This is a genomic window from Corynebacterium sp. NPDC060344, from assembly GCF_042725215.1.
Taxonomy (GTDB): Bacteria; Actinomycetota; Actinomycetes; order Mycobacteriales; family Mycobacteriaceae; genus Corynebacterium.
On the sequence record NZ_JBHXCS010000001.1, the window covers coordinates 575,772 to 633,442 of the forward strand.

The following is a 57,671-nucleotide window of genomic DNA, read 5'->3' on the forward strand; positions in this document are numbered from 1 at the left end:
TCACATCTCGCCGCAGCACCGCCCGCCCGAAACCTGCACCAGCCCCCGCACAGATCCAGCGAGGATCGCTCCACCACTCAGAGCCGATTCCCAGCCGATCAGAATGGTCCGCCCATGATGCACTCGACGAACGCCCCCACCCCCGGCACCGTCCTGCGCGCGCGTTTCCTCGCCCCGCTGGGCCTGGACGCCGCGCAGCTCGCCGCCGCGACCGGACTGTCCGCCGCGATCATCGAGGGCATTCTCGCCGGCACCGTCCACGTCGACGATGAAATCGCCGCGTGCCTGGGCGACTTCCTGGGCACCGACGCCCGCTTCTGGCTGGAGCTCCAGCGCCACGCCGGCCACGGCCTACTCACCGCATAGCCTGCGGACCTGCCGAACCCGCTCACCGCATAGCCCGCCCACCGCATAGCCGCCTGCGCCGCGGGGCGCCCCGAAACGCCACGTTAAAGGCGTAAACTGGATTCATGCGCGAACTTCCCGAGGGCACCATCACCGACGCCGTCGCCGCCTACCGCGGTTGCGGCCCCGACGAGCCGTTCCCGGCCGGCTCCGATCCCGCTCGCCTGCGGCACCTGTCGTGGGACGTCTGCCGCCTCCATTTCGCGGAGGCGAAGCTGTCCGGCAAGCGCAAGCACCGCGAGCGCAACGGCCTGCACATCGCGGCGTATCTCGCGGCGCAGGGCATGATCCAGGGCGCATCGCCGCTGCTCACGGCCTCCAACGCGGTGGTGTTCGAGTCGGCGGCGGACGTTCTGGCCGACCGTGCGAAGAAGGTCGCCGGCCTCGACGTCGATGATTTCGGCAAGGCCAAGAAGCGCAAGCGCCTGCTCAAGGCCCACGCCGAGCTGTCCGACGTCCTCGTCCCCGACTCCGGCGGCACGGCCACCGCTGCGTCGCGCACGCTGATGGGCGCGTTCGGCTGCGTGCCGGGTTTCGGCGGCAACTTCGCCAAGGCGATGGGCGATCTCGCCGGCGCCGACGTTCCCAACGCCGCCTTCGCCGACCCGACCGACGAGTCGCTGGCGTTCCTGCACCGGTTCTGGTCGGCGCACCGCGATGAAATCGATGAGTTGGCCGAGGGCATCACGGTCGTGGACGTCGCAAAGCGCACCCGCACGGACCTGCCCATCGGGCGCGCGCGGGTGATCGAGATGTTCGCGGACCAGTGGGCGGCGGACCTGTAGCCGAGGTCGCCTGCTTTGCGACGCCCACCTCCTCCCCCTTTGACCGGGTGACCCCGAACGGTGCGCAGGCCATTGATTCCCGCGCCACCACCGGGACTAATGTTGATGCGTCCAACGGTTGGCGCGGCGCATGGCCCGCCACCGACTCATTTCGGCGAATGGATGGTGGCCGGTGAAGCGTGTCGTCGCGACTGCGGTGGCGTTGATGGTGGGCGTCTGCGCATGGGCTCCGGCCGCCGCGGCCGACGCAACAACCACGACCGACGCCGGCACCGACCGCAGCGCCACTACCCCGGTGGCCGGCGGCAGCCCCACCGACTCGATCCCGGTGCCCGTCCTCGAGGACGGTGAGTTCGACTCCGACGCCACCGTGCAGGTCTCGTACGTCCACCTGCCGACCGGCTTCCGGGCGGACTCGGCCAACGCGGGCGAGATCCGGACGTGCCTGTCCATCTGCAAGCTATACATCGCCGATCACGTCTTCCGGGAAGGCGACGAGGACCAGCGCAACCAGGCGACGCAGATGCTGCGGACCTCGGACGATGGCATCACCACCCGCTTGTACCGGGAATTCCCGGAGTCCATCGACGAGGTCGCCGAGCGGTACGACCTCGAGGACACCGACGGCGCGCGGCGGTGGGGCAAATCCCGCACGACCATGCACGATGCCGTGACGTTCCTGGCAGGCAAGGTCGACGACGGTCATGCCGACGATCCTCTGCTCATGGCGTTGGCCACGCCGTCGCCCATCGCGGCCGACGGGTACCGCCAGGATTACGGCACGGACGTGCTGCCGGGCGTCGTCGGCACGAAGTGGGGCTGGGCCAACGACCGCGACGCGATGAACGCCAGCGTCTCCTACGGCCGCGATTTCGTCGTCGGGCTCAGCGTCCTCGATGACGCCGACGCCGCCACCGACATGGCGGAGGAGTTGTTCGAGCCCGCGCCCCGCGGTGAGTTCGTCGTCGAGGATGGCGCGTTGGCTCCGGCCGGCGCGGTCCTGCTCAGCTCCGGCACGGCGTCGGCGGCGGGTGGCTCCTCCAGCTCCGCCGGAGACTGGATCGCCGGCGCGCTGCTTCTGGTCACCGCCGCCGGCATCGCCTGGGTCTTCCGCGGCCGCAAGCGCTGACCGCGGTCCCCGCCGTCCCGGCGGCGCGGGCAATCGAGGTGCGGCGCCGGGCCGTCGTAAAGCGGAGTCACCTAGACTCGGCACCCTGAACCGACGACGAGAAGGGATGCCGCGATGCCGATGGGAATGTGCGCCGAATACCTGCGACTGGGCGACGACGAGGTGGCGCAGCTGCGCGAGCTCGCCGACGCCGGCGATGACCGGGCGACCGGTGAGGTGATTTTCGGGCATTTCGAGGCCATCGGCGACCACGCCGCGTTCGATCTGGACACCGCCTGGGAGGACGTGCTGCTGGCGCTGACCGGCAATCCGCTCGACGGCCAGACCGTCGGCGATCCGCTGGGCGAATCGATCCTCGGCGGCGAGCGCGTGTGCCGCCAGCCGCTGACGTCGGTGCTGGAGCCGGGGCGCGTCGGCGAGATCGCCGACGCCCTGGAGACCGTCGATTTCGATGCGCGGATGAGCGACAACGGCGTCGCCGCCTCGCTTTCCGACGATGGGGCCGCAACCGAACTCCGCCGTAGGTTCTCGCAGCTCACCGAGTTTTACAGGGCCGCCGCCGACGCCGGGTCCGCGATGCTGGTGACCATCGCGTAGGTGCGGGCCGCCACATTGCGACCGGCGCGTCACATGTGGTCGCGGCGGCCCAGGCCCGACGCAACGCGATCCATGAGATCGAGCACGTCGGGCGCACGCCAGGCACGGCGGCGCTTCTCGGCCTGGTAGCCGATGACGATCCCGGCGCTCTCCAAGCGCTCCAGCGAACGCCGCGCCGCGGCCGGCGAGCACCCTGCGACGTCCGCCGCGAACCCGATGTCCATCACCGGTTGGGCGAGCAGCGCATCGACGAGTGCGCCATCGGGCGTCCCGGCCCGCCCCGTCGCCAAGCCATGCCAATCACCCCGGATCGACTCCAGCTCGGCGGCCGCCCACGTGCCCAGTTCCGCGGCCTCAATGGCGGCGCGCGCGAAGAGCTCGACGATGGGTTCGGGACGCCCTTCCCGATACTCGTTCAACGTGTCGAAATACCCGCCGGTGTCCCGCAGCAGCCGCGCGGACAACGGCAGCACTGCGTTGGAGCTCAGCCCGGCATCCGCCAGGACGACGTGAATCAGCGCGCGGCCGGTCCTCCCGTTTCCGTCCGCGAAGGGATGGATGGTCTCGAACTGCGCGTGGGCGATGGCGGCCTTGGCGATCGCCGGCAGGTCGTCCCTTGTCATGAATCGCAGCAGGTCGTCGACGAGGCCCGGGACGTCCGCCGCTTTCGGAGGCACGAACAGCGCGCCCGACGGCCCGAAGTCCGATCCCCCGATCCACACGGCGCCCCGCCTGAAGGTCCCCGCGATGTCGGGCGCGGACGGGCGGAGCAGAACGTCGTGCATCGCGAGCACGCCATCGACGCCGAGGTCGCCGCCGATGGACGCGGCGGCGGCCATCAACTTCGCGTTCGCGACGATCAGGGGCGCATTTCCCTTGATCCGCGGCCCAGGGACGTCGCCGTGCGGCATCCCGAAGAACTCCGCTTCGACGAGCGCCCGCGCCGAAGCCGTCAACCGTTCGATCCTCGACGATGCGGACGACTCGCTGCGCAGCAGCAATGGCGCGAAGGGCACGAGCGCCGACGCGGGCCCGGCATCGAAGCGCGCCACGGCGGCCGATGCCTCCGACAGGCTCGCCGCCAGTTCGGACGAGAGCCGGAACTCCGCGTCGGCGACGGAGGGGACGACCGCGGATTCGTACGACGACGGGACGCGCGCCCGCGCCCTCGCGGACATGGGCACGTCGGGGTTCACCGACCACGGGAGTTTTTCGAAGGTCACGCGCGGCCACGCCACAATTCACCCGCTTTCCGACGGCCGGTCAGTGGCCTAACCGTCACTCGACCCTCACATCGTCGCACTTATGCCCATTAAGTGCAACGAAGGGGCACCGACGTTGCACTTGAGCCCCATAAGTGCAACGTTGGGGCGCTTCAGTGTCAGTTGTCGGGGGTGTCGGCCTTGTCCGTGGCGTCGGCCTTGTTTGTGTTCTGGGTGTCGGCCTTAGTCGACTCGTCCCACGCGGTGGCCAGCGCCTGGCGGAACACGTCGACGGGCTGGGCACCGTTGACGGCGAACTTGCCGTCGAAGACGAAGAACGGCACGCCGGTGATGCCCAGGCCCTGCGCCATGGTCATGTCGTGGCGGACGTCGAGGGCGTACGCGTCGGAGGCGAGCATCTCGGCGACGGCCCCGCCATCCAGGCCGATGGACTCGCCGATCTCGCGGAGGACCCCATGGTCGGAGATCTGGCGGCCGTCGGTGAAGTAGGCCTTCTTCAGGGCCTCGTCGGCCTCATCGTCGAGGTTCTGGTCGGCGGCCATCGCGGCCAGCCGGTGGGCGTCGAAGGTGTTGCCGGACTTCGCCTCGCGCCAGTTGAACTCCAGGCCGACGGTGCGGAAGTTCTCGGCCATCTGATCCTGGGATTCCACGGCCGCCTCGAGGGGCATGCCGTACTTCCGGGCGATCATCTCGGGGATCGTCTCGGTGGACTCGGCGTCGGCGTTCGGGTCGAGCTGGAACGCCCGCCACAGGATCTCCACCTCTGCGTCCGGATGCTCCGTCCGGAACCCCTCGAGTGCCTGTTCCAGGTGCCGCTTGCCGATCCAGCAGAACGGGCAGACCACGTCGGACCAAATATCGATGCGCATGACTGGTGCAACCGCGCACGCGCCCGCGGCATTCCCCACCGCGCCCGGAGCCCCGGAGGGCGGGCTCCTCGGCTCGGGCGGTGGCGTCGCAAAGCAGCCGTACAGCTGCCCTGCCGCTACCGCCCGCGGCGCTCGGACAGCTTGCGCGCGCCGGCGGCGAAGATGGCGCCGGCGACGTTGTGCCACACCGCGGCGACCGCGCCCGGGATGGCGGCTTCGGGCGAGAAGAACTTGCCGGACATGCCCGAGGCCAGGCCAGCCGACTGCGTGGCCACCTCGATGGCGGTGGTGCGGCAGGCCTCCGGCGGCAGCTTGAACACGCGCGCGGACAGGTAGCCGAAGATGTAGCCGAACAGGTTGTGCAGGATGACCGCGGCGAAGACGAGCAGGCCGACGGTCTTCAGGGTTTCGGCGGACTTGGCCACCGCGGGGAAGACCACGGCGCCGATGCCGAGGATCGACAGCCACGGCAGAATCGGCAGCAGCTTGTCCACGATCCTGTCGAACACCACGCGGATGACCAGGCCGCCGACGACCGGGATGAGCACCGTCTGCGCCAGCGTCCAGGCGATGCCGCCGCCGTCGACCGGGGTCTCCTGGCCGGCGAGCAGCAGCATGATGATCGGCGTGACGATCGGCGACAGCAGCGTCGACACCGACGTCATGGCCACCGACAGTGCGACGTCGCCCTTGGCCAGGTAGGCCACGACGTTCGACGCCGTGCCACCGGGCACCGAGCCGAGCATGAGCAGGCCGATGGCCAGCATCGGGTTGAGGCCGAGCATCTTCGACACGGCCACGGCGGCCAGCGGCATGATCACGAACTGCGCGACGACGCCGATGGCGATGGGCCACGGCCGGCGGGCGACGAGCTTGAGGTCCGGGATGGTCAGCGTCAGGCCCATGCAGAACATGATCACCATCAGGGCGTACGTGATGTAATCGCCGATGGGGACGAACGGTTCGGGCACGAAGAAGGCGATGATGGCGCCGATGAGGATAAACGCCGGGAAGGCGACGACCGCGATGGCGGCGGAGCGTTCCTCGGCTTTGTTCTCGCGGTGGGCGGTCTCGGTGGTGCCCGCGGGGCCGTGCGGCGGGTCGTGATTGATCATCGTCATGCGCCCACTATATGAGACACATGTCCCATTAGGTGAAATTTCGGGCCGGGCGCCGGTGCCCCCGCACGGACTCGCCACCCCGCCTACGCTCGGCCCCATGACCGACTTCGCCGCCCACCCCGACGCCACGATCCGCGCCGCCCACGCCCTGGCCGCCCGCGCGCACCGCGATGACGTCCGCCCCGGCCCCGGCGGCGCCGACGAGCCGTACCTGCGCCACGTCGAGCGCGTCGCCGAGGTCGTCGAGGCGGTCGGCGGCGGGCCGGACATGGTTGCGGCGGCTTTGCTTCACGACGTCGCCGAGGACCACCCCGAACTCTGGGATAGGGAGCGGAGTGGGATGCGGGAGGACGTCGTCAAGCATGTCGAAGCCGTGACCAGGCGGGACGGGGAGAGCTACCCGGAGTTCGTGGAGCGTGCCGCGGCCGGCGAGGAGTCGCGGGCGATCAAGCTCGCCGACGTGCGGGACAACCACGGCAGCCTGGGCAACCTGCCCACCGGCACCGATGGCGAACGCGCCCGCGTGGAGAAGCTGCGGGCGCGGTACGGAGCGGCGCTGGAGAGGTTGGAGGAGCCGGAGAAGTAGGGGCGGCCCGAGTAGGAGCGGCCGGCGGGCCCTAATCCCCCAGCTTCCCGGACAGGCGCTCCAGGCGGTCGAGGCTCTGGCCGTCGAGGCCGACGACGGTGAGGCGCTTGCCCTTGGCCTCGTACTTGGTGCGGATGGCGTCGAGGGTGGCCACGGTCGAGGAGTCCCACACATCGGCCTCGGTGAGGTCGAGGATGACGTGGTCGGGGTCGCCGGCATAGTCGAACTGGTAGACCAGGTCATTGCTGGAGGCGAAGAAGAGCTGGCCGCGGATGCGGTAGCGGCGGGCGTCGACGGTGCCGTCGCCATCGACATCGGACTCGGCGACCTTCTCGACGCCCACCATGTGCGCCACGCGGCGGGCGAACATGATCATCGCCGTGACCACGCCGAGGATGACGCCGATGGCCAGATTGTGGGTGATCACGGTCGCGGCGACGGTGACCACCATGACGGTGGTCTCGCTCAGCGGCATGATCCGCAGCGTGCGCGGATGGACCGAGTGCCAGTCCATGGTGCCCACCGACACCATCACCATCACGGCGACCAGCGCGGCCATGGGGATCAGGCCGACGATGTCGCCCAGCGAGACGACGAGGATGAGCAGGAAAATGCCGGCCAGCAGCGTGGACAGGCGGGTGCGGGCGCCGGCCTCGCGGACGCCGATCATGGTCTGGCCGATCATCGCGCAGCCGCCCATGCCGCCGAACAGGCCGCCGACCAGGTTCGCGGCGCCCTGGCCCCACGACTCGCGGGTCTTGTCGGAGTGGACCTCGGTGATGTCGTCGACGAGCTTGGCGGTCAGCAGCGACTCCATCAGCCCGACCAGCGCGACGGCGAAGGCGTAGGGCGCGATGATCTGCAGCGTCTCCAGCGTCCACGGCACGTTCGGGATGAGCAGCTCGGGCCACGAATCGGGCAGCTCGCCCTGATCGCCGACGTTGGGCACCTTCCAGCCGGCGGCGACCACGACGATGGAGATGACCAGGATCGCGATGAGCGGCGCGGGCACGACGGTAGTCACCCGCGGGAACAGGACCATGATGGCGATGCCAGCCACCACCAGCGGATACACCAGCCACGGCACGCCGATCAGATGCGGCAGCTGGGCGGTGAAGATGAGGATGGCCAGAGCATTGACGAATCCGACCATCACCTGCCGCGGAATGAACCGCATCAGTTTGGCCACGCCCAACAGCGCCATGATGATCTGCAGCGCACCGGCCAGCAGCACCGTCGCGATGAGGTAGTCGACGCCGTGGTCGCGCACGAGCGGCACGATGACCAGCGCAATCGACCCCGCGGCACCGGAAATCATGGCGGGCCGGCCGCCGGTGAACGCGATGGTCACGGCGACGGCGAAGGACGCGAACAACCCCAGCCGCGGGTCGACGCCGGCGACGATGGAAAACGAGATCGCCTCCGGGATCAGCGCCAGCGCGACGACGAGCCCGCCGAAGACCTCCTTGCGCAGCCGCACCGGCGACGAAAACGCGAAGCGGAACGAGTCCACGACCCCGACCGGTGCGTCGGGTTCGGGTTGGGGCTTTACGACGCGCTGCGCGACGCCACCGCTGTTATTCGACATGAACGGCCTTCCGTGAGAATCGCACCTACTGTATCGGCGGACTCCCCTGAAGGCTTCCACGAGGCCAGCTGTTGATTCACAATCCCCTGACCAGTTCGGCAAGCTCTTCGTCACGGCGATGGCGTAGGCGCGACACCGTCTTGCGGCGTGCGGCGCCCGCAGAAAGATCCAGTGCTTCGTTGACGACCGCCAGCACAGCGTCGACATCGGCAGTGGAATCGGCGTCGCAGAAATCGTCCATACCGGTCGCGTTGAGAAGCTCCGCGGCGCCGTCGAGCCCACTCAATCGCGGGGTCGCCGGTACGACATCGAATTCGTCGCCGAATACGAGCCACACCCGGTCGCCTTCGACGCAACCGAGATCGGCCATGAAACGGGAGATGGTGCCGATGCTGGTCATGGATCTTCCCCACGAAACCCGTTGCTCGCCGAGCCGGCTCGGCATGTGAATGGTCTCCCCAAACTCAAGCCCACAATGCACTGCGACCCCGACGGGGATCTGGGACCCGGAACCACGCAGGTGGTCACGTGTGACGGTGACCAACAGACACCAATTCCCATTCCGCCGGTAGAAGGCCCGCGATTCCTCGGGGGTCGCGCGAACCGTGGGTTTCTCGTCTTCTCCGGCACGGCGGACCCGGCGATCCTCGATGACGAACTCGGGAGTCGACGCGTACGTGAGAATGGAATTCCTCGAGACCCCGAAGCGGTCGGCGTCGGCGTTCAGGTCTTCGATGGAGACGAAGCCGTCCTCAGATTCGTCAATACGGCGATTGATCAGGTCGAAGATCGTCGTCCATTCCTCTTCGCCCCACTCCGCCAGAGCCCAAGTTCCGCGCCCGCAACGAATGATCTCATCTGCCAGGCTCAGCGCGTTTGAGATGGACGTAATGGACCGGTTGCCTAGGGCACGGTGGAGCTCTTCCGTGGTCATTGGCCGGTTGGCCAGGTGCAGCTCAGTCGCCGCACGTTCGGGGATGCTCGCCACACGAGTGAATACTCTCCCGTCCCGAAACTCGAAGGCCGTCGTCTCCCGGAGTCGCAATTCCAGAATCTCAGGATCGATGCCGACGTCGGCGGCTACCTCGCCGACGCACGCGGTGCCGTAATCATCCGCGTGCGCATCAATCGCGGCGAGGATCGCCCCGTCGATGTCACCGACGAGGAACCACCCCTCGTCGATTCGCCAGCCGACCGGGGATTCGGCAGCGGTCGCCGGAAGCACGTCGAGGAGACGCATGCGCGCGGCAGATGGCTCGGCGCCGATCCCGGGCAAGGCACCCAGAAGGTCGCTTTCGGGTATGCACGGTCCGAATCGCAATGGCAGGGCCGCATTGATCAAGTCACAGGCCGGCCCGGCCATTGAGAGGTCTTCGAGCACCTTTTTCTCGATCTGACGGATCCGCTCGCGGGTGACTCCGAATTCCTGTCCCACATCGTCAAGGGTTCGAGTTCCTGCCACCCGTCCCTGGACAATGGCTGCACGACGCAAGTCGCCGATCCCGATTGCCTCATCGATTTCCGCGACGGCGCGGTTGACCACACGATCGGTCGGATCAGCGGCCTCGTCCAGCGCCTCCCGCACCAGCGCCGGCGGAGCACCAAGAGCGTCATCCTCGGCGTCGGTCCCGGTGGCCGATGGCCAGTCGCCGAGCAGCGCCACCCACCCCGCGACGATCTCGTCGGCGTCGAGGGGCCCCACGGCTCGAGCCGCACTGTCCGAATAGAAGTCGTCCGACGTCGGAAACCCACCGTCGAAAAAGTCCGGTGCCTCATCCGACGCGGTCTCGTCGTAAAGCTCCGCGCCCAGCCCCTCCGAAACACCACCATCACCGTCGAGGAGCTCCGCATCGTCGATCGCCTGGAGCACCGTCGCGTAGACGAAGGAGCGGAGCTTCACCCGGCCGACGTGCCGCAGTTCGCGCAGGTCCTCCGCCGATGCCACCAATGGTTCGGGGTACACCTCGAACCAGGTGGCCGTGGTCTTCAGCGTGAGGTCGACACCTTCGGGCCGGGTGGCCGGCTCGAGCACCGGCGACATGGAATGCAAAGGGAGATCCGCACGGAACGTCAGCCACGATTCCACCACCCCGGCGGCATCGGCCTGGGTTTCCGGCACATCGGCCAGCCACGGGAAAATGCGTCCCAAATCCAACACCGCGGCTTCATGGACGATCTCCGGGACGGCGTCAACGACCGGGACGGCGGTGTCCTCCGCGTAGGGCGATGCTGCAGCCTCGACAGCGGCCTCGGTTGGGGCGCCATCAACCGGGGCGGCATCGTCGACCATGTTGTGGAGCAGTTTCGCAAACTCCCGCTCCCCGATCACCGGAACACCCAGTTCACGGGCCTTCTTCGCCTTGCCGGACATCGACGCGACGTCGGCCGCGACCACCACGCGGCTGCGCCCGCAAACGCCACCCACGTCGAGCCCGGCCTCGGTGGCCCGTCGCGCCCACTCCTCGCGCGGGATCGCCATCGCCCCCGTGAACGTGACCCGGTCACCGGGAGCGAGCACCAACTGCAGAGATTCGGCGTCATTGCCGTCATCGTCGGCATCCGATGCTTCGGCTTGGCGACGGACCGTCGTCCACGAACCCAACGGCTCCGCCAACCACACCGCAACTCGAGCCCGCCCGATCGACAATTCATCGGCGATGGTCAGCAAACGCTCGCGTTCCTCGGCGGTGACCACACCGTCGGCCCACGCTTCGATGGACACCTGCCGGAGGTACAGCTCATGCAATTCGTCGACGTCATCGTCGGACAACTCGAGGGCGTGGGCGGTGTCCAGGAGTTGCGCGATTTCATCGTCGTCGAGCCGATCATCGACCATCGCGTCGGCGAGGAGCCCCATGTATTCGTCGGCGGCCCGATCGCCGATGCCCGGCGCCGCGTCGGTGATGCGCCGCATCCACTCGCCGGAATCGGCGTGCTCACCGGTGCTGGTGGAGCGGGTGATGCTCGTGCCATCTTCCTCGTCGGTGAACAGTCCGTCATCCCGGACGAGCAGCGGCACGGTCGACGGAGGCAAGACGGCGAGATCGAAATCGTCGAGATGCAGGGGCCGGGCACCGGAGAGATCATCGGTCATCCACGGCAAAAGGTAAGCGAGCAGGCACGCGGTGGCGTCGGCATCGGCCAGCGCCGTGTGCGCGGCCGCGTTGTCCACGTCGATGCACTCGAGGCATGCCTCCAACTTGTAGGACGGCCCCGGCAAAATCCCCTTCGCCGATCGCATCGTGTCCAGCAGCCAGTCACCGTCGTCGGGAAGCGGCAACCCGATTCGGGCAAACTCGTTGCCCAGGAAGCGCTTCTCGAACGACGCGTTGTGGGCGACCACAACACGCCCGTTGAGAAGATCCGCGAGCCGGAGAGCAATGTCCTCGAATCGCGGGGCCTCGATGAGATCGGACGGGGTGATCCCGTGGACGAAGCCGTTGTCGAAGCCCCGGTCCGGCTGTACCAGCGTCCGCCATCGCTTTTCCACGCGCCCCGCCGCATCGGCCAGCACGACCCCCACCTCGATGATCCGGTCCGAGTTGGAGAAACCGGTGGTCTCCAGATCAATGACGGCGAAAGAGTGGTTGCTCATGCGTGGGCCTCGGCGATTTTCTCGTGAGTGGGCGCGGGCCGCAGAAGACGTGGCCCAACCATCGGTTATATCCGAGCCAGTGGATTGACCTCACGCGAATTGGCCCGGATGGGGGCAGCCATCCCCTATTTCTTCTTCGCCTCCCTGACGCCGGTGCCCGGCCGCCCCTCGCCGCGGGCCTTCTCGTAGTGCTCGATCCACTGCTCCGGCGTGACCTTCTCGCACAGCCGCGCGATGAGGTCGACGGGCACGTGCTCGGGCTTGCGGAAGCGAATGCACGACTTGCCCATGTTCAGCTTCCGGCCGGTGTCGAGCTTCTCGTACTCGGCGACGAACCAGTCCAGCAGTTCATCGTCGGCGTAGACCGCCATGTGGTAGATCGAGATGTACTGCTTCTGGCTGGCGATCGCCAGGAACGGCAGCGGCGTATCGGGAGTGCAGTGGTAGCCGTCGGGATACGTCGACAAAGGCACGACCCAATTGGGCATGCCGTACTGCATTTCCATCTCGAACCCGGGCGGGAGATGCTCGTCGATGGCATCGACGAGGTCGGTCATGACGCCACGGCGGTCGTCGTCAAGCTCTGCCAGGTACTGCTCCACGGTCTTCGCGTCGGATTTCATGAATTCATTGTGCCGCAGAACGCACCGCGCGGGGCCGGGCGCGCGACGTAGAGTCGGGGCATGGGCACCAAGAAGATGGACATCCGGAAGACGTTCGCCGCCAAAGTCGAGGAGTGGAACGGCTTCAGCCTGCCGGCGAAGATCGGCATCATCGCCGCCGTCGTCGCCGAGCTGGCCGCGAAGGTCGGCGTGTGGAGCGACCTGGCCAAGCGCCCCGCCGACAAGGTCCGCGGCCCGAAGTGGCTGTGGGTGGCGCTGAGCTTCATCAACTCCTTCGGCCCCGGCGCGTACTTCGCCATCGGGCGGAAGAAGTAGGGCGCGGGGCCGGGGCGGAATCCGTCCCTGGACTTTCGGGGAGCGCCCGCTAGGGTAGTTGACATGTCACATTCCAGTGCCGCGCCGGCCCACGAGATCCGGATAATCCGCGCCGCCGACCGTTCGACGTGGCGCGATTCGGCGCTGCTGTCGCGGCAGTCCTTCCCCGCCACCGGCAGCTTCGACCTGGAGGGCAACGCGTTCGGGCTGCTCATGGTGCACAACGATGACGTCGTCTCCCCCGGCGAGGGCTTCGACATGCACCAGCACCGCGACGTCGAGCTGGTCACGTGGGTCATCGACGGTCGCCTGCGCCACCGTGACGATGGCGGCATGGAGGGTTCCGCCGCCGGGTCCGAGTCGATCCTGACGCCCGGCATGGCGCAGCGCGTCAGCGCCGGCCGCGGCATCCGCCATTCCGAGCTCAACGCCTCCGGGTACCTCGACGGCAAGACGCTGCGGGTCATCCAGTCGTGGCTGCCACCGGATGCGCCGGGCACCGCGCCATCCCACGACGAGGCCGACCTCAACGACGCGCTCGCCGACGGCACCCTGGCCCCGGTCGCGTCGGGCACGCCGGGCATCGCGCCGCTGACCATCGGCACCTCCGGGGCGACGCTGCGGGTAGGCCGCATTCCCGCCGGCCGCGCGTTCGAGGTCCCGACCACCCGGTTCACGCACTTTTTCGTCGCGTCCGGCTCGGTGTCCCTCGGCGACGAGACGCTTTACGACGGTGACGTCGCCCGCATCACCACCCATTCCCCCGATTCGGCCGGCGGTTCTTCGCCGGCTTCGCCCCTGACCGCGACGGCCATCGACGACACCGAGGTCCTGGTCTGGACCATGGACCGGGGCATCGGCGGCTAGCCACGACAGCCGAAAGATACCTACGTTCCGGCCAGGTACCTACGTTTGAACGTGGGTATCTGGCCGAAACGTAGGTTTCTGCGAGCGGGGTGCTCGGAGCTCGCCGGTGACGCCGCGAATCGTGGCACGACGATGGGCCCGCGCGTACCGTCGGCGGCAATGACTCCCGTTAACCAACCCACGCCCACTCCCACTTCCCCGTCCAACCCCGCCTCCAAGCCCGGCACCTTCCGCTTCGCGGTCGTCGGCATCGGCCAGATCTCGCAGCAGGCGTTCATCCCGGCTCTGCGCAGCCTTCCCGACGTTGAAATCGCCGCGATCGTGACCAGCTCGGAGGCCAAGGCGGAGGCCGTCGTCAAGCGAACCGGAGCCGGTGCCGCGCACGACGCCGACGCGGACGCGCCCGGCCGGGCCATCGCCGACGACGTCGCGGTGTACGGCTACGACCAGTTCGCCGAGCTGCTGGAGCGCGACGACATCGACGGCATCTACGTGGCCACGCCCGTGATGCGCCACCGCGAGTTCGCCGAGCCCGCCCTCGACGCCGGTATCGCCGTGCTGCTGGAGAAGCCGATGGCCGATTCGGTGGAGGACTGCGAGGCGATGATCGCTGCTTCACGACGCTCCGGCGCGGCCCTCATGGTCGCCTACCGCATGCACCAGGACGCGTACATGGTCGAGCTCGCGGACATGGCGGCGCGCGGGACGATCGGCGACATCCGCACGTTCACCTCGGTGTTCGCCCACGACATCGAGGAGAGCAACCACCGCGGGCACTCGGGATTCTGGGGCGGGCCCGTGCCGGACTTCGGCGCCTACCCGCTCAATCTGGTGCGCCACCTCTTCCGCGCCGAGCCGACCAATGTCCACGCGATGGGCGTGTCGTCGCGGGACCGGGACTTCAATTTCCGGGACGGCGTCGGCGTGACGCTGCGCTTCCCCGATGACCGCATCGCCCAGTACACGCTGAACTACAACGCCGCGGACCTGGACACGTTCCAGCTGGTCGGCTCCAAGGGCACGATCACCTCGGACTCCTGCTACGGCTTCGCGCCCGAGCCGCCGCGCAACTGGACGCTGACCAACGGCCAGGGCACGAAGCGCCACGTGGCGGAGTCGGTCGACCAGTTCGCCGGCGAGACCCGCTACTTCATCGACTGCGTCCGCGCCGGCACCCGCCCCGGGCCCGATGGCGAGGAGGGGCTTGCCGACGTGCGCATCTTCATCGCCATCGAGGAGTCCCTGCGCCTGGGCCGCGAGGTCATCCTGCCGCCGCGCCAGTTCGGCCCGGGCCTGAGCCGCGACCAGGTCCGCGCCATCCCGCCGCGCCCGGCCGAGGAGATCCCCGGCGACGACGAGCTCGTCGACCAGACGCCGCAGAACAGGTAGGCCGCGAAGTCGCGGACCCCGCAGAACAGGTAGTCCGCGCGGGCGCGGACCGCCCTACCACCGGCGGCCGCCGCCGCACCCCGCACAGCCCACCCGCCGAGCCCCATTGGAATCCCCTCCAATGGGGTTAACTTCTGTGCCTTTCGCGCCCTGCGTGTTTGAAGCACGCCCAGCCGGGTCTAAGGTTTGCCTCATCTCATGAAGGTTGGGGATAGCAAGTCAGCGCGCTACCCCGAATCCTCACCCCTGACCCCGATCCCCCAGAAAGGTCGTCCCGGTGTTCCTGGCTTCCTTCCTCATCGGCCTGCGCGAAGGCCTCGAGGCCGCGCTCATCGTCGGCATCCTGCTGGCCTACGTTCGCAAGCGCGGCCGCGCCGATGCCGCCGGCAAGATCTGGTGGGGCGTCGGCCTCGCCGTCGCAGGCTCGCTCGCCCTCGGCGCGCTGTTCACGTTTGGCCTGGGCGGGCTCGCCTTCGAGACCCAGGAGTTCATCGGCGGCACGATGTCGCTGGTCGCCGTGGCGATGGTGACGTGGATGGTCTTCTGGATGATGCGCATCGGCGGCGGCCTCAAGCGCGAACTGGAAACCGGCGCCGACGCCGCGCTCGTCGCCGGCGCGTGGGCGGTGTTCTGGATCGCGTTCGTGTCGGTCGCGCGCGAGGGCATCGAGACGACCCTCATGCTGTGGGGCTGGGCGGGCGACCCGGTGGCGCTGCTCGGCGCGCTCGCCGGCATCGCGCTGGCCGCGGCGATGGGCTACGGCCTCTACCGCGGGGCGCTGCGCATCAACCTGGGCACGTTCTTCAACTGGTCGGGGGTGTTCCTGATCATCGTCGCCGCGGGCATCCTCGCCTACGGCATCCATGACCTGCAGGAGGCCGCGTATCTGCCCGGCCCGTTCTCGGGCGACCCGATCGCGCCGACGCATCCGCGCACGGGCGAGGTGCTCACCGGCTTCGCCGCCTACCCGTTCTGGGGCGCGGCGTACCCCTTCGGCTGGGCGTTCAACGTCGAGCATCTCATCGACCCCTCCGGGGCCATCGCGGCGTTCCTCAAGGGCACCGTCGGTTTCGTGCCGCGCATGACGTGGCTCGAAATCACCGCGTGGGCCGCGTACCTGGCCGTCGTCTTCCCCGCTTTCCTGCGCCGGGTCCGTGCCAACAAGGTCGGCACGACCCGGGGACATGAGCGTCACGACGCCGCCACCGGTCCCCCGGTCCGGCCCCAGCCCGCGTCCGCGCAGTAGCTGATCCGGCCGACGTCTCCCCGCGTCCGCCACCCCTCCCGCGGCGCCCGATCCGGTGCGCCGCCCCCAATGAACGGAGTTTCCCCGATGACCCTGCACGTCTCCCGCCGCCGCACCACCGCCGCCGGCGCCCTCGCCGCCACGACCATGATCCTGCTCGCCGGTTGTTCCGGCGCCGGCGATTCCGGCTCCAACGGTTCCAACGGTGCGGCCGGCTCGGACGGCCCCGATGGCGCGATCGAGGTCGTGTCCACCGCCGACGAGTGCACGGTGTCCACCGATTCGGTCGACAGCGGCAACCACACCTTCCATGTGAAGAACGAGGGCGAGAAGATCACCGAGTTCTACGTCCTGGGCTCCGATGGCCTGCGGATCGTCTCGGAGAAGGAGAACATCGCCCCGGGCGCCTCGGCCGACCTGTCGGTCACCCTCTCCCCCGGCGACTACTTCACGGCCTGCAAGCCGGGCCTGCGCGGCGCCAACGTCGGCCAGACCGCCTTCACCGTCACGGGCGAGGCGATCCCGGTCGACGCCAGCGAGCAGGAGCGCTACGACGAGGCGGTGAAGTCGTACGTGGACTTCGTCAAGAACGAGGTCGCGGCGCTGGTGCCGGGCGTGGGCGATTTCGCCGACGCCTACATCGCCGGCGACGACGACCGCGCCCGCGAGCTCTACGCCAACGTCCGCGTGCACTACGAGCGCATCGAGCCGCTGGCGGAGTCGCTGGGCAGCCTCGATCCGCGCATCGACTACCGCGAGGTCGATTACCTCGCCGAGGCCGATCAGCTGGAGGCCGACGACCCGACGTTCACGGAGTGGCTGGGCTTCCACCGCATGGAGAAGGACCTGTGGCAGCCGAAGGAGGACGAGCGCAACGCCGATGGAACGCCCGCCCGCGAGGGGTGGGAGCCGTCGTCGCCGGAGGACCGCAAGCGCATCGGCGAGGCCCTGAAGGCCGACGTGGACAAGCTCTACGACACCGTCCACGCCGACGGGTTCATCGAGGCCCAGGACATCAACATCAGCACCGTGTCCAATGGCGCGATCGGCCTGCTGGAGGAGGTCGCCGTGACCAAGGTGACCGGCGAGGAGAACTGGTGGTCGCACTACGACCTGTGGGATTTCCAGGCCAACCTCCAGGGCTCGCGCATCGCGTATGACCTGGTCCGCCCCATCGCCGAGAGCAAGGGCGAGGAGGGCAAGAAGCTGGTCGAGGACATCGACCGACGCTTCGACGAGCTGCAGGAGCTTCTCGACGAGTACGGCAACCTCGAGGAGGGGTACGTCCTCTATGACACGGTCGACGCCGCCGGGCAGGCCGAGCTGACCCGCAAGATCGATGCCCTGCGCGAGCCGCTGTCCCGGCTCACCGGCACCGTGCTGAGCATTTCGGAGTAGTCGCAGCGATGTGCCCCACCCATGACTCTGCGGCATCGCAGCCGCTCAGCCGCCGCAGGATGCTCGGGATGCTCGGCGCCGGCGGCATCGGTGCCGCAGCCGGCGGTGCCCTCGGCTTCGCCGGCGGCCGCGCCACCGCCGATGGTTCGGCCGATGGTTCCACCGGCGCCGGGGGTTTCTTCGGCGGCGGTAGCCAGTCGGCCTCCGACCCCGGCGAATTGACGTATCCCTTCGATGGCGAGCATCAGGCCGGGATCATCACCCCGGCGCAGGACCGCATGCATTTCGCGGCGTTCGACATGGTGGACGACGCCACCCGGGACGACCTCATCGACCTGCTCGAGCGGTGGACCGCCGCGGCCCGGCGGCTGCCGCTGGGCGGCGAGGTCAGCGCCCGCGGCGCCTTCGGCGGCGGCCCGAACTTCCCGCCCGACGACACCGGCGAGGCCTACGACCTCGGCCCCGCCGGCTTGACGCTGACCTTTGGTTTCGGGCGGACGTTGTTCACGTCGGCGTCGTCAAGCAACGATGCGGAGGGCGGGACGGGCACCGACCGGTTCGGCATCGCCGACCGCATGCCCGCGGACTTCACCGAGCTGCCGGTGATGGCCAACGACTTCCTCATCCCCGAGAAATCCGGCGGTGACCTGTGCATTCAGGCGTGCGCGAATGACCCGCAGGTCGCGTCGCATGCCATCCGCAATCTGACGCGGATGGCGATGGGCGTCGCCGTGCTGAAGTGGTCGCAGATCGGGTTCGGGAGGACGTCGTCGACGTCGCAAAGCCAGAAGACTCCCCGCAACCTGTTCGGGCAGAAGGACGGCACGATGAACCTCAAGGCCGAGGAGCCCGAGCGGCTCGCGGAGCACGTGTGGATCGGCGACGGCGATGGCGACGCGGACGGCGCGTGGGCGGCGGGCGGCACGTACCTGACCGCGCGGCGCATCACCATGACCATCGAGGTGTGGGACAGCCTGCAGCTGGAAGAACAGGAGCGCGTCACCGGCCGCGACAAGGTCCATGGCGCCCCGCTGACCGGCGGCGACGAGTTCGACCAGCCGGACTTTTCGGCCCGCGACAACCGCGGTCTGCCGGTCGTCGACGAGCGCTCGCACGTTTTCCGCGTGCACCCCGACAACAACGGCGGCGTGCGCATGCTGCGCCGCGGCTACAACTTCATCGACGGCAACGACGACCAGGGCCGGCTCGATGCCGGGCTATTCTTCATCGCCTTCACCAGGACCCCGGAGCGGTTCGCGCGCGTGCACCAGAACATGGCGCGCGACGACATGTTCCTCGAGTACCTGAAGACCACCTCGTCTGCCGTCTTCCTCGTCCCGCCCGGCGTCGGCGCGGAGGGCTACGTCGGGCAGGGGCTGTTCGAGGGGTAGGTGGGGCGGGGGTCGGCTGGGCGGGGTGCCCACCTAACCGCACCGAAACAACGCGGCCACACCACCGCCGCCGCGGACCACGAAGGTTAACGCCCGGGTTACCGACGGGAAATCCGGGCCCGGCAACCTCATGGGCATGACGTTGACGCACGAGATCCCCCTGCCCAGGGGCTGGAACCCGGGGGACATCGCCCACGGCAGATGACGGCGCCACGGCCCGCGGCACCGCCGGCGCGCACCCCATGCGCACGGCACGGCACGCGGGTCCTCGCAGCCACACCGATCACGTCATCCACCCGGCGGCACGCCCCGCCGGGCCCCGAGGAGCCGTCAATGACCACCACGATCGCGGGCGCCGACACGCCCCGCACCACCACAGACAACACCGCCGGCAGCGCCCCCGAGCCAGCCGAACCGACCGCCGGGAACCTGCCTCCGCTGCCCCGGAACCTGACCTTCACGCCCGACGACTGGCGCATCCTCGCCGGTTTCTGGCATCCCGTCGCCGTCGCCGCCGACATCGGCGCCGGCCCCACGAGCATCACGCTGCTGGACATGCCGCTGGTGGCCTACCGCGTCGACGGCGAGGTCGTCGTCGCCGATGACCTGTGCCCGCATCGCGGCATGATGCTCAGCCTCGGCGACGCCCAGCCCGACGGCAAGGGCCTGAAGTGCCCGTACCACGGGCTGCGGTTCGGGGCGGGCGGCCGGTGCACGGAGATCCCGGCGCACCCGACCAACCGGATCCCCGCGAAGATGCACCTGCGCGCCTATGGCGCCGTGGAGCGCTACGGCCTGGTGTGGGTGTGCCTGGCCACGCGCGCCGGCGACGACCTGGCCGCCGATCCCGCCATTCCTCCGGTTCCGCATTGGGACGACGCCGGCTTCCAGCAGATCAACTGCCCGCCCATCGACGTCGCCGCGTTCGCGGGCAGGCAGGTGGAGGGCTTCCTCGATGTGGCGCATTTCCCGTTCGTCCACGCCGCGACCTTCGCGGACCCCGACAACACCGAGGTCGAGGCGTACTCCCCGACCCCGACGCCCGATGGTTTCGAGGCGGAGTACCGCTCGACGATGGCCAACATCCCCCACGGCGTCGACGCGGACGTCCCCGAGGGGTTCACGTGGCTGCGGCATTTCCGCCTGCACGTCCCCTTCGTCGCGTCGCTGACGGTGCATTTCCCCGGCGGCGGGATCCTGGCCATGATGAACGCCGCGTGCCCGGTGTCGGCGAAGCGGACCCGGTTGCTCGACGCGCGGTGCCGGAACTTCGACCTGGACCAGCCGGTGTCGGAGGTCCACGAGTTCAACCGCCGCATCTTCGAGGAGGACCGCGCCATGGTCGAGGCGCAGAAGCCCGAGAATCTGCCGCTGGATCCGCGCCTGGAGGTCCACATCCCCGCCGACAAGTCGTCGATCGCGTATCGGCGGGCGCTGCGTTCGGCGGGCCTGTCCGAGTTTTTCACGGCGTGAGGGGGCGGCGATGACTGATGCGGTGGTCCATTCCATGACCCGTTCGTCGGCGCGCAGCTTGCTCATCGAGCTGCGCCACCCCGGCGGCGTGTTCCCGCTTTACGACGCCGGCGCCCACATCGACGTCCACCTCCCCGGCAGCGGCGGGGACGCTGGGACGGCGGGCGCGGGCGACGGTCCCGTGATTCGCCAGTATTCGCTGGTCAATCCGGGTGACCGGCGCGACCGGATGCTCATTGCGGTGTCGTTGGACGATTCCGGCCGCGGCGGTTCCCGGTTCATCCACGAGCGCGTGCGCGTGGGAGATCGGCTGCGGGTGTCCGCCCCGCGCAATCACTTCCGGCTGGAGGCTCCCGCCGCAGGACCCGCCGGCGCGACCGACGCGGCTGACGGAGCTAACGGGGCTAACGGGGCTGACGGGGAAGCCACGCCGCGGCGCATGCCCCCGGTGGTGCTGCTCGCCGGCGGCATCGGCGTGACGCCCCTGGTCGCGATGGCCGAACAGTTGCACCGGGAGGCGACCGACTTCGTCCTCCATTGCTTCGCCCGCTCCGCCGGGGATCAGCCGCTGCGCGAGTACATCGCGGGTCGCCCCTGGGCGCCGGAGGTCGCGTGGCACCTCAGCGAGGAGGGTGATTCCTTCCGCACGTCCGGGCTCCCGGGCGGCTACGTCGACGGTGCGCGGCTGTACGTGTGCGGTCCCGCCGGGTTCATCGAGGCCGCACGCCGCCGCGCGGCCGAGTCCGGGTGGCCGGAGGAGGCGGTGGCGTCGGAAAAGTTCGCGGCCACCGCCTCCCCCGCGGTCCCAGCTGCGGACCCGGCCGGCACCGGAGATGCGGCCGCTCCGGAAGATTCGGCCGCCCTTGGATCCACGGCCGGTACGGCCGATGCAATGGATACGTCCTTCGACGTCATCGCCGCGTCCACCGGTGAAAAGATGACCGTCCCCTCCGGCTCCACGATCGCCGAGGTGCTCGTCGCCCACGGCTATCCGGTGGAGCTGTCCTGCGAGCAGGGCATCTGCGGGTCGTGCATCACCGGAGTCCTCGACGGCACCCCGGATCACCGCGACGAGGTGCAGACCCCGGCCGAGCACGCCGCGAACACCTCCATCAACGTGTGCTGTTCGCGGGCGTCGACGCCATCGTTGACGTTGGAGGTGTGAGCGCCTCATGACCAGGATCATTCGCGGCCACGTGGTCACGCCCGTCGCCGGTGGCGGGGATTCGCTGACGGAGTTTCCGGATGGGGCCGTCGTCACGCGGGATGGGGTGATCCTCGCAGTCGGCGAGTTTCGCGACCTGCGCGCCGACCACCCGGATGCCGCCGTGGACGACCATCGGGGGCGGCTGCTGGTGCCCGGATTCGTCGATTGCCACGTGCATTATCCCCAGCTCGGGATGATCGCCTCGCCCGGGCGCGAGTTGCTCGGCTGGTTGGAGGACTACACCTTCCCCGCCGAGCTGGCCTTCGCCGACGACGGCCACTGCGCGGCCGCCGCCGAGGAATTCTGCGACCACCTCGTGGCCAACGGCGTGACCACCGCCTGCGTCTACGCCACCGTTCACCCCGGTTCGGCCGACGCGCTGTTCCGGTCGGCACAGCGCCGTGGCCTGCGGATACTGACCGGCAAGGTGTGCATGGACTGCAATGCGCCGCCGGGCCTGCTCGATACCGCGGAGTCCGCCTACGCCGACAGCCGGGCACTGCTGGAGCGGTGGCACGGGGTCGACCGGCTCGAGTACGTGATCACCCCGCGCTTCGCGCCGACGTCGTCGGAGGCGCAGCTGTCCGCGCTCGGCGCCCTGGCCGCGGAGTTCCCCGACATCGCCATCCAGACGCACCTGTCGGAGAACCAGGGCGAATGCTCATGGGTCGCCGAGCTCTTCCCCGGCGACGCCGACTACACCGCCGTGTACGAGCGCCACGGCCTCGTGCGGCGCCGCAGCGTCTTCGGCCACGCCATCCATCTCTCCGACGGGGAGTTGTCCCGCCTCGGCGCCGCCCGCGCCGCGTTGGCGCATTGCCCGACGTCGAACGGGTTTCTCGGCTCGGGGCTGTTCGATTTGGCCAGGGCCCGCGCCGTCGACGGGCTGCACGTCGGCTTCGGCTCCGACGTCGGCGCCGGCACCAGCTTGTCGCCGCTGGCGACCATGGGCGAGGCGTACAAGGTGTCCCGGCTCAGCGGCGCACCATTGTCGACCGCCGACGCGTTTCGCTTTACGACGATCTTCGCCGCCGACGCCCTCGGCCTCTCCGACCGGGTCGGCAGCCTGGAGCCCGGGAAGGACGCGGACGTCGTGGTCCTCGATCCTCTGGCGAGCCCGATTCTGCGGCAACGCCTCGACGGTGGGGCCGGGTCCGAGGTCGGTTCGCCGACGACCGAAGAGATCCTCTTCGCGATGATGACCCTCGGCGACGACCGCTGCGTTGCGCGCACCTACGTCGCCGCTACGCTCGCCTCATGAGCATCTTCCGCAGCAACGCGACGCCCACCGGCCCCCGCAGGGTCCTGATCACCGGCGCCGCCTCGGGTTTCGGCCTGGAATTGGCCAAGCGCTTCGTCGCCCGCGGCGATCACGTCATCGCGACCGATCTTCATGACGCGGCGAACGGGGACGTCGCAACGCTCGGTGAGCGGTGCACCTACCGAAAGCTCGACGTGACCTCGGACGCGGACTGGGAGGCGGCGGCCGCTGAGGTCGGCGCGGTCGATGTGCTGGTGCTCAACGCCGGCATCGCGGTCGGCGGGGCGATCGAGAATGTCACCATGGAGACGTGGCAGCGGGCGCTGGACATCAATCTGCTCGGCGCCGTCCGCGGTTGCCGCGCGTTCGTGCCGCTGCTGCAGCCGGGCGCGCAGATCGTCATGACCTCGTCGATCGCCGGCCTGATCCACCCCATCAAGATGTCCACGTACAACGCCACGAAGGCCGCCGTCGTCGCGCTGGCGGAAACGGTCGATTTCGAGCTGCGCGAGCGCGGCATCACCACCACGGTCGTCTGCCCGCAGTTCTTCCGCTCCAACCTCGCCGACTCCCTGACCGGCGACGATGCCGAGGCCGACGACCTCGCCCGCACCTTGCTGACCAAGACTCCCCTCACCGCCGCGACCGTCGCCGACCGCGCGATGAAGGGCATCGACGCCCGCCGCCAGGTGGTCACGCCCGATTCCGTCGCGGTGGTCGGCTGGTACGCCAAGCGCTTCGCCCGGCCGCTGTACCTCGCGGCGATGCGGAGGGCCGGCAAGGGCGCGAAGCGTCTGGCCGCGCGGAGCAGGTAGAGGCTGCTTGACGACGGCACGGTGGGGGAAGTTCCCCGGTGCCGTCGTCAAGCAGAGGCGTTGGGTCGCACGGCCGGACTGAAGCGCCCATGCCGGGGCCGTGGGCGGTGGGATTACTCCGACAGCAGCGCGTCCGGCAGATTTGCCCAGCGCATCCGCACGACCTGCCGCGCGGTGTCGGGGTCGAGTCCACGGTCGAGGCATTTGACGATCTCCCGCTCGACGGTCTGGGGCTCCCCGTCTTCCCCGCTCCCGGCGGCGGCACCGAGAATGTCGACCCAATCCTCGACGTCCTCGCGCGTGGTGCGGTCGAAAAGGCCGGACTCGACGGCCATCTTCTCGGCGGCGTCGTCACGGAACCACTGGCCCATCGCCGGGAAGTACAGCTGCCACCCGCCGGCGCCGAAACGGATCAGGCAGGGGTCGGCGTTGTCGTCCCACACCGCCTCGATGAAGTACACCCACGTCGACGCCTCGATCGCCTGCTCGGCGGGCGAATCAACGCCGGGGATGTCGAACAACGGCAGGGCGTCCGTCCCGCCGAAGCTGTCTTCGGCCTCCTCATCTTCGTCTTCGTCGTCGTCGAGAAAGTCGAAGGAGTAGTCGAAGTCGTCGACGTCATCTTCATCGTCTTCGTCGTACTCGAGCTCGTCGTCATCGGCGTCGGCTTCGTCGTCAACGTCATCGTCGTACTCGTCGCCCTCGAGCTCCGCCAGGAACTCACGGAAGCGCTCGGCGGGCAACCCGTCGACCATCGGATAGTCCGGCTGGCCGGCGCCGAGGTCGTAGACGGTCATGGTGTCGCCCCACATCTCATCGACGAACTCGTGGGCAAGGCGCCGATCCTCCGCGAAATCGTCCGCCAACCCCTTGCGCGACGCTGCCAGCACCTCGGTTTCGTACAGGCGCTCGTAGGTCCAATTGATCACGTCGATCATCGCCTCGGACCGCGACTGGAAGTACGCCCGGGCGCTGGCCGGCGGCGGGCCGTCGACTCCCCACCCGTTTCCCTGAGGAGGACCGATGAACCGGGTGAGCAATCGCAGGTCGGGGTCCATCAGCTCGAAGAGGAGCCGCGCCCGGTCAGCGTGCGGCGGGCACCCGATGAAACAGCCCAGCGTCGGCTGCTCCTGGGTGAGCGAGCCGACCCACAAGAACTGGCAATGCAGCCCCTCGGCAATCCGCGACGCCAACCTCGCCCGCTCCCAGCGGTAGGACTGCGACAACTGGACCTGGCGGATGACGGGGGTGTCGCGCACCTCGAGTTCGTCGTCGTCAAGCAAGTGCTTCGGCGTCGTCGTCGCGCCCTGCTCCGCCAACAACCCGAACGCAACCTGCATGTGCAGCTCCATGTTCCGGGTGTCATCATTGGCATCCGCCCACGCGAACAACCGCTTGACCTGCTGCATCAGATGAAGGTCCATGGCCGGGCCCTCGCTTTCGATCCTCGGCGCTGCGGCCGGCACCACGGCCGGTTCCGCGGTTGCGCCCGCAGACTATGCGGCGCCCCGGATCGCGCTCGGGCTCGCACCGCGCAGGTTTTCGAAAGGGTCCGGGGCTCACCGCCCGGTCGCTGCCGCAACGCCACGCGCCCCACCGCCGTCCTCGCCGTCCGTAGACTCGACCCATGTCACCGACGAGCGAGCCGACCACCACTCCCGACCAGCCCGTCCGCCTGACCACCGACTTCGCCGACGCAATGCCCGAGATGGCCATCGACTGGGCCGCGCAGGAAGCGCCGGCGCCCGAGATCGTCGTGCTCAACGACGACCTCGCCACCGAACTCGGCCTCGACCCCGACTGGCTGCGCACCGGCGCGGGCATCGACTTCCTCCTGGGCCGCGCTGGGGCAGATCACGACACCCCGGCCCCCTACCGCCCCGTGGCCCAGGCGTATTCCGGCCACCAGTTCGGCCAGTTCGTCCCGATCCTCGGCGACGGCCGCGCGCTGCTGCTCGGCGAGATCACCGACCGCGACGGCACTCTCCGCGACATCCACCTCAAGGGCTCCGGCCCCACCCCGTTCGCCCGGCGCGGCGACGGCCTGGCCGCGCTCGGCCCGATGTTGCGCGAGTACCTCGTCGCCGAGGCCATGCACGCCCTGGGCATTCCCACGACCCGCGCGCTGGCGGTCATCGCCACCGGCGGCCGCGTCCAGCGCGAGCGCGCCCTTCCGGGGGCGGTCCTCGTCCGCGTCGCGTCGAGCCATCTGCGCGTCGGGTCCTTTCAGTTCGCGAGGGCGCACGGGGGCGATGACGTCGTCAAGCGACTCGTCGACCACGCCGCGACCCGCCACCAACCGCACATCCTGGACCTGCCGGAAACCGAGCGCCCGATCGCGCTGTTCGATGCCGTCGCCGAAGCGCAGGCCCGCCTCGTCGCCGCGTGGCTGGGCGCGGGGTTCGTGCACGGGGTGATGAACACCGACAACATCACCATCTCCGGCGAGACCATCGACTACGGCCCGTGCGCATTCCTCGACGCCCACGATCCGCGCGCCGTGTTCAGCTCCATCGACCGCCAGGGCATTTACGCCAACGGCAGCCAGCCCCGCGTGCTCGAGTGGGATCTGGCCCGGTTCACCGAGACCCTCGCCCCGCTTTACGACGACGACGCCGACCGCGCCCTGGCCATCGCCCGCGAGCGACTGTCCGGGTTCAAGGGCCTCGTCGACGGCCGGATCCTGGAGACGTGGAAGGAGAAGCTGGGGCTGGGGGCCGGGGCCGATGGTGAGTCCGGCGGCGGGGCCGATCATGGCGCCGATCCGGATGCTGCGCGCGATGAGGTGGCCGTGTCCGCGGTCGTCGAGGAATGGTTGGCGATGCTCGGCGACGACAACCCCGACCACACCCTCGTCCACCGCGCGCTGACGCTCGTCGCCGCCGGCGGAAAGGCGCAGGGCTCGGGCGACGGCCATGACTCCGCCGATACCCATGACGCCGCCCATGCCGACGTCGAGCCCGAGGTCGCCGAGGCCGCGTTCCTCGCCCACTTCTCCGACGGCGACCGCGCGAAGGAATGGCTGGAGACTTGGCGCGAGCTCGACCCCGACGCCGAATTGATGAGGCGGGCAAACCCCGTCTACGTTCCCCGCAACCACCTCGTGGAAGAGGCACTGGCTGCCGCGGGCTCGGGCGACGCGAACGAGCCGCGCAACATGGGCCCGTTCCATGCGCTGCTGGCGCGGATCACCGATCCGTTCGAGCCCAGCGGCAACCCCGACGACGAGCGCTACGAGCGCCCCGCCCCACCCGAGTTCGGCGACTACACGACTTACTGCGGCACGTAGGCCGGCCACCGTCCCCTCCCCGGTTAACCCACCCCGAATGGCGAAAAAGGGCCGTTATAACGGGTGGGTTAGGACATTCGAGGTGGGTTAGCGTGTGGGCGCTGCTCCACGCGAAGTGGCGGTGGGTGCGACGGGACCGCATACGCCAGCAGCCCAGCCCCTCCCGAGTTCGGCGACTACACCACCTATGCGGGACGTAGCCCAGCCAGCCGTCCGGCGGCGCACCACACCCCCACCCCCGCGCACCACACCCGATGTGGGGCGCGGGGGCTTTTTTGTGCCCGAAAGCTCCCCATCTTCGCACCGGGACACCGTTTTCCGGGGCGCGGCCGACCAGGTCGCGCAGCGTCGTCGTCAAGCAACTGGATGATTCCAGAACCGTTTTCCGCGAAACCCCCACGAAACATGCGGTCTTCATCTTTTAATAAGCACACCGCAGACGGAGGCGCATCGGCCACCCCCGGTTCCCACATCAACCGCCGCCGAACGCCCGCTTTCCACGTCCCGCAAGCACACTCAGGAGTCCACAGTGCGAATCGGAATCCCCATTGAACCGGATGCCCGGCAGCCGCTCGTCGCGGCGACGCCGGACACGGTGGCCAAGCTGATCAAGCTCGGCTACGACGTCGACGTCCAGGCCGGGGCCGGCGCCCACGCCGCCTACCCGGACGATCTTTACGCGGAGGCCGGCGCGCGCCTCGTCGGCGAGGACGTGTGGCGGGCGGACATCGTCACCACGCTCGACGCCCCTCCCGCCGAGTTCCGCCGCCAGATGAAGCCGGGCGCGATGCTCGTCGCCCGCCTGGCGCCGGGCCGCAATGCGGAGCTTGTCGACGACCTCGCGTCCTCCCACGTCACCGCACTCGCCATGGACGCCGTGCCGCGTCTGTCGCGGGCGCAGTCGATGGACGTTCTGTCGTCGATGGCCAACATTGCCGGCTACCGCGCCGTCGTCGAGGCCGCCAACTCCTTCGGGCGCCTGTTCACCGGCCAGGTCACCGCCGCGGGCAAGGTCCCGCCGGCGACCGTCTACGTCATCGGCGCCGGCGTCGGCGGGCTGGCCGCGATCGGCACCGCGAACTCCATGGGAGCGATCGTCAAGGCCACCGACCTGCGCCCCGAAGCCGGCGAGCAGGTCGAGTCGATGGGCGCGGAGTTCATCCCGATCCCCGTCGCCTCCGAGAAGTCCTCCGACGGCTACGCCAAGGAAATGACCGACGACCAGGCCACCGCCGCCGCGAAGCTCTACGCCGAGCAGTCGGCCGCCGCGGACATCGTCATCACGACGGCGAACATCCCGGGCCGCCAGTCCCCGCGCCTGCTCACCGCCGACGACGTCGCCGCCATGCGCCCCGGCAGCGTCATCGTCGACATGGCCGCGGCCAACGGCGGCAACTGCGAGCTCACCGTCGCCGGCGAAGTCATCGTCACCGACAACGGCGTCACCATCATCGGCCACACCGACCTCGCCGGGCGCCTGCCCGGGCAGGCGTCGCAGCTCTACGGCCAGAACATCGTCAACCTGTTCAAACTGATCACCCCGGACAAGGACGGCACGCCCATCCTCGATCTCGACGACGAGATCGTCCGCGGAATCACGGTCACGCTGAACGGGGCGTCGTCAAGCAAGGGCGGCGACACCGGCAACGTCGAGGCCGAGACCACCGGCGCGGCCACCGACACCCGCATCCTGTGGCCCCCGCCGCCCGTGCAGGTCTCCGCGACGCCCGCCGCCGCGGCGCAGGAAAAGCTCGCCGCCGCGGCCACCGCCGAACAGCCCGAAAAGGTCGCTTTCATGGGCGGCGCGAAGGCCAAGGTCGGCCTGGCGCTGGCCGTGCTGCTCGGCGTCGCCGTCATCCTCGCCAGCCCCGCCAGCGTCAGCGTCAACTACATGGTGCTCACCCTGGCCATCGTGCTCGGCTTCTACGTCATCTCCGCCGTCACCCCGCGACTGCACACCCCGCTGATGTCCGAGACCAACGCCATCTCCGGCATCGTCCTCGTCGGCGCGATCCTCGTGGTCAGCTCCAGCAACATCGTGGTCAGCTCGCTGGCGTTCCTGGCCATCCTGCTGTCGTCGATCAACATCTTCGGCGGCTTCACCATCACCGACCGCATGCTCGGCATGTTCCGCAAGGAGGAGGCGTAAACCATGAGCGCACTCACCATCACCGACACCGCGCACACCGCGCTGGTCACCGCAGCCGGGGCCGCCGCAGGCACCGGGACCGACGGCGGCACCGACGCGCTGCTGGACTGGACCAACCGCCTGTCCACCCTCGGCTACATCGCCGCGGCCCTGCTGTTCATCCTGTCGCTGGCCGCGCTGTCCAAGCCCGAAACCGCCCGCCGCGGCAACACGCTGGGCATGACCGGCATGGGCATCGCCGTGCTCATCGCCATCGTCCAGGCCACCGCCACCGCCGCCCGCGACACCACCGGCGAACACAACGGCCCCCTGGTCACCGTGCTGCTCATCGGCCTGGCCATGGCGCTCGGCGGCATCTTCGGCGTCTGGCGCTCGCGCTCCGTCGAGATGACCGGCCTGCCCCAGCTGATCGCCTACTTCAACGGCTTCGTCGGCCTGGCCGCCGTGTTCATCGGCTACAACTCCTTCATGGAAGACGGCGGCTTGACCGGCAACGCCCAGGCCTTCCACCTCGGCGAGGTCTTCCTGGGCACCTTCATCGGCGCCGTGACCTTCTCCGGCTCCATCGTCGCCGGCCTGAAGCTCGCCGAGAAGATCAAGGGCGCCCCGGTGCTGCTGCCGGCGCGCAACCTGCTCAACATGGCGATCCTGCTGGTCTCGCTCGGCCTGATGGTCGCGTTCATCATCGCCGGCGACGGCTCCCTGGCGTGGATTGCGCTGGGCGTCATGACCGCCCTGGCCCTGTTCCTCGGCTGGCACCTGGTCATCGCCATCGGCGGCGGCGACATGCCCGTCGTCGTGTCGATCATGAACTCCTACTCCGGCTGGGCCGCCGCGTTCACCGGCCTGATGCTGGGCAACCCGCTGCTGATCATCACCGGCGCGCTGGTCGGTTCGTCGGGCGCGTACCTGAGCTACATCATGTGCCAGGCGATGAACCGCTCCTTCCTCAACGTCCTGCTCGGCGGCTTCGGCACCGACGGCGGCACGGTGGCCGGTGGCGGCGAGGCCGGCACCCACACGGAGGTCTCCGCCTCCGAGACGGCCGACCTGCTGAAGATGGCCAAGTCCGTCATGATCACCCCGGGCTACGGCATGGCCGTGTCCCAGGCTCAGTACCCCGTCGCCGAGCTGACCCGCACCCTGCGCGAGGCCGGCAAGGACGTCACCTTCGGCATCCACCCCGTCGCCGGCCGCCTGCCGGGCCACATGAACGTCCTGCTCGCCGAGGCCAAGGTCCCCTACGACCTGGTCCTGGAGATGGACGAGGTCAACGACGACTTCGCCGACATCGACGTCGTGCTGGTCATCGGCGCCAACGACACCGTCAACCCCATCGCCGAGCAGCCCGGTTCGCCCATCGCCGGCATGCCCGTGCTGAAGGTGTGGGAGGCCGAGAACGTCGTCGTGTTCAAGCGGTCCATGGGCTCCGGTTACGCCGGCGTGCAGAACCCCCTGTTCTTCAACGACAACACCGACATGCTGCTCGGCGACGCGAAGTCGTCCGTGGAGAACATCATCTCCGAGCTGAAGTCCGGTGCCGGTGCCGCGGGTGCGGGTGCCGCCAAGGGTGCCGGCCGCTCGGGTGGCCCGGGAGACGCGAAGTCCTCCGGCGCTGCGGACGCCGCGGGATCCCCGAAGGGCGCCAAGGACGCGTCCGGCGCCCGCCAGGTCCCGGCCTCCGTCCACCGGAAGTAGCCGGTTCCCGGTAGTTCGGGCGGCCTCGCCCACCGGACCCCTGCGGAGCGCACAAACACCTACGTTCCGTGCAGGTACCTACGTTTAAACGTAAGTATCTGCACGGAACGTAGGTTTTTTTCCGTGGTGGGGAGGGCGCGGGCCGGGCGCGGTCGTCGCGGGTCGGCATTGCCACGGCTTTTTCGCTTGACGACGCCCACCTCCCGGCCATCCGCCGCCCCCTTATTCGGCTCCGGGGACTCCGGCGGCGATGTTGGCGGCGCGCAGGCCGTTGTCGCGGGTGAGGGGCTTCGCCGCGGTCGCCGGAGTGGCGGAGGCTCCGCCGGACGTAGTGGTCGCGGCATCGGTGGTGCCGGTGGCGGCGGTCGGCGGAGTGGCGGAGGTCCGGGCGGATGAGTGCGAGGATCCGGACGCGGTCAGCTTGCGGATGATCTTCGCCGCCAACCTCGGCCTCTCCACCAGCACCCAGTTAATTGCCCTGTTCCGGATGTCGTTCACCGCCACCGCCACCTTTCCTCGCGTTCCCAGCTTCTTCCCCACTCGCCGGTGCCCGTTCACAGGTCGCCGTCCACGGTGATGCCGTGCAGCTCGAGGACCTCGCGGGCGAACGGCACCGCAGCCGCGCGGTCCTCGGCGATCATGCCGATGCGCGTGCGGCGGTCGACGATGTCGCCGACGGTCAGCGCCCCCTCGTGGGTGACGGCGTATTCGAACTCGGCGCGGGTGACGTCGAAACCGGCGACGCGGCCCAGCGGGTCCGGCACCGTCGCGGCGGCGACGACCTTCGGGGCCTCGTGGCCGAACCGTGCGACCAGCGACTCGGGCAGCGCGGCCAACTCGGACTCCGCCACTCCCCTACTGCCGGCATGTCCCGGGGCGCCGACCAGCGGCATCTCCATCGTGCGACACTCGGCGGCACGGATGCCCCGATCCGCGAGAACGAAGTCGACGGCCTCCTGCGCCATGAGCCGGTACTCGGTGAACTTGCCGCCGACGATGGAGATCAGCCCATCGCCGGACTTCACCGTCGCGTGCCGCCGCGACAAGTCCGCGGTCGATTCCCCATCTCCCGACGCCTCTTCGACGATCTCGGTGTCGGGCCCCTCGGGCACGAGCAGCGGCCGCAGCCCGGTGAACGCGCCGCGCACGTCGTCGCGGGTGACCTTCGTGCCCAGCGCCCGGTTGATGTTGTCCAGCAGGAATTCGACGTCGGACTCCGGCGTCGGCGGGATGTCGGGGATGGGGCCGGGGGTGTCTTCGTCGGTAAGCCCCAGGTACACGCGTCCCAGCTGCGCGGGCAGGATGAAAAGGTAGCGGCTGATCGAGCCCGGCAGAGGAATGGTCAGCGCACCGGTCGGGTTGCCGAACGTCGCGGCGTCGAACACGAGGTGGGTGCCGCGCGAGGGCCGCACGCGGATGCCGTCGTCGAGCCCGCCGGCCCACACGCCGGTCGCGTTGACCACGGCGCGGGCGGGCAGGTGGAAGCGGTCGCCGGTGAGTTCGTCGACGAGCGTCGCGCCATCGCCGGTGGCATCGACGACCGCGCAGTGCGTGAGCACGCGGGCGCCGTGACCTGCGGCGGTGCGCGCGATGGCGGTGACCACGCGGGCGTCGTCGATCATCTGGCCGTCGTAGTTCACCCACGCCCCGCGCAGGCCGTCGCGCAGCGCCGACGGGACCATCGACAGCGTCGCCGCGCGGCTCAGGTACCGCGAGCGCGGCAGGATCGACGACGGCGTCCGGGCGGCGATGCGCAGCATGTCCCCGGCGATGTAGCCGATGCGGACGGCGAGCTTTTGCGCGGTGGTGGTGTCGTCGGCAAGCGGGGTGACCTGCGGCAATGCGCGAATCAGGTGCGGCGCGATGTGCCGCATCAGCCGCCCGCGCTCGACCGCGGAGTGGTACGCGATGCCCAGCTCCAGCTTGGTCAGGTACCGCAGGCCGCCGTGGGCGAGCTTCGAGGACCAGCGCGAGGTCCCGAACCCCAGGTCATGCTTTTCGACGAGCACAACGTCCAGCCCCCTGGTCACCGCATCGAGTGCGACGCCCACGCCGGTGATGCCGCCGCCGATGACGATGAGGTCGACGGGATTGCCGGGATTGCCGGGATCACCGGAGGTCGCGCCCTCTCCGGCGCGCGCCTTCAGCTCGTCGAGCCACGCGGCGCGGCGGGCCGGGTCGAGCGCGGTGGGATCCGCCGGGGTGCCCGGCGCGGGGTCCGTGTCGTGTGCGGTGTCCATCGGCTTGATCATACGTTCATCCGGCTTTCTGGTTTTCACATCACCCCAATGTGTAACCTTTGGGGCATGAACGGCCACCCCGACTCCGCAGTCCCCCTCCCGCCCATGGAGTTCAACCTCTGGGGCACCACGGACGAAGCGAAGCCCCTGTCCGCGGGTGTGCGGGGGTTGCTCACGGGCGTCTTCAACGTCGACAAGCCCCTGCCGCGCGTGCCGGACGCCGACATCCTCATCGGCGATACCCGCCTGACCCCGGACGATGTCGCGGCGCTGGCCAGCATCGTCGGCGCCGACCGCGTCACCGGCGACAAGGCCCAGAAGCTGGCGCGCGCCCGCGGCAAGTCCTACCCGGACCTGATCGGGTGGCGGCTCGGCGGCGCCCACGACGTGCCCGACGCCGTCGTCGCGCCGGCCACCGACGACGAGGTCCTGGAGATCCTGCGCTGGGCCACCCGCGAGCGCGTCGCGGTGGTGCCCTTCGGCGGCGGCACGACCGTCGTTGGCGGCGTCGCCCCGGAGCGCGGCGGCATGCGCGCGGTGATCAGCCTGGACCTGGCGCTTTTCGACGACGTCACCGACGTCGACCCCGAATCCGGCCTGGCCACCCTCGGCGCGGGGCTGACCGGCCCCGCCGCGGAGCTGCGCCTGGCCGAGCACGGCCTGCAGATCGGCCATTATCCGCAGTCGTTCCCCTACGCCACCATCGGCGGGTACGCGGCGACGCGGTCGTCGGGGCAATCGTCGGCGGGCTACGGGCGGTTCGACGAGATGGTGCGGTCGCTGACCGTGGTCACCCCGTCGGGGATCCTCCACGTCGGCGATGCGTCGCCGGCCACCGCCGCGGGCCCCGACCTGCGGGAGGTGTTCCTGGGATCGGAGGGGGCGTTTGGCGTGATCACCCGCGTGCGCCTGCGCGTGCACCCGATTCCGCAGGTCAAGCGCTATGAGGCGTTCACCTTCCCCACCTTCGCGGCGGGCGTCGCCGGCCTGCGGGCCGTCGAGCAGGCCGGTGCGGGGCCGACGGTGATCAGGCTTTCCGACGACATCGAGTCCAGCCTCAACCTCACCTCCGGCGACTCCATCGGCGACGGATCGCGGGCGCCGGAGGGGTGCCTGTGCCTGACCATGTTCGAGGGCACCGAGGAGCACGCGGCGTCGCGCCACGCGGAGACGCGGGCGCTGCTCATCGCCGCCGGCGGCACCCCGGCCGGCGAGGAGCCGGTGCGGTCGTGGGAGCGCGGTCGTTTCGAGGCGCCGGTGCTCCGCGACGGCCTCCTGGACAACGGCGCGATCTGCGAGACCCTGGAGACCGCCACCGACTGGTCCAACGTCACCCGCCTCAAGCACGCCGTGACCCGCGCGCTGTCGGACACGCTGCGGCAGTCGGGGACGATGGCGCTGGTCATGTGCCATGTTTCGCACGTCTACCGCGAGGGGTGCTCGCTGTATTTCACGGTCATCGCGGCGCAGGGCGAGGATCCGGAGCTGCAGTGGTGGTCGGCGAAGGGCGCAGCGTCGCGGGCGATCGTCGAGGGCGGCGGCACCATCACGCACCACCATTCCGTCGGCACCGATCACGCCCCGTACCTGGCCGACGAGATCGGCGGCCTCGGCGTCGCGGTGCTGCGCGCGGTGAAGGCCGAACTCGATCCGGCGGGGATCATGAACCCCGGCAAGCTGCTGGCGCTGGATTAGGGGCGGATGGGCGCCCCTAGAACGTCACCACGATGTCGTTGGGCTGCAGGACCTCGAAATAGTGGACGGCCTCGAGGTTGGACAGGTGGATGCAGCCGTGGGAGTCCTCGGTGAGGTCGCCTTCGTGGAACGCGACGCCGGTGGTGGTGAAGTACACCGAGTACGGCATCGGCTCGTTGTCGAAGACGTAGCTGATCTCGTCGCGGACCTTGCGCTGGACCACGTGCTCGCCGCGCGGGGTCTCGTAGCCGGGCCGGCCTGTGGTGATGGGCACCGGACCGCGGCTGACCTCGCCGTTTTCCTGAAGCCATGCCAGGCGGTTGTCCACGTCGACGCAGGCGCGGGCGTGCGGCGGGCACGCGTTTTCAACCAGCGCGCCGTCGGGTGTGAGGTTCCATTCGTGCAGCGTGGCGTTGACGGTCTCGATGACGTCGGCCTCGTTCATCGGCTTCGCGGCCCCGACGCGGTCGTGGATTTCCACGTTGCGCGGGAACGGCACCGGCACGCCTTCCAGGTGGCGCTGGATCATCTCGCCGCGGACCTCGGCGGCCAGCGGTTCGGGCGCGACCTGCGTGGTCTGGTCGGCGGTGAGTACCTCGTCGGTGTCGCGGGGCTCGTTCATGGCCAGCGAGGCGACGACGCCGAGCGTCAGCACTCCCAGCACCGCCACCGCTGCGGCGATGAGCGGGCGCTTCGGGCCGGTGGCCTGCGCGGATGCGGGTGCTTTACGACGATGCCTCCGCCCACCCGATCCACCCGCCCGTTCGGGGTTGACCTGCACGCGCCACTGCCGATCGCCGCCGGTGGCTCGGTGGCTGCGGGCCCGCCGCTCCGTGGCGTCACCCGTCGGTCGATTCGTCGGACGGTGCGAGCTCGACGATCCGCCATCGAAGCTCAGGCGATCGTCGCGGCGGGGAGTCGGTGAATCATGCACACCGCCAATGTACCGGGACGGCCAGTGTATTCGTGCAGCTGCCGCCGGAAATGTTCCATACTGGAATCACCATGGCTTCCTCCTCTTCCTCCAGCGGCAATGCACGGACGCGCCCGTCGAGAGGCTCGCGCTCCAAGGCTCTGATCCTCGTTCTCGTGGCGGTCCTCCTCGGCGCGGCCCTCGTCGCCGGCATCGGGTACGCCACCGGGTTCATCGGCGAGGGCAGCCGCACCGACCCGGCGGCGAGTTCGGGCCGCGACGGCAACGGCGAAGGCGGCGGTGCCGGCCCCGATTCTGCGGCCTCCGAATCCGCGGGTGACGGCTCGGCCGGAACCGGAGGGGAGGGTGGCGATGGGGAGGCCGGGGCGTCGTCAAGCGACAAGCCGGACCCGAACCGCCTGACGGTGACGGTCTCCGGCGACCTGCTGTGGCACGAGGAAGTGTGGGAATCCGGGCGCGGCGACGATGGGACCTGGGATTTCGCGGACATGTTCGCCGACGTGAAGCCGGTGATCGAGGGCGCGGACGTGGCGGTGTGCCATCAGGAAACGGTCTTCGCGCCGCCGGAGGGCCCGTACCTCGGCTACCCCGGATTCCAGTCGCCGCCGCAGGTCATCGACGCGATCGTCGACACCGGCTGGGACATGTGCACCACCGCGTCGAACCACTCCGTCGATGCGGGGACCGAGGGGCTGTTCCGGACTCTCGACGCGTTCGACCAGGCCGGTATCGTCCACTCCGGCGCGGCGCGCAGCCCCGAGGAAATGGAGCAGCCGCGGATGGTCACCGCCGCCAACGGCGCGCGGATCGCCGTGGTCACCGGCACGTACGGCACCAACGGCATCCCCGTCGAGCAGCCGTGGATGGTCGGCGACCTCAACCCCGACACGCTGCTGGCCAAGGCCGCGGCGGCGCGGGCGGCGGGCGCGGACATCGTCATGGTGGCCATGCACGCCGGCGAAGAAGCCGTCACCGAGCCGACGCAGCAGCAGGTGGAGCTGGCGGAGATCCTCACCGCCTCGCCCGACGTCGACGTCGTCTACGGCCACCACATCCACGCCGTGCAGCCGATCGAGCAGGTCAACGGCAAATGGGTGATCTACGGGCTGGGCAACATGGTCGCCCACCAGTCGGGCGAGACCGTGCTGTCCTACGAGGGCATCACAGTCGAGCTCGAGTTCGTGCGCGGCGGCGACGGACGCTGGGGCGTCGGCGAGCTGGCGTACGTGCCCACCGTGGTCACGCCGTTCCAGACCTTCCCCGTGCGCGTCGCGCCGGTGTCGGTGCTGATGGAGCGGGCTGGCACGACGCCGGATGAGCGCGGCTTCCCCGACCGGGCCCGCCTAGAGGAGTCGCTGGCCCGGACGCGCGGCGCGATCTTCAGCCGCGGACTGGATCCCGCGCTGGTGACGGAGAAATAGGGCAGGGTGCGGGGAGGTGGGCGTCGTAAAGCGGACCCTTCCGTCCCCTACTTCGCCAGCCGCAGGTAGAGCCACGGCGCGGCGAAGATGAGCGCGCCGACCATCAGCTGCGCGGCCGGCGGCCACAGCCCCGCGAGCGCGCCGAAGCCCACGACCAGCACCGCGCCGGCCGCGTAGGGGCGCCAGTAGGCAGCGCGCTCGAGGTGACGCGCGACCATGCGGGCGCGACCACCGTCGGTGTTCCCGCGGGCGACGGTGGCGACGCGGACATGGCCGCCCGCCCACGCCTCGACGTGCGGCGGGGCCGGGTCGCCGAGGACGCGGGCCATCCCGACGTGCCACAAAAGGCGGACCATGAAGGCCGTCGCCACCGGCAGGAGGACCAGCGCCATGGCCAGCATTCCGGCATCCAAGCGCGGGTCGCCGACCATCTCATCGACGAAGCCCATGCCCGGCAGCGCGAGCCACAGCTGGAGCCACACGATCACCGTCACCCCCGTCGACGCGATGGCGGCCTCCCACCAGGAGAAAAGGTTGACGATCACCACGTTCAGCGCCACCTGCAGCGCCCACGACCCGAAGATGAGGGCGCTGGCGAAGGCGATCGCGGTCAGGCGGCCCGGATGATGATCGATCGACGCGAGCAGCGCGACGAGGAACAGCGCCGCGGGCCAGTGCCGGGCGTACCCGGCGGCGTCGACGGGGAGGATGGCCGGGCGGGGCATGGCGCGGGGCATGGCGCGGGGTAACGCGCGGGGCAGGCCGGAGCGCGCGATGCCGCGGAAAAGCGCGGGGCGGAAGTGGCCGAAACGAGAGGTGCCGATGCGATGCGGCTGACGGGGATGCACGGCCGTCAGCGATCACCGGCTAGATCAATAAGCACTCGACATACCTTAGCCAATCATTCGCCCAAGCAATGACGAACCCCGGGTTTTCGTTGGGGCCGCGTCGACGCCCCCTACATCGGCGCCTGCACCCGGATGCCGCGGTCGCCGTGTTCGCACACGGTCGTCGCCCGCAGCTCCTGCGACCGGGCGGCCGTCGGCGAGCTACACATCCAGCCGTCGAATTCGACGGAGAGGGTATTGCCGCCGCCCTCGGAATGCTTGCGCGAGTCGTATTCGTCGAGCACGCCCATCGCCTCCTCGCAGGTGATTTCGCCGTCGACGACGTCGGCGAGCCGGTGGCCTTCCATCGCCCCGCACGTCATCGGGGCCTGCACCAGCACGTCGGTGCCGGTCGAGTACTCGGACGGCGGGGCGTCGGTGGCGGTGGAGTGGAGGTCGGCAGCGTCGTAAAGCGTGCCCTGCGTCGTGATGTCCCGCCCCGCACCCTCGACCTGGATCGCCGCGCCCTCGGAGACGCAGGCCAGCCGCGCATCGTCGGGCTTGGCGCAGCGGACGGCGCCGAAGTTGACCCACTGGCCGGTCTCGAGCTCGGCGCGCGCGGGCGGGGCGCCCTCGGCGATGGTGTACGCGACGCCGGCCGCGCCGACCATCACCGCGCCCGGGCGGCCGGAAAACGGCGGCATGTCCACGTCCGGGACGTCGCCCGCGGCCGTGCCCACGCACGTGACGAACTCCCCTCCCACGAAACACTCCCCCGCCGTCCCGCCGACCACGAACTTCAGCGCCTGCCGCGTGCCCTCGCGGAACGTGCTCGGGTCGACCTGCTGCAGCGAGTCGAAATCGACGGCGATGCCCGGCTTTTCGCTGGTGGTGGGGGTCGTGGTCGTGGCCGAGGTGTCCGCGGTCGGGGACGGCGTGTCCGCCTTGCTTTGCGACGCCACCGTCTCCCCCTCCGCAACCGCACCCCCGGGTTCGCCGCCGTCGGTGCAGGAGGCGAGAAGAAGGCCCGCCGCCCCGAGCAGCGCGGCGAGGGGCACGGCGGCGGGGCGGCGGGAAATGGCGCGGGAGGTGGAGGTGGCGCGGGAGGTGCGGGAGCTGCGGAGCGGCGCGCCGCCCTCGTCATCGGCGTCAGCAGGCGTCAGGCGTGCGGTGGCGCGGGAGGTGCGGTGCGGCGACATCGTTTCCATGCCAATAGGTTGCCACGGTTTCAGTGTCGCGGGTGGTTGGGGCCGTCGTGAAGCAGAACCACCGACTCGGATCCGCCCGCCCCGACCGCCGGCAGCGCTGGAGCACCCACCACCGGCCGCACCCACCGCACCCACCACACCGACCCGGCGCCACTCCTCCCGACGGACGCCGGCCTCACGCCGGTCCGGCGCCACCCCCTTCTAGCCCCGCACCGAGCCGTAATTAGACGCCGAGTGGACAGAAAGACCTGGTCAACCACGTCTATCTGCCCACTGGACATCTATCTGCGGGAAAAGGAAGTGGCCGGCACGATGGCGGCCAGAAAGTGAGGCGAAGGCGGTGGGGCGCACCGCAGATACCTACGTTTCGGCCAGGTACCCACGTTTGAACATGAGTATCTGGCCGAAATGTAAGTATCTGCGAGGAGATGGCCGGAAGGGAGGCGCGACCGGCCCCTCCCCGCCCAACTTTCCGCCCGCCTCCTCGCCCCACGCCCCCGATTCCGGAGCACACCCGATCTCGGAGCGCACAATGGCGGCATGGATCCGAAGCAGCCCACCTCCCCGCCGACGCAGGCCCGCGACCTCCTCGTCGAGCAGCTCGAGTGGCACTGGACGAATCAGCTGCGTCCGCGACTCGACGGCCTCACCGACGCCGAGTACCTCTGGGAGCCCGCGGCCGGCGCCTGGTCGGTGCGCCCGGGCGGCGGCGACGCCCCGACCTCGCCGTTAGCGGTCAATCCGGCGGCGCCGACGACGATTGACTTCGCCTACCCCGAGCCCGATCCCGCGCCTGTGACCACCATCGCGTGGCGCCTGGCGCACGTCATCGTCGGTTGCCTCGGCGCCCGCTTGGCCAATCATTTCGGCGGTCCCGCGGTCGATTACGCCACCTTCCCCTACGCCCTCACCGCCGCCGGCGCGCTGGCCCAGCTTGATGAGGCCTATTCCGCCTGGACCTCGGCTCTTCGTTCGCTTGACGACGCCGCACTCTCCCTCCCCGTCGGCCCCACCGAGGGCCCGTGGTCGGAGCATTCGATGGGGACGCTGGTGGCGCACATCAATCGCGAGGTGATCCATCATGGGGCGGAGGTGTGTCTGCTGCGGGATCTTTACGCGCACCGTGCCGAACCGGGGAGCGCCAGCGATCGGCCGTGAGTTCCGCCGAGCGCCACCGATCCACTGTGACCTCCAGCGATCCCCGCCGGACCCCAGAAAGACGCCGAGTGCACAGAAAGACCTGGTCGACCACGTCTATCTGTTCACTGGGCGTCTATCTGCGGGGAACAGGAGGTGGTCGGCGAGATGGCGGCGAGAAAAGTGGGGCGATGGCGGCGGGCAGCACCGCAGATACCTACGTTTCGGCCAGGTACTCACGTTTGAACATGAGTATCTGGCCGAAACGTAGGTATCTGGGGAAGCCAGGCCGCTGCGGGGGCCGCTACCCCGGGAACGCCTGGCCGGAACGGTGGCGCGATCGGCCCGAACGAGCGGCCCGAACGAGCGGCCGACCCACGCCGCCGGCCGCCCACGCCGCCGCTCGCCCCGACCCGACCCGCCCCGACCCGCGCCGCCAGCGCCGCCTACCCCAGGAACGCCTTGTCGGAGAGGGTGGCGCCCTTGATCTTCACGAACTCCTGCAGCAGGTCGTGCACGGTGAGCTGCGCCTTAGTCTCGGCGGAGGCCTCGTAGACGATGCGGCCCTCGTGCATCATGATCAGCCGGTTGCCCAGGCGGATCGCCTGCTCCATATTGTGGGTGACCATGAGGGTGGTCAGGCCGCCGTCTTCGACGATTTTGTGCGTCAGTTCGGTGACCAGGCCGGCGCGCTGGGGGTCGAGGGCGGCGGTGTGTTCGTCGAGAAGCATGATCTTGGGGCCGGTGAAGCCGGCCATCAGCAGCGACAGTGCCTGCCGCTGGCCGCCGGACAGCAGCCCGACCTTCGCGGTCAGCCGGTCTTCGAGGCCGAGCTCGAGCGACTTGAGTTGCTCGACGAAGAATTCGCGCCGCGCCTTCGACAGGCCGAGGCCCAGGCCGCGCCGCTTTCCGCGGAGGTAGGCCAGGGAGAGGTTTTCCTCGATGGTCAGGCTTGGCGACGTCCCGGCGAGCGGATCCTGAAAGACCCTCCCGATGTATTTGGCGCGCTTGTGATCGGGCATCTTGCCCATGGGCACGCCATCGATGGAGATGTCGCCGGAGTCGATGGGCATGCGGCCCGATACGGCGTTGAGCAGCGTGGACTTGCCGGCGCCGTTGGAGCCGATGACGGTGACGAAGTCGCCCTGCGCCAGGTCCAGCGACACGTCGACGAGGGCCTTGCGCTCGTTGGCGGTGTTGGGGAAAAACGTCTTGGAGACGTTCCGGATGGTCAGCATCACGCCTTCACCTTCCCGTCGGTCGAGCCCGGACCATCGTGGTGGCCGGAGTTGGCGGAGGGTGCCCCGGCGCCCGCGGGAACGGTCGCCGCATCGCCGGCGCCGGTGACGGCCGCCGTGTTCGGGGTGACCGCGCCATCTGCTCCGGCGCCGGCCCCACCACCGTCGCCGGTGCGCCCGCGGTTGGCCCGCGCGCCCGCGATGGCCCCGCCGATCGCCGAGCGCCACTGGGGCACCAGCAGCGCGACGACCACCAGCGCGGCGGTGATGAACTTCATGTCATTCGGGTTCAGCCCCAGCTCCAGCGCCGCGAAGATGATCAGGCGGTAGAGCACCGCGCCGACCACGACGGCCGCCACGGACAGCCACAGGAAACGCTGGCCGAGGATCGCCTGGCCCATGATCACCGACGCCAGGCCGATGAGGATCAGGCCCACGCCCATGGAGTTGTCGGCGAAGCCCTGGTACTGCGCGAACACCGCACCGGCGGCGCCGACCAGGCCGTTGGACAGGGCGAGGGTGATCAGCTTGGTGGTATCCGTCGACACGCCGAACGAGCGGATCATCGGCCCGTTGTCGCCGGTCGCGCGCACCGCGAGACCGAAGTCGGTGTTGAGGAACCACACGATCGCCACCGTGATCAGCGCGACGACGGCGGCGAAAATGCCCACCGACGCCCACGTCCCCATCAGGTCCGCATCGCGCATCGGGGTGAAGATCGTGTCCGTGCGCAACAGCGGCACGTTCGACGACCCCATGATCCGCAGGTTCACCGACCACAGGCCGATCTGCGTCAAGATGCCCGCCAGCAGCCCATCGATGTTGCCCTTGGTGTGGAGCAATCCGGTGATCAGGCCGGCGGCGAATCCCGTCGCAAAGCCCGCCCCGATGGCCAGGAAGGGATTCCACCCGGCCAGGATGGCGACGGCCGCGGTGGCGCCGCCGGTGGTGAAGGAACCGTCGACCGTCAGGTCCGCGAAGTTGAGGATGCGGAACGTGAGGAACACGCCCAGCGCCATCACCCCGTAGATGAGGCCGAATTCGACGGCGGGGATCATACGGTTTCGGCCTCGCTCAGGATCGCTTCGGGGATGGTGACGCCCTGGCGCTTGGCGGCTTCCTCGTTGACCATGTAGGTGAAGTCGTTTGCGGTTTCCACGGCCATGCCGGCCGGGTCCTCGCCGTCGCGGAGGATGCGCAGGGCCATCTCGCCGGTCTGGCGGCCGAGTTCCGTGTAGTCGATGCCGAGCGTGGCCACGGCACCGCCCTCGACGGTGCCGGACTCCGCGGCGATCACCGGGGTCTGAGAGCTCTCCGCGGCCTGGACCAGCGACGCGATGCCGGAGACGACCAGGTTGTCGGTGGGCACGTAGAACGCGTCGACGTCGCCGAGGGCCTGCACGGCCTGCGGGATCTCGGTGACGTTGGTGACGGTCTGCGTCTCGATCTCCAGGTCGCGCGACTCGGCGGCCTTCTTCGCCTCGTCGACCTGCACCTGCGAGTTGACCTCGCCGGAGGCGTAGACGATGCCAACGGTCTTCGCGTCCGGCACGAGCTCCTTGAGCAGGTCGAGCTGCTTGTCCACCGGCGCGACGTCGGACGTGCCGGTGACGTTGCCGCCGGGCGCCTCCATCGAGTCGATGAGCTCCGCGGAGACCGGGTCGGTGACGGCGGTGAACAGCACCGGGGTGTCCTGGATGTTCTGCGCGGTGGCCTGCGCCGCCGGCGTCGCCACCGACAGGACCAGGTCGAGGTCGCTCGACGCGAACTGCTGCGCGATGGTCAGGGCGGTGGACTGCTCGCCGTTGGCGTTCTGCTCGTCGAACTCCACGTCCACGCCGGCGTCGTCGAAGGCTTCCTTGAAGCCCGAGGTGGCGGCGTCGAGAGCCGGGTGCTGGACCAGCTGGTTGATGCCGATCTTGTAGGCCTCGTCGCCGGAGGCGCCGTTGCCGCCGCCGTTGCCGTCGTCGGATGAGCAGCCGGTCAGGGCGAGGGCGCCGGCGGCGAACATCGCGGCGATCTTGGTTGTGCGGGACGTGAACATGGGAGGGCCTCCTGTTGTTCCGGAAGGGACACTAAAAACTTATCCGTCCGGGGGTGCCCGGTGAAGGCTGACGCCGTTTCCCGCTCGTTTTCGCGCCGCGCGGGGGCACCCGCAACGCCCGATTTGTGGGTTTCGGGGGTGGCCGCCGCCCCTGCGGGTCCGCGTTGCTCTCGGTCGGGCCATGCGGGTCCGCGTCGCATGCGGGTCCGCGTTGCTCGCGCCTTTTCGCTTGACGACGGCCAACCTCCCCGAATCTGCCCCTTCCTTCACTCACGGTCCCACCGTGACCGGCCGCGGCTCCCATCCCCCTCGAATGCGGCGTCTTTCTCCTGCCTCACGGCGGCCACTCCCCGGGGCTTTGTGTCATACGGTCAACGCTCCCGAGTAGCACTTCTGACCACCAGGGGTTTTCCTTAGCCCGAAACATGAGCGTTGACCATATGGCACTAACTCCTCCGTCCCACGCCGACTCAGCGGCGGGAAATAGCGGCGACGAGTTCGTCATCGATGGTCGCGGCGGCCGCGGCACGGATGCCGACGACTCCCATCACGACGGCGCTTGCGGCCAGCGCGACGAGAATCTCCCGCCACTGCCCCGTCGCGCCATAGACCGCGCCGACGGCAATCGGCCCGGCACCTGCGACGAGGTACCCGTACGGCTGCACGAAACCGGACAACCGCGCCGTGACCACATGGGAACGGGAACGGGCGGGGATGAGCGCGATGGCGGTCGGGAAGCAGAATCCGCCGATGCCGAGGAAGAAGGACCAGAGGAGGGGGACGGTGGCGTCGTCAAGCAAAATCCCCAGGTACCCGATGGCGGTGGCGAGGGCGAAGACGACGATGAACGGCGTCAGCGAGCGGGCGCGCGCGATCAGCGCCGGCATGGCCAGGCCACCGAGAACGTTGAGGCCGCCGACCAGCGCCAACGCGACCGTGCCCATGGTCGCCGACGCGCCGGAGTCGCGGTAGATCTGCGGCAGCCAGCCCATCTGGACGTACGCGTTCATCGATTGCAGGGCGAAGAACGCGAGGAGGAACAGCGCCGTCGGCGAGCGCCACATGGGGGCGGTGAGCGCGGTGGGTGAGGTCGGCGCGGTGGCGGGGTCGGGGCGGGGTGCGTCGTCGCCGAGCCGGGCCATGACCACCAGCCACACGGCGACCTGCACGGCCGCGGGCACGGCCCAGATGGCCAGGGCCCACTGCCAGGCGGAATCGCCTCGGAAAACCAGCGCGCTGAGCGGGCCGAGGGCACCGGAGAGGCCGAAGAGGGCGCCGTAGGCGGTCATCAGCGCGACGATGTGCCGGCCGCCGTGCCGCTTGATCCACGCCGGCAGCAGCACGTTGGCCACCGCGATGCCCGCCACGACCAGCCCCGTGAGCAGCACGAACACCCAGATCGCGCCGACCCACGGGCGCGCGGCGAGGCCCACCAGGCTCAGGACCGCGCCGAGTGTGACCGTGCGCGTCAGGCCGAGCCGCTTTGCGACGGGCACCGCCACCAGCCCCAGCAGCGCAAACAGGAATCCGGGCATCGCCGTGATCAGCCCCGCGTACCGCGCGCCCGCCCCGAACGCCGTGAGGATCTCCTCCAGCACCGGGCCGACCGACGAAATGCCCGCGCGCAGGTTGATCCCGATTGCGATGACCGCGGCGAACAGCGCGGCGGCCGCCAGCGTGCGCGGTGCGCGGGGCGTGCGGCTGGACGTGGGGCGGGAGGGGTTCGGAGGGGTGGCGGGCATTGGCTCATTAAGCGACGGGGCCGGTGGGGTGTCAACTTCGTTGCTTTGCGACGGGTCGGCGCTCAGCCCGTCCGACGGGGATCGTTCACTTATGGAACACTCGATCACCATGTACATCAACGCCTATTCCACGGTTCGCGACGAGATCCCGGGGCCCTTCGCCCACAACCGCGGCGCCGGTGACCCGGAGATGGCCGAGCACCTGCAGGGTTTCACCGGTTTCGTGTGGGAGCGCGGCGGCCAGGAGATGACGTCGCACATGTTCGGCCTGATCCGCCACATCGGCGAGACGCAGCGGCAGTACGTGTTCGAGCGCGACTCCATCGATGGGCTCGGTGACTGGGCGCGCGACGCCAATGCCGTGTTCCTGCTGCCGGACGGCCGCGTGGTCAATGCCGCCGGCGAGGACATCATCGCCGGTGGCCAGGTGCCCTATCACCCGGCGGCCGCTGAGCGGGCGCAGCGGGTGCGGGCGGGGATCACCAAGGACACCGGGGCGTCCGTGCCGGCGCATTACCCGCCGGTGCGCAGCGAGTTCGAGGCCGCGGTGCGCGCGCCGCGGGAGGTCGCGCAGCGGTTCATGGCGCTGGTGGCGGTCTCCGAGCTGGCCAGTCACCTGCTGGGCGGGCAGCATCCCCCGTTGGAGGGGTTGCGGGCGGTGCTTCCCGACGCTTTTTCGGCGTGGACGCCCCAGGAGGCCCGGTTCGTGGAGCTGCTGGAGAGCGGCGACGTCGATGTGGAGGCGGGGTTTCTGGATGAAGGAGGCGTCGCAAAGCACAACGCGGCCACGCAGGAGGCTGCCGAGTTGGCGTTTCAGCTGCAGTGGTCGGCTGCGGCGGCGGTGCTGCTGTCGCATGTGCTGCAGCTGCAGCGGATTCCGGACGACGAGATCTTGGTGCACCCCGGCCCGACCGTGCAGTGGGTCGCGGAGAACGGGCAGGATGCCGTGTACGCGCACGCCGGCGAGCTGATCGCGCTGCCGGAGCTGTGCGACAAGTACGAATTCGTCCGTTCGCTGCGGTGGATCACCGTCGATGATCGGCTGCATCCGGAGCGCCCGGCGACCCTCGACGAGCCGACCGCCGGCGCGCTGCTCGAGTGGCACCGCGCGCTGTCGTGGCTGTTCACGCCCGGCACCGGCTGGGATGAGGTCGATCTGTCGACGTAGGGGTTTGGGGTCGACGACGTTCGCCTACACCTTCCTTGCCCTTCTCCTTCCCTTGCGCCCTGCACGCGCATGCTCGGTCCGAGCGGAATCACCTCGAAAGTCTCTTGGGCGGGGGCGACTACTCCCCCGTCGTCTCGTCGTACGCGGGCGGCTCGGGCGCCGGAGGAAGCTCCGGGATCGGCTCGGGCGCAGGGGGCGGTTCCGGCGCGGGCTCGGGTGCGGGGGCAGGTGCAGGAGCCGGCGCAGGCGCGGGCGCGGGCGCCGGTGGGTGTCCACCGTTTAGCCCCAAGCGCTTGCTCGGATCGGTGCACCAGCTGGGATCGGGGACGTGCCAGTCGGTCCGCGGGCATCGGTAAGGATTCTCGGCGAGCTGTGCGTCGCGTTTCGCCTCGCAATCCGGGTGCGGGCCATAGTTGCCGTCACTGAACCATCCATTGCCGGTCCACGATCCGCCTGCGTAGATGCACTCCACCAACTGAGCCGTGGGTTCGGCATTGTTCGAGGGCGCGGCCGTCGTGGACGACGTGCTGCTCGTCGAGGAAGACGTGGAGCTGGACGTGCTCGTGGAGCTCGACGCAGTCGAGCTGGTCGGCTCTTCGTCGCGTGACTCATCGGCGCCGCAGCCGACGAGCAACAGTGCGGCGATGGGCAGTGCGGCCATCCGGCCAATTGTTTTCATGGATAAACTATGCCACAGGGTTCGGGATTATGCGGCCGCTGCAGAATCGCAGGCCGAGTCGTCGACAAGCCCATCCGCGACGATGCGGGTCTCACGGTCGACGATGACCTCATCGCCAAGCTGACACTCGGTGCATCGGCGGCGATGAACGGCGAGCCGATCGGCGAGCTCATTGAGCGGATCGCCCGAATGGCCGCGCACCCACGTCAGCTGGATCCCATTGTCGCGAATGATGGCGCGCATCTGATTCAGCTGCGACAGCCGCTTGCCGGTGGCCCAGTACGGCGACCGCTTGCCCGACAGGGCGCCGAGAGCCTGCCGAGAATCGGAGCGGATGACGATCTTCCGATTTGGCTCGCGCGACATGGCGTCATCGATGGCGAACTCGATGGCGAGGAACTCGGCCTCCGCAATCGCATTGACGTCGACCATGCGCGAGGAGTGGCGGCCCTCGGCGCTGATCCAGGCGATGCCGGCAGCGCCATTGCGACCGCGGGACGCGTCGGTGGCGATGCGGAGCGGCTCCCGGTTCCGAACCTCCTCGACCTCGAGGTTTTCAACGCGCTCCACTTCCTTGGCCAGTCCCCTATCGACGGCCTGAAAAACACTGCGGCGCGACGCACCCACCACCCCGAGATGCCCGGAAAACCGCTCCAGCCCGAAGGGCAACGTGCCGACCGCCGCGGCCACCGTCACATCGGGGAAATCCACCACGACCCGGCCGTGCACCGCCTGGACCGCCGCCAGGTGATCGGCCAACTCCGCGGCAACCCGCGCCCGGGCGTCGATGACCCGGCGGCTCAGCGCCGTGTACCGGGCGTTGACGAACTCCTGCCGTTCGCCCTGCGTCGCCCGCGCCGCCACGCGGCCAGGGTGTTCGTAGCGATCGCACTCGATTCGCGTGAGCACCCAATCGGACAGTCCCGGAAAGCTGACCCGGAGCTCGCCGCACACGATGGCGGCGGTGGTGGTCGTCGCCGTATCCACGTGGATGGTCGCGAGCACGGCTTCGGCGCCCGAGGCCGTGGTCGGGCGGGGCGTGGCCGTGTCGTCGACATCGCGAAGGGGAACGAGCTGCGGGTTGATGCGCCGGCGCATCATGGCGGGCGACGGTCCCGGCGAAGCCGTGGCGAACTGGGAGGGCTGCGACACCGGGGCGATTGAGGTGGTCATGGGGATCTCCTTTCGTTGATGCCCGCACCGTATCCAGTCGCCCGGATAGCCTGGCCGGCACGACTCGAACGGGTTGTCGACACCATTGCCGGCCATGTTCACGGTCACCAACAAGTCTCAGCCCTCCCCGTCAATGAGCAGCAGCACACGAACGCCGCCCCGGCCCCGTCACGCCCCTCCGATTCAACGATCAATGCGCGTGACATGGGCATTGATGAGCGCAGCCATCCTCACCCGATCAATTCCACCGTGATCGAGCATCAGCTGATTCCGTCGGAGCAAGCGCCCCGCGAGATCGTGGAGGATACGGGCGGTGTCTTTTCGCATCCCACTGAGAGATTTTTCGCTGAGCCTCCACGATATGCCCGGATGCTCCTGCCGGATTTCCAGCAGCGATTTTAGATCGACGAGATCCTTCGGGCTTCGTCGCTGCTGCCAACTATGCGCCTTGAGCATCACGGCGGCCTCCACGTCCGGGACCATCGTCCGGTATTGAATGACTCCCATGTCGTCGAGGTCGGCGGACACATCGAGGACGACGGGCGGCATCGCCATGACGAGGTGCAGTTCCCGAAGGGTGTCGACCTCCCCAACGCCTTCGACTCTCAACTTTCCCAGTCCGGCGCCGCCATCGGCGCGGGCCAGAAGGAGGTTGATCTCGATCTCCTCATCGACGGATAACTCCTGGTAGAACACGTTACCACCCCGCTTTTTGAAGTTCCGGCGTTGCAGCGCTTCGCTCAACTCTCCAACGACCTGCACGTCATCGACGGCCGCATCGGAGTCGAGGGTGGAACGAATCGAAGCTTCCGGGGTCGGGTAAACGTTCAGCAGTAGTCGCACCATGTGGCCGCCGATGATCCGGTAGTTCTTCCCGGCTCCGGCCGCGTCGGCGACGGCTTTTTGCCCCAGATAACCGAGTGCATCCGCTCTGCTGAAGGCTCGGACATTGAGGCTCACGGGCTCGGGCAGGTTCTCCATGTCCTATTTTCCGATCGATCGAGCCAGTCGAGCGGCAGCTTCCGCGCTATCGGTGTCGCTGCCGTGCAAAACGTCCCAGTAGACGAGCACGTCGTCGGCATTGCGGAATTCATCGCCCAAGTCTCTGAACCCCACGGTATCGGCCACCTTCCACAAGGAAGGGTCCCGGGGAATTCGGGTGATCAGGGTGGCTTCGTCGACCGGAGCCGGCACGAACCCGTCGTCGGCGAGGTCGACTGGGCTCGTGATGTAGATCAGGCCCTTTCCCGGCATCTTCCACGGGGCGATGCGGTCGGCGGCGACGTCACCGCTGATGAGCGGCGCTGCCCCCATAAGGGCCGCGACTTCGGCCGCCTTGTGCGTTTGCTTGACGACGGGGTCGAGGCTGTACCACCCGAATTCGGCTCCCCCGGCACCCCGGTACTCATCGGCCCACGCGTGCAGAAGGCCTACACGGTCGGTGGCGACGACCCCGTTCGGCTCGACTGCGACCCAGTCGCCGTAGTGGCGGGCCGCGATCGAAACCGCTTGCTGGCTCACCCTGAGATCCGCGGCGATATCGTACTGTCGCACCGGCTCGCCTACGAGCAGCAGGTATCGAGCCACCGCCCACCTCTTCCATGCCGGCCGGGCAACAGTCGCCGTCGGTGCGGACATGATCGGCGTCGGCTGGATCGCGTACGTTTCACCGCGCACGATCATCCGGTTCGGTTCCGCGGTGAGGATGTCGATCTCCCCGGTTCGAGCTCGCTGCACGACGGCGTCCGTCGCAGTGTCTCCGATGAACAATCGGCGCGGTCGCTTCTTCTCGTCGCCATCGCGGTGTCTGGTGGTGGCAAAGTTGAGGCGCAGCACGGTTTTGGTCGGCAGTACTTCGAATGACTCGCCCTGTGGCCCGCGAAGACTCCAGGTACGTGCGCTGTGGCCTTCCTCGATCCGAAAACCAAGCTCTCGAAGAACGGTTCCTACATCAATCACCTGATTGCCTCCAACAAGTTTGGTTGCTCCGTGCACGACCTTACTTGTTGGACTTTACTACGTGTACCTGATAATGGGCCTCCTTTGCCTACCGCCCCTCCATGCAACACCATGGCCGCAACGGGGAACCGGCACCGACGCGTAGGTGTCCGCCCGGGACTGGACGACGCCCCACCGCAAAGCCCCGTCAGCCGCGCCGACCCCCGTCGCTCCGGTCCAGCTCGCCCAGCCCGTCCAACTCGTCCATCGCGTACGTGTTGTAACCCTCGTAGTGGTAGCTGGCGTCGATGCCCTTCATGTAGACGTCGCGGTCGTCGATGCGATCCGTGAGCGCGGCGCGCAGCAGCTCGCGGATTTCCACGTCCTTGATGGGGCTGCGTTCCATGGCGAGCAGGTAGTCGCCCTTGTCCACGGCGGCCCAGTCGACGACGACGCCAAGTTCGGCCTTGAAGATCTGGTCGAGCCAGATGCGCGTACTGCGCCCATTGCCCTCCCGGAATGGATGGGCGACGTTCATCTCGACGTACTTGGCCACGATCTCCTCGAAGGTGCCCTGCGGCATGCCGTCGATATGCGCCAGCGCCGCGTCGAGGTACATCACGGGTGCGAAGCGGAAGGACCCCTTTGCGATGTTCTCCGCCCGCACGTCCCCCGCGAACGGGTACACGTCCTGGAAAAGATGCCGATGAATCTGGGACAGGCCGGCGAAGGTGCCCGTCCCGATACCTCCCAGCAGCCGTCGATCCCACAGCTCAAGCGCCCGAATCTTGCTGAGCCGCTCTACCCCGCGAGCCAGCTTCTCCGAGCCGTGGCCCGAAAGGTTGCTCAGGACCACCGGATCACCCCTCATCGCTTTCAGCCGAGTCTAGCGAGGAATGCACCCCGCTGATCCGGCCCTCCGCACTGGTCGGAGGGCCTCGTTTCGGCATTGCTTGACGACGGCCACCGCCCCTTGGTTCACCGGTTCATCGGCCAGATCGGGCACCTGAAGCGACGCCCGCGTAGTCCGGGACCACGACCCTCCGGCTGCCTCCGGCGAAGTTGATCGAGGGCGTCCGGATCGGGGTGCCGTACAGGCTGCTCAACGCATCCTCGGTGAGCTGCGCCGCCGTATCCCCGACGGTGATTTCCTCGCCCATGAGCATCGTCGAATCCGCGGCATGCAGAGCATGCGTCGGGTCATGGGTGGTGAAGATGACGGACATACCCGACGCCGCGAGCTTCGAAATGATCCCAAGCGTCTTCGTCTGGTTCTTCATGTCCAGCGCCGACGTGGGCTCGTCGAGAATGATCGTCTGGGGCTCGCACACCAGCGCCCGGGCAATGAGCACCAACTGCTGCTGGCCGCCCGACAATCCTGTGAACTCCCGGGGCGCCAATTCCTCGATGCCCACCAGCTCCATCGCCGACCACGCCGCGGCCTCATCGGAGGCGTTGGGCGTGGACCACGCCTTCATGCGCTGGGCCCTGCCGAGCAACACGACGTCGAACACCGTGAAGTTGAAGGTGCTGTCGTGGTTCTGCGGCACGAATCCGATGCCGCCGGAAGACTCCACCGCGCCTTCCTTCGGGCGCTGCACTCCGGCCAGGCACGTGAGCAACGTCGTCTTGCCGCGGGCATTGGGCCCGAGAATGGCCATCACCTCGCCGGCGCCGACGCAGACGTCGATGCCGCGAAACAGCCAATCGCCCTTCCGGTGAAAATGCCCCATCCCGCGTGCGTTAAGCAAGGGAACCTCCTCGTCGAGCCTTGTGCAGCAGCAACCCGATGAACACGGGCGCGCCGATCATTGCGGTCAGGATGCCCACGGGAATCTCCGATTCACCCAGGCTGCGCGCGATCGTGTCCACCAGCACCACGTAGGCGCCGCCGGCGAAAAACGACGCGGGCAGCACGACGCGGTTGTCCGGCCCCACGACCAATCGGATGAGGTGCGGCACCACGAGTCCGACCCACCCGACGATGCCTGCGACGGCCACGGTCACGGAGGTCAGCAGTGCGACCGCGACGATCAGCACGAAGCGCAGCCGCCCGGGGTCGATGCCGAGGGCGCGGGCATCCTCGTCGCCCATCGCCAGCACGTTGATCCGCCACCGCAGCGCCATGACCACGGTGAAGCCGATCGCCACCGGCACCAGTGCGATGAGAACCTTGTGCCACGTCGCCGCGGTGAACGACCCCATGAGCCAGAAGGTGATGGCCGGCAGGGTCTCGTAGGTATCCGCCAAGTAGGTGATCAACGAGACCAGCGCGTTGAAGAATGCGGCCACCACGATGCCACCGAGCACGATGGTGAGGATCGGATTCGAGGTCCGGATCCGCCCCATCAGCATGACGATCACCGCCGCCACCAGCCCCGACAGGAACGACCCGGTGATCAGGACGGTGGAGCTGGCGCCGACCATGATGGCCAGCACGCCGCCGAACGCGGCACCCGAGGACACGCCGATGACGTCGGGCGACACCAGCGGGTTGCGGAACAGCGCCTGCAGCGCGGCACCGGACACGGCCAGCGCGCCACCGACCAGGACGGCAAGGATCGCCCGCGGAGCCCGGATGAGCGTGACCGCTGACCGCTCCCCCATGGTCCAGTCCGCGGATCCGGCCAGACCGTCGGCGCCGACGTAGACCATCAGGTCGTGCCACAGGATCCGCGCCACGGTCAGCGGCGGGATGGACAGCTTGCCGTATCCCACGGCGACGACGGTGATCACCACCATGGCGGCGATGAGGCCGGCGACCACGAAGGAGTTCACCACCCGCCGCCGATTGACGTCGGCACGGCTGTCGGGGCCAACCCGACCGTCCCGGCCGCCCCGACCACCCCGGCCGTCCGCACCACCGCCGCCTTCCACACCGCCGCCGCCAATCCCGCCGGCCCGGACCGCCCGGCCGACGCCCGCTTCCTTCAATCCCACGTTCGTCACGGACATCCCCCCGCTACTTCGACACGGCGTCGTAGTTGGCCGATCCTGCGTTGAGGTCGGTGCGGAGGATGTGGGCGATGTCGTCGTCGGAAAGCTCGTAGTTGTACAGGAACTTCGTCTGCTCGCGGGTCAGCTCCGGCAGGTCGACGTCGAACTCGCCCGGGTGAGCCAGGGCCGCGACCCAGTTCCAGAACAGCGGCGACTCGGCGCAGGGCACCTGCCAGCGGTAGACGCCCAGCGGAGCGCGGTACACGCGCTTGTCCTTGACGGCGGACAGGCCCTGGAAGCGGGGATCGTTGTAGACGTCCTCGGGGGTCGCGGCGTCGAACGCGGACAGGAAGATGATTTCCGGGTCCCATTCGATGATCTGCTCGGCGTCGACGACGCCATCGGTGACCTGCGAATCCTTGGCCACGTTGGTCACGCCGGTGAGGTCGTAGACGTGCTGGGCGTAGTCGTCGCCGTTGCTCACGGACAGTTTCTCGGAGGAGTACGACAGGCTCAGGGCGCGCGGCGCGGGGCCGTCGATGGTGGCGACCTTGTCGGAGATCTTCTTCGCCTCGGCGTCCATGTTGCCGATGATCTCGCCGGCGCGATCCTCCTTGCCCAGCATCTGGCCGAACATGGTGATCCACTTCTCCAGGTCGGCCTGGGTGCCGTACTTCAGGCCGAGCATGGGGATGCCGGCCTGCTCGATGGGCGCGATCTTGTCCTCGCCGTAGGTCCCCCACTGGATCATGACGTCGGGGTTGAGGCCGAGGATCTTCTCCATGTCGGGCGTGAAGTCGCGGGTGGACACGACCTCGGTTTTGGTCGACTCCGGGAAGATCTTGCCGATGATCCCTTCCTGGTTCGCCTTCAGCGTCGATTCGTTGATGCCGGAGATCTTGTCCCATGAGCCGTCGACGGCCGCGATGATCGCGGGCGAGGGGATGACGGCCGTGGCGATGCGCTCCACGGGCTGCGGGACGGTGACGTCCTTGCCCCGCTGGTCGTGGATGGTAACGGTATTGCTTGACGACGCCTCGTCCCCGGCGCCGGCACCTCCGGCACAGCCGGCGGTGAACAGGGCGCATGCCGCAACCGTGGCGGCGGCGATCTTCTTGCCGCGCGCGGTCATGATGTCGTTGATTCGCATGTGTGGTGTCTCGTCTTTCGTGGGGCGCGCTCAGTCGCGCAGCCAGGTGATCATTCGGTACAGGAGCGCGGAGGCGCCGGGCATGAAGCCGGAGCCGTGGTGGTAGGCGCAGTCCATGGTGGAGACGACGACCTCGCCGGGGAAGGTGGCGTCGTCGTGGTACAGCAGCACGTTCGGGTGGCCGGGAATGGCCAGGTAGTCGCCGCCCCACGGGTCGGTGCCGGGGCCGGTGGTGGTGTCGGTGACCGGCAGTTCCTCGAGGACCACGAGCGGGGTCGCGCCCGCCGGCGGTGCGAGGACGCCGTGGTAGTGCCAGTGAACGGAGAAGTCGTTGAGGTAGTTCCACATGAAGTGGTCGCGGTTCACCGACCGGCGGCCGACGTCTTCGCCGGTGCGCCAGGCCCAGAAGTTGGTGCCGCGGCCAGTGCCGTCGGTTCCGGGCAGCCACTGCCACGGGGCGTTTTCGCCGTCGACGTAGAGCTTCGTGCCGGGACGGTGGGCGAAATCGACGATGAGCGGGGCGATCCGCTCGAGCACATCCGGGTGCTGGCGGGCGGCGAGGAAGACGGCGTCACAGTCGGCGAGGTCCTCGGCGGTCAGCTCGGGGGCGTAGAGCTCGACGAGGTCCTGGGCTTTGACCGCGGGATCGTTGAGCGTGGCCAGATGGAAGAAGGCGCCGGAATGGACGAAGGCGACCTTCTTGGGTCGGCGGAGGGGTGCGGTGGTGGCCTCGACTTTGTCGGCCGCGCCAATACTGGCGGCGGTAGCGGAGGCAGGCGTGTGCTGGTTCATCGCTTCTCCCTTGTCGTCATGCCAAGGTGCTCGAGGATCTGGGTCTTCAGGTTGCCGGTGCCGAACGACGACAGGTCGTTGCCGGCGTGCACGATGACCTCGCCCTCGCCCAGCGGATAGGACACGTCGACGGGCAGCGCGTTCGGCCCGATGCCTGTGATCACGGTCGCGCCGTCGGGGAGATTCGCGAGGTAGTTGCGGGCGTAGAAGCCGGCGACGCCGATTGACGTGAGCTCTTCGAAGGTGTGGTCGCCGGGCACTCCGGTGCGCAGGAGCACGTCGCGGCGGTCGATGCCGTTCCAAATCGGGTGCTCGTCGACGGCGCTCAGCCACACGTCGCCGAGGCCATGGAATTCCATCTTTCGGATCGACGGCAGGCCGTCGATGAACTGGCGCAGCGGGTGCCCGCTGGTCAGGAGCCGGCCGCCCGCGCGCACCCAGTTGGAGATGGCGTCACGGCGGCGTTCGAGGAAGACCTGGTCGCAACCACCGGAGATGATCATTCCGGAGTAGTAACCCAGATCGATGTCGTCGAACGAGTAGATGTCCGTTTCGTGGACCGTGATGCCGGCCGGGCCGGCGATCTCGCGGGTTTCCCCGCCCATGGTCAGTGTCAGGATGCGGGTCATGGGCGCTCACCGCCAAGGCCGCCTCGGCGGCCACGTTGCTGTTTCTTCACACATACAAGACTAAGGCACACCTTGCCCAGAACCTAGTGGGTAGGCTTGCCTTACCCCCGTAAATATGGCTGATCGCCCTAACTGATTATCTGGCCCGGCGGCCTGGCGGCCCGGCCCGGCGGCCCTGATCGACCGCAGGATCCGAAGACTACGCAAGAGCCCTACCCAAAATCCGCCTTCCTGATCAACCCATGCACGCCGACGGTCCGGTCGACGACCTGCGACAGGGCGAAGTCGGCGGCGGCCGACAGGTAGGCGTAGGCGATGGCGCGCTCCATGCCAAGGTCATGCTCAAGGAAGTTCAGCGCATTGACCACGGCGCGACGCATCGCGACGTTGAGGTCGCCGGACACTCCCCCGCCGGCGAGCCCGTCGGGGTCCGACAGGCCAATGGGAATCCAGTGTTCCTCCGTCTCGGCCCAGGGGTAGTCGAATGCGACGGATGGCGCATCGCCGGACCCGCGCTTGCACACGGTCAGCCGGAACGTGGAGCGCAGCGATCCTTCCATCGCGGTCAGCGCGACTTCACCATCGCCCATGGCCATGTGGGGGTCGCCGGCGTAAAACAGGGCCCCTTCGGCGCGGACTGGCAGGTAGAACGCCGATCCGGTACCCAGATGATGGATGTCGATGTTGCCGCCACCCAGCGTCGGCGGCACGGAGTTGAGCCTCGGGTCGGTCGGTGACGCACCGTCTGAAAACGCCACGCCCATCATCCCGGCAAACGGCCGCAGTGGGAATCGTGCCTCGACGGGTCCGCTGGCCATGACGCCGCGGCCGTCCTCGACTGGCGTGAACACGGAGACATTGCCGATATCCATGGGATCGTCGGAATCGGGCTTGACGACGTCCAGTGGAGGCATCACCTCGTCCGCAACAATGCCATCGGGGGCGCCGCCTTCTGAGGTTGCCGCTAGCGATCCTTTGCCGTGACGAGAGGAGACGACGCCGTACGGAACGCGCAGTTCATTGGCGATCGGCTCAATTTTCAACACGTCACCGGGCATGGCTCCTTCGACGAAAACGGGGCCGGTGACCACGTGAGGGCCGTCAGTGGCGAAGTTCCGTTCGGTGCGCGAGTATTCGGCGGCAATGTCGATAGCGTCCTGAAGCACGCTCGGCTTTTCAACGCCTTTGTCGCCGAAGTAGACGACCGGGTCGCGCCCCTGGTCTTCCATGATTCCTTCATGGCTGACCAGGTCCATCGTCACTGTTTCACCGGATTTCATGCGAAGCACCGGTTCGTCGTGGACGGAGGGCACATAACCCCAGAGGATCGAGTCGGGAGTCGACTCGACGTAGTGATTGCCGGGGATGCCACCGACGCCCGGTTGCAGAATCTCCCCACCAAATCCCGGTGCCGATCCTGCTCCCCTGCTTTCGGTCGGCGCGGCTGCGGCATGGTCACCGCTGCAGCCGGCGACGGTGGCGCCGACCCCCAATGCACTCGTCGCCATCGCGGCCTTCAGGAAGCCCCGGCGCCCCAGCCCCCTCTCCAGCACACCGGCCATCGTCCGACCATCACGGATGTGACGGCCGGCCAAGTTCTCTCCATTGTCACTGATTGCACTGGTGATGCCGTTGCCAATACCCACGTGTCCGCTGCCCTTCGCCGAGTTCGAAACCGACGGGGTTCTCCCCATCGCCGA

The 57,671-nt window shown here is 68.9% G+C and carries 48 protein-coding genes; 22 read left to right on the plus strand and 26 right to left on the minus strand.

The genetic code is table 11. The annotated features are described in order from the left end of the window. Positions 1-114: 114 nt before the first annotated feature. The 4 genes from ACFWGD_RS02560 to ACFWGD_RS02575 all read left to right on the plus strand — a co-directional run bounded on the left by ACFWGD_RS02560 (position 115) and on the right by ACFWGD_RS02575 (position 2,916). Positions 115-366, plus strand: coding sequence for a HigA family addiction module antitoxin (locus tag ACFWGD_RS02560; RefSeq protein WP_377776931.1), 252 nt, complete (start codon positions 115-117; stop codon positions 364-366). A gap of 104 nt (positions 367-470) precedes the next feature. Continuing rightward, a complete protein-coding gene (locus ACFWGD_RS02565; RefSeq protein WP_377776932.1) occupies positions 471-1,190 on the plus strand; it encodes a hypothetical protein in 720 nt (239 codons plus the stop codon). Positions 1,191-1,362: 172 nt separating this feature from the next. After that, positions 1,363-2,319, plus strand: a complete 957-nt coding sequence (locus ACFWGD_RS02570; RefSeq protein ID WP_377776933.1) for a hypothetical protein — start codon at positions 1,363-1,365, stop codon at positions 2,317-2,319. 114 nt (positions 2,320-2,433) lie between these two features. After that, a complete protein-coding gene (locus ACFWGD_RS02575; protein WP_377776934.1) occupies positions 2,434-2,916 on the plus strand; it encodes a DUF1877 family protein in 483 nt (160 codons plus the stop codon). A gap of 29 nt (positions 2,917-2,945) precedes the next feature. On the opposite strand, the gene ACFWGD_RS02580 is transcribed toward ACFWGD_RS02575, so the two are convergent. The 3 genes from ACFWGD_RS02580 to ACFWGD_RS02590 all read right to left on the minus strand — a co-directional run bounded on the left by ACFWGD_RS02580 (position 2,946) and on the right by ACFWGD_RS02590 (position 6,129). Further along, positions 2,946-4,139 carry a Fic family protein gene (locus ACFWGD_RS02580; protein ID WP_377776935.1) on the minus strand — a complete coding sequence of 398 codons (1,194 nt, stop codon included), beginning with the start codon at positions 4,137-4,139 and terminating at the stop codon, positions 2,946-2,948. 158 nt (positions 4,140-4,297) lie between these two features. Further along, positions 4,298-5,008: a DsbA family oxidoreductase gene (locus ACFWGD_RS02585; protein ID WP_377776936.1), complete on the minus strand. Its 711-nt coding sequence runs from the start codon at positions 5,006-5,008 to the stop codon at positions 4,298-4,300. A 116-nt stretch (positions 5,009-5,124) separates the two neighbouring features. Next, positions 5,125-6,129 carry a bile acid:sodium symporter family protein gene (locus ACFWGD_RS02590; protein ID WP_377776937.1) on the minus strand — a complete coding sequence of 335 codons (1,005 nt, stop codon included), beginning with the start codon at positions 6,127-6,129 and terminating at the stop codon, positions 5,125-5,127. A gap of 97 nt (positions 6,130-6,226) precedes the next feature. Between ACFWGD_RS02590 and ACFWGD_RS02595 the strand changes: the two genes are divergently transcribed. Next, the gene (locus ACFWGD_RS02595; protein ID WP_377776938.1) at positions 6,227-6,715 is read left to right on the plus strand and encodes an HD domain-containing protein; all 489 of its coding nucleotides are present in this window, start codon (positions 6,227-6,229) and stop codon (positions 6,713-6,715) included. Between the two features lie 31 nt (positions 6,716-6,746). Here the strand turns inward: ACFWGD_RS02595 and ACFWGD_RS02600 are convergent, their stop codons facing one another. The 3 genes from ACFWGD_RS02600 to ACFWGD_RS02610 form a co-directional block, all read right to left on the minus strand. Continuing rightward, a complete protein-coding gene (locus ACFWGD_RS02600; RefSeq protein ID WP_377776939.1) occupies positions 6,747-8,303 on the minus strand; it encodes a SulP family inorganic anion transporter in 1,557 nt (518 codons plus the stop codon). A 76-nt stretch (positions 8,304-8,379) separates the two neighbouring features. Then, the gene (locus tag ACFWGD_RS02605; RefSeq protein ID WP_377776940.1) at positions 8,380-11,898 is read right to left on the minus strand and encodes an exonuclease domain-containing protein; all 3,519 of its coding nucleotides are present in this window, start codon (positions 11,896-11,898) and stop codon (positions 8,380-8,382) included. 125 nt (positions 11,899-12,023) lie between these two features. Next, entirely contained in the window at positions 12,024-12,521 is a 498-nt protein-coding gene (locus tag ACFWGD_RS02610; RefSeq protein ID WP_377776941.1) for a DUF1801 domain-containing protein, read from the minus strand. Between the two features lie 60 nt (positions 12,522-12,581). Here ACFWGD_RS02610 and ACFWGD_RS02615 point away from each other — a divergent pair, with 60 nt between their 5' ends. From ACFWGD_RS02615 to ACFWGD_RS02660, 10 genes are all read left to right on the plus strand, one after another. Then, positions 12,582-12,836 (plus strand): hypothetical protein, encoded by a 255-nt coding sequence (locus tag ACFWGD_RS02615; protein WP_377776942.1) that lies wholly within the window; start codon positions 12,582-12,584, stop codon positions 12,834-12,836. A gap of 63 nt (positions 12,837-12,899) precedes the next feature. Continuing rightward, the gene (locus ACFWGD_RS02620; RefSeq protein WP_377776943.1) at positions 12,900-13,703 is read left to right on the plus strand and encodes a pirin family protein; all 804 of its coding nucleotides are present in this window, start codon (positions 12,900-12,902) and stop codon (positions 13,701-13,703) included. Positions 13,704-13,862: 159 nt separating this feature from the next. Further along, positions 13,863-15,092 (plus strand): Gfo/Idh/MocA family protein, encoded by a 1,230-nt coding sequence (locus ACFWGD_RS02625; RefSeq protein WP_377776944.1) that lies wholly within the window; start codon positions 13,863-13,865, stop codon positions 15,090-15,092. A 277-nt stretch (positions 15,093-15,369) separates the two neighbouring features. Then, complete coding sequence (gene efeU / locus ACFWGD_RS02630; RefSeq protein ID WP_377776945.1) at positions 15,370-16,338, plus strand: iron uptake transporter permease EfeU; 969 nt, start codon at positions 15,370-15,372, stop codon at positions 16,336-16,338. An 87-nt stretch (positions 16,339-16,425) separates the two neighbouring features. Continuing rightward, on the plus strand, positions 16,426-17,736 hold the full coding sequence (efeO, locus tag ACFWGD_RS02635) for an iron uptake system protein EfeO (protein ID WP_377776946.1): 1,311 nt from the start codon (positions 16,426-16,428) through the stop codon (positions 17,734-17,736). Positions 17,737-17,744: 8 nt separating this feature from the next. Further along, complete coding sequence (locus tag ACFWGD_RS02640) at positions 17,745-19,127, plus strand: Dyp-type peroxidase (RefSeq protein ID WP_377776947.1); 1,383 nt, start codon at positions 17,745-17,747, stop codon at positions 19,125-19,127. Between the two features lie 333 nt (positions 19,128-19,460). Next, positions 19,461-20,600, plus strand: a complete 1,140-nt coding sequence (locus ACFWGD_RS02645; RefSeq protein ID WP_377776948.1) for an aromatic ring-hydroxylating dioxygenase subunit alpha — start codon at positions 19,461-19,463, stop codon at positions 20,598-20,600. A 10-nt stretch (positions 20,601-20,610) separates the two neighbouring features. Further along, complete coding sequence (locus ACFWGD_RS02650; protein ID WP_377776949.1) at positions 20,611-21,765, plus strand: PDR/VanB family oxidoreductase; 1,155 nt, start codon at positions 20,611-20,613, stop codon at positions 21,763-21,765. Positions 21,766-21,772: 7 nt separating this feature from the next. Continuing rightward, complete coding sequence (gene guaD / locus ACFWGD_RS02655; RefSeq protein WP_377776950.1) at positions 21,773-23,068, plus strand: guanine deaminase; 1,296 nt, start codon at positions 21,773-21,775, stop codon at positions 23,066-23,068. Then, positions 23,065-23,883: an SDR family NAD(P)-dependent oxidoreductase gene (locus ACFWGD_RS02660; protein ID WP_377776951.1), complete on the plus strand. Its 819-nt coding sequence runs from the start codon at positions 23,065-23,067 to the stop codon at positions 23,881-23,883. The genes guaD and ACFWGD_RS02660 overlap by 4 nt, the downstream gene beginning before the upstream one ends. A gap of 113 nt (positions 23,884-23,996) precedes the next feature. Here ACFWGD_RS02660 and ACFWGD_RS02665 read toward each other — a convergent pair whose 3' ends face one another. Beyond that, the gene (locus tag ACFWGD_RS02665) at positions 23,997-25,307 is read right to left on the minus strand and encodes a hypothetical protein (RefSeq protein ID WP_377776952.1); all 1,311 of its coding nucleotides are present in this window, start codon (positions 25,305-25,307) and stop codon (positions 23,997-23,999) included. A gap of 203 nt (positions 25,308-25,510) precedes the next feature. Between ACFWGD_RS02665 and ACFWGD_RS02670 the strand changes: the two genes are divergently transcribed. The 3 genes from ACFWGD_RS02670 to ACFWGD_RS02680 all read left to right on the plus strand — a co-directional run bounded on the left by ACFWGD_RS02670 (position 25,511) and on the right by ACFWGD_RS02680 (position 31,019). Beyond that, positions 25,511-27,172 (plus strand): YdiU family protein, encoded by a 1,662-nt coding sequence (locus ACFWGD_RS02670; RefSeq protein WP_377776953.1) that lies wholly within the window; start codon positions 25,511-25,513, stop codon positions 27,170-27,172. A gap of 529 nt (positions 27,173-27,701) precedes the next feature. Next, on the plus strand, positions 27,702-29,321 hold the full coding sequence (locus ACFWGD_RS02675; protein WP_377776954.1) for a Re/Si-specific NAD(P)(+) transhydrogenase subunit alpha: 1,620 nt from the start codon (positions 27,702-27,704) through the stop codon (positions 29,319-29,321). 3 nt (positions 29,322-29,324) lie between these two features. Beyond that, entirely contained in the window at positions 29,325-31,019 is a 1,695-nt protein-coding gene (locus ACFWGD_RS02680; RefSeq protein ID WP_377776955.1) for an NAD(P)(+) transhydrogenase (Re/Si-specific) subunit beta, read from the plus strand. 222 nt (positions 31,020-31,241) lie between these two features. Here ACFWGD_RS02680 and ACFWGD_RS02685 read toward each other — a convergent pair whose 3' ends face one another. Both ACFWGD_RS02685 and ACFWGD_RS02690 read right to left on the minus strand, forming a co-directional pair. Further along, complete coding sequence (locus tag ACFWGD_RS02685; RefSeq protein WP_377776956.1) at positions 31,242-31,517, minus strand: hypothetical protein; 276 nt, start codon at positions 31,515-31,517, stop codon at positions 31,242-31,244. 56 nt (positions 31,518-31,573) lie between these two features. Next, a complete protein-coding gene (locus tag ACFWGD_RS02690) occupies positions 31,574-33,259 on the minus strand; it encodes a glycerol-3-phosphate dehydrogenase/oxidase (protein WP_377776957.1) in 1,686 nt (561 codons plus the stop codon). Positions 33,260-33,325: 66 nt separating this feature from the next. Here ACFWGD_RS02690 and ACFWGD_RS02695 point away from each other — a divergent pair, with 66 nt between their 5' ends. Beyond that, positions 33,326-34,954 (plus strand): FAD-binding oxidoreductase, encoded by a 1,629-nt coding sequence (locus ACFWGD_RS02695; protein ID WP_377776958.1) that lies wholly within the window; start codon positions 33,326-33,328, stop codon positions 34,952-34,954. 16 nt (positions 34,955-34,970) lie between these two features. On the opposite strand, the gene ACFWGD_RS02700 is transcribed toward ACFWGD_RS02695, so the two are convergent. After that, positions 34,971-35,888: a L,D-transpeptidase gene (locus ACFWGD_RS02700; protein ID WP_377776959.1), complete on the minus strand. Its 918-nt coding sequence runs from the start codon at positions 35,886-35,888 to the stop codon at positions 34,971-34,973. A gap of 71 nt (positions 35,889-35,959) precedes the next feature. On the opposite strand from ACFWGD_RS02700, the gene ACFWGD_RS02705 reads away from it, so the two are divergent. Beyond that, complete coding sequence (locus ACFWGD_RS02705) at positions 35,960-37,309, plus strand: CapA family protein (protein WP_377776960.1); 1,350 nt, start codon at positions 35,960-35,962, stop codon at positions 37,307-37,309. A gap of 47 nt (positions 37,310-37,356) precedes the next feature. Here the strand turns inward: ACFWGD_RS02705 and ACFWGD_RS02710 are convergent, their stop codons facing one another. Continuing rightward, positions 37,357-38,034: a hypothetical protein gene (locus ACFWGD_RS02710; RefSeq protein ID WP_377776961.1), complete on the minus strand. Its 678-nt coding sequence runs from the start codon at positions 38,032-38,034 to the stop codon at positions 37,357-37,359. 233 nt (positions 38,035-38,267) lie between these two features. After that, entirely contained in the window at positions 38,268-39,344 is a 1,077-nt protein-coding gene (locus tag ACFWGD_RS02715) for a hypothetical protein (RefSeq protein WP_377776962.1), read from the minus strand. A 540-nt stretch (positions 39,345-39,884) separates the two neighbouring features. Here ACFWGD_RS02715 and ACFWGD_RS02720 point away from each other — a divergent pair. Further along, a complete protein-coding gene (locus ACFWGD_RS02720; RefSeq protein WP_377776963.1) occupies positions 39,885-40,502 on the plus strand; it encodes a DinB family protein in 618 nt (205 codons plus the stop codon). A gap of 425 nt (positions 40,503-40,927) precedes the next feature. Here the strand turns inward: ACFWGD_RS02720 and ACFWGD_RS02725 are convergent, their stop codons facing one another. From ACFWGD_RS02725 to ACFWGD_RS02740, 4 genes are all read right to left on the minus strand, one after another. Then, complete coding sequence (locus ACFWGD_RS02725; protein ID WP_377776964.1) at positions 40,928-41,719, minus strand: ABC transporter ATP-binding protein; 792 nt, start codon at positions 41,717-41,719, stop codon at positions 40,928-40,930. Continuing rightward, positions 41,719-42,777, minus strand: a complete 1,059-nt coding sequence (locus tag ACFWGD_RS02730) for an ABC transporter permease (protein WP_377776965.1) — start codon at positions 42,775-42,777, stop codon at positions 41,719-41,721. Before ACFWGD_RS02730 ends, ACFWGD_RS02725 begins: the two co-directional genes overlap by 1 nt. Beyond that, positions 42,774-43,763 carry an ABC transporter substrate-binding protein gene (locus tag ACFWGD_RS02735; protein WP_377776966.1) on the minus strand — a complete coding sequence of 330 codons (990 nt, stop codon included), beginning with the start codon at positions 43,761-43,763 and terminating at the stop codon, positions 42,774-42,776. The genes ACFWGD_RS02730 and ACFWGD_RS02735 overlap by 4 nt, the downstream gene beginning before the upstream one ends. 470 nt (positions 43,764-44,233) lie before the next feature. After that, positions 44,234-45,505, minus strand: a complete 1,272-nt coding sequence (locus tag ACFWGD_RS02740) for an MFS transporter (protein ID WP_377776967.1) — start codon at positions 45,503-45,505, stop codon at positions 44,234-44,236. Between the two features lie 91 nt (positions 45,506-45,596). Here ACFWGD_RS02740 and ACFWGD_RS02745 point away from each other — a divergent pair, with 91 nt between their 5' ends. Continuing rightward, positions 45,597-46,673 carry a DUF4272 domain-containing protein gene (locus ACFWGD_RS02745; protein WP_377776968.1) on the plus strand — a complete coding sequence of 359 codons (1,077 nt, stop codon included), beginning with the start codon at positions 45,597-45,599 and terminating at the stop codon, positions 46,671-46,673. Positions 46,674-47,379: 706 nt separating this feature from the next. Here ACFWGD_RS02745 and ACFWGD_RS02750 read toward each other — a convergent pair. From ACFWGD_RS02750 to ACFWGD_RS02795, 10 genes are all read right to left on the minus strand, one after another. Then, on the minus strand, positions 47,380-48,525 hold the full coding sequence (locus ACFWGD_RS02750; RefSeq protein ID WP_377776969.1) for a ribonuclease HI: 1,146 nt from the start codon (positions 48,523-48,525) through the stop codon (positions 47,380-47,382). Between the two features lie 183 nt (positions 48,526-48,708). Next, positions 48,709-49,506: a hypothetical protein gene (locus tag ACFWGD_RS02755; protein WP_377776970.1), complete on the minus strand. Its 798-nt coding sequence runs from the start codon at positions 49,504-49,506 to the stop codon at positions 48,709-48,711. A 3-nt stretch (positions 49,507-49,509) separates the two neighbouring features. Next, positions 49,510-50,484, minus strand: a complete 975-nt coding sequence (locus ACFWGD_RS02760) for a hypothetical protein (protein WP_377776971.1) — start codon at positions 50,482-50,484, stop codon at positions 49,510-49,512. 187 nt (positions 50,485-50,671) lie between these two features. After that, positions 50,672-51,319, minus strand: a complete 648-nt coding sequence (gene fic, locus ACFWGD_RS02765) for a protein adenylyltransferase Fic (RefSeq protein ID WP_377776972.1) — start codon at positions 51,317-51,319, stop codon at positions 50,672-50,674. Between the two features lie 130 nt (positions 51,320-51,449). Beyond that, a complete protein-coding gene (locus ACFWGD_RS02770) occupies positions 51,450-52,214 on the minus strand; it encodes an ABC transporter ATP-binding protein (RefSeq protein WP_377776973.1) in 765 nt (254 codons plus the stop codon). Next, positions 52,207-53,241, minus strand: coding sequence for a FecCD family ABC transporter permease (locus ACFWGD_RS02775; RefSeq protein ID WP_377776974.1), 1,035 nt, complete (start codon positions 53,239-53,241; stop codon positions 52,207-52,209). Before ACFWGD_RS02775 ends, ACFWGD_RS02770 begins: the two co-directional genes overlap by 8 nt. Positions 53,242-53,425: 184 nt before the next feature. After that, positions 53,426-54,550 carry an ABC transporter substrate-binding protein gene (locus ACFWGD_RS02780; RefSeq protein WP_377776975.1) on the minus strand — a complete coding sequence of 375 codons (1,125 nt, stop codon included), beginning with the start codon at positions 54,548-54,550 and terminating at the stop codon, positions 53,426-53,428. Positions 54,551-54,580: 30 nt separating this feature from the next. Then, on the minus strand, positions 54,581-55,342 hold the full coding sequence (locus tag ACFWGD_RS02785) for a hypothetical protein (protein ID WP_377776976.1): 762 nt from the start codon (positions 55,340-55,342) through the stop codon (positions 54,581-54,583). Then, positions 55,339-55,971, minus strand: coding sequence for a hypothetical protein (locus ACFWGD_RS02790; RefSeq protein WP_377776977.1), 633 nt, complete (start codon positions 55,969-55,971; stop codon positions 55,339-55,341). Before ACFWGD_RS02790 ends, ACFWGD_RS02785 begins: the two co-directional genes overlap by 4 nt. Before the next feature lie 212 nt (positions 55,972-56,183). Next, positions 56,184-57,533: an acetamidase/formamidase family protein gene (locus tag ACFWGD_RS02795; protein ID WP_377777025.1), complete on the minus strand. Its 1,350-nt coding sequence runs from the start codon at positions 57,531-57,533 to the stop codon at positions 56,184-56,186. Positions 57,534-57,671 lie beyond the last annotated feature (138 nt).

Bases quoted from the DNA above. Each gene is read 5' to 3' on its own strand.
- ACFWGD_RS02560 (WP_377776931.1), top strand. From the start codon at position 115: ATGATGCACTCGACGAACGCCCCCACCCCCGGCACCGTCCTGCGCGCG.
- ACFWGD_RS02565 (WP_377776932.1), top strand. From the start codon at position 471: ATGCGCGAACTTCCCGAGGGCACCATCACCGACGCCGTCGCCGCCTAC.
- ACFWGD_RS02575 (WP_377776934.1), top strand. From the start codon at position 2,434: ATGCCGATGGGAATGTGCGCCGAATACCTGCGACTGGGCGACGACGAG.
- ACFWGD_RS02585 (WP_377776936.1), bottom strand. From the start codon at position 5,008: ATGCGCATCGATATTTGGTCCGACGTGGTCTGCCCGTTCTGCTGGATC.
- ACFWGD_RS02590 (WP_377776937.1), bottom strand. From the start codon at position 6,129: ATGACGATGATCAATCACGACCCGCCGCACGGCCCCGCGGGCACCACC.
- ACFWGD_RS02595 (WP_377776938.1), top strand. From the start codon at position 6,227: ATGACCGACTTCGCCGCCCACCCCGACGCCACGATCCGCGCCGCCCAC.
- ACFWGD_RS02600 (WP_377776939.1), bottom strand. From the start codon at position 8,303: ATGTCGAATAACAGCGGTGGCGTCGCGCAGCGCGTCGTAAAGCCCCAA.
- ACFWGD_RS02605 (WP_377776940.1), bottom strand. From the start codon at position 11,898: ATGAGCAACCACTCTTTCGCCGTCATTGATCTGGAGACCACCGGTTTC.
- ACFWGD_RS02610 (WP_377776941.1), bottom strand. From the start codon at position 12,521: ATGAAATCCGACGCGAAGACCGTGGAGCAGTACCTGGCAGAGCTTGAC.
- ACFWGD_RS02615 (WP_377776942.1), top strand. From the start codon at position 12,582: ATGGGCACCAAGAAGATGGACATCCGGAAGACGTTCGCCGCCAAAGTC.
- ACFWGD_RS02620 (WP_377776943.1), top strand. From the start codon at position 12,900: ATGTCACATTCCAGTGCCGCGCCGGCCCACGAGATCCGGATAATCCGC.
- ACFWGD_RS02625 (WP_377776944.1), top strand. From the start codon at position 13,863: ATGACTCCCGTTAACCAACCCACGCCCACTCCCACTTCCCCGTCCAAC.
- efeO (WP_377776946.1), top strand. From the start codon at position 16,426: ATGACCCTGCACGTCTCCCGCCGCCGCACCACCGCCGCCGGCGCCCTC.
- ACFWGD_RS02640 (WP_377776947.1), top strand. From the start codon at position 17,745: ATGTGCCCCACCCATGACTCTGCGGCATCGCAGCCGCTCAGCCGCCGC.
- ACFWGD_RS02645 (WP_377776948.1), top strand. From the start codon at position 19,461: ATGACCACCACGATCGCGGGCGCCGACACGCCCCGCACCACCACAGAC.
- ACFWGD_RS02650 (WP_377776949.1), top strand. From the start codon at position 20,611: ATGACTGATGCGGTGGTCCATTCCATGACCCGTTCGTCGGCGCGCAGC.
- guaD (WP_377776950.1), top strand. From the start codon at position 21,773: ATGACCAGGATCATTCGCGGCCACGTGGTCACGCCCGTCGCCGGTGGC.
- ACFWGD_RS02660 (WP_377776951.1), top strand. From the start codon at position 23,065: ATGAGCATCTTCCGCAGCAACGCGACGCCCACCGGCCCCCGCAGGGTC.
- ACFWGD_RS02665 (WP_377776952.1), bottom strand. From the start codon at position 25,307: ATGGACCTTCATCTGATGCAGCAGGTCAAGCGGTTGTTCGCGTGGGCG.
- ACFWGD_RS02670 (WP_377776953.1), top strand. From the start codon at position 25,511: ATGTCACCGACGAGCGAGCCGACCACCACTCCCGACCAGCCCGTCCGC.
- ACFWGD_RS02680 (WP_377776955.1), top strand. From the start codon at position 29,325: ATGAGCGCACTCACCATCACCGACACCGCGCACACCGCGCTGGTCACC.
- ACFWGD_RS02690 (WP_377776957.1), bottom strand. From the start codon at position 33,259: ATGGACACCGCACACGACACGGACCCCGCGCCGGGCACCCCGGCGGAT.
- ACFWGD_RS02695 (WP_377776958.1), top strand. From the start codon at position 33,326: ATGAACGGCCACCCCGACTCCGCAGTCCCCCTCCCGCCCATGGAGTTC.
- ACFWGD_RS02705 (WP_377776960.1), top strand. From the start codon at position 35,960: ATGGCTTCCTCCTCTTCCTCCAGCGGCAATGCACGGACGCGCCCGTCG.
- ACFWGD_RS02710 (WP_377776961.1), bottom strand. From the start codon at position 38,034: ATGCCCCGCCCGGCCATCCTCCCCGTCGACGCCGCCGGGTACGCCCGG.
- ACFWGD_RS02715 (WP_377776962.1), bottom strand. From the start codon at position 39,344: ATGGAAACGATGTCGCCGCACCGCACCTCCCGCGCCACCGCACGCCTG.
- ACFWGD_RS02720 (WP_377776963.1), top strand. From the start codon at position 39,885: ATGGATCCGAAGCAGCCCACCTCCCCGCCGACGCAGGCCCGCGACCTC.
- ACFWGD_RS02725 (WP_377776964.1), bottom strand. From the start codon at position 41,719: ATGCTGACCATCCGGAACGTCTCCAAGACGTTTTTCCCCAACACCGCC.
- ACFWGD_RS02730 (WP_377776965.1), bottom strand. From the start codon at position 42,777: ATGATCCCCGCCGTCGAATTCGGCCTCATCTACGGGGTGATGGCGCTG.
- ACFWGD_RS02735 (WP_377776966.1), bottom strand. From the start codon at position 43,763: ATGTTCACGTCCCGCACAACCAAGATCGCCGCGATGTTCGCCGCCGGC.
- ACFWGD_RS02740 (WP_377776967.1), bottom strand. From the start codon at position 45,505: ATGCCCGCCACCCCTCCGAACCCCTCCCGCCCCACGTCCAGCCGCACG.
- ACFWGD_RS02745 (WP_377776968.1), top strand. From the start codon at position 45,597: ATGGAACACTCGATCACCATGTACATCAACGCCTATTCCACGGTTCGC.
- ACFWGD_RS02750 (WP_377776969.1), bottom strand. From the start codon at position 48,525: ATGACCACCTCAATCGCCCCGGTGTCGCAGCCCTCCCAGTTCGCCACG.
- ACFWGD_RS02755 (WP_377776970.1), bottom strand. From the start codon at position 49,506: ATGGAGAACCTGCCCGAGCCCGTGAGCCTCAATGTCCGAGCCTTCAGC.
- ACFWGD_RS02780 (WP_377776975.1), bottom strand. From the start codon at position 54,550: ATGCGAATCAACGACATCATGACCGCGCGCGGCAAGAAGATCGCCGCC.
- ACFWGD_RS02785 (WP_377776976.1), bottom strand. From the start codon at position 55,342: ATGAACCAGCACACGCCTGCCTCCGCTACCGCCGCCAGTATTGGCGCG.
- ACFWGD_RS02790 (WP_377776977.1), bottom strand. From the start codon at position 55,971: ATGACCCGCATCCTGACACTGACCATGGGCGGGGAAACCCGCGAGATC.
- ACFWGD_RS02795 (WP_377777025.1), bottom strand. From the start codon at position 57,533: ATGGCCGGTGTGCTGGAGAGGGGGCTGGGGCGCCGGGGCTTCCTGAAG.